56 protein-coding genes and 2 pseudogenes (1 of these 58 cut by a window edge) are annotated in these 56824 nt (G+C 62.7%); 29 read left to right on the top strand and 29 right to left on the bottom strand.

Translation table 11 applies throughout. The features are described 5' to 3' along the window. Together B7G54_RS06865 and B7G54_RS39585 are read right to left on the bottom strand one after the other, a co-directional pair. The coding region (locus B7G54_RS06865) for a transposase (RefSeq protein ID WP_165765554.1) at positions 1 to 139 on the bottom strand (139 nt) is incomplete at its 3' end. Between the two features lie 78 nt (positions 140 to 217). Continuing rightward, entirely contained in the window at positions 218 to 406 is a 189-nt protein-coding gene (locus B7G54_RS39585; protein WP_244289269.1) for a hypothetical protein, read from the bottom strand. Positions 407 to 421: 15 nt separating this feature from the next. Here B7G54_RS39585 and B7G54_RS06870 point away from each other — a divergent pair, with 15 nt between their 5' ends. Next, positions 422 to 1243, top strand: a complete 822-nt coding sequence (locus B7G54_RS06870; RefSeq protein WP_244289270.1) for a hypothetical protein — start codon at positions 422 to 424, stop codon at positions 1241 to 1243. Between the two features lie 463 nt (positions 1244 to 1706). Here the strand turns inward: B7G54_RS06870 and B7G54_RS06875 are convergent, their stop codons facing one another. Beyond that, positions 1707 to 2582 (bottom strand): RraA family protein, encoded by an 876-nt coding sequence (locus tag B7G54_RS06875; RefSeq protein WP_244289271.1) that lies wholly within the window; start codon positions 2580 to 2582, stop codon positions 1707 to 1709. Between the two features lie 82 nt (positions 2583 to 2664). On the opposite strand from B7G54_RS06875, the gene B7G54_RS06880 reads away from it, so the two are divergent. The 7 genes from B7G54_RS06880 (at position 2665) to B7G54_RS06910 (ending at position 9538) form a co-directional block, all read left to right on the top strand. Further along, the gene (locus B7G54_RS06880) at positions 2665 to 4290 is read left to right on the top strand and encodes an IclR family transcriptional regulator domain-containing protein (protein ID WP_085038424.1); all 1626 of its coding nucleotides are present in this window, start codon (positions 2665 to 2667) and stop codon (positions 4288 to 4290) included. Positions 4291 to 4328: 38 nt separating this feature from the next. Further along, positions 4329 to 5258 carry an aldose 1-epimerase gene (locus B7G54_RS06885; RefSeq protein WP_085038425.1) on the top strand — a complete coding sequence of 310 codons (930 nt, stop codon included), beginning with the start codon at positions 4329 to 4331 and terminating at the stop codon, positions 5256 to 5258. Positions 5259 to 5418: 160 nt separating this feature from the next. Further along, complete coding sequence (locus B7G54_RS06890) at positions 5419 to 5871, top strand: nuclear transport factor 2 family protein (RefSeq protein WP_085038426.1); 453 nt, start codon at positions 5419 to 5421, stop codon at positions 5869 to 5871. Continuing rightward, a complete protein-coding gene (locus B7G54_RS06895) occupies positions 5868 to 7328 on the top strand; it encodes an aldehyde dehydrogenase (NADP(+)) (protein ID WP_085038427.1) in 1461 nt (486 codons plus the stop codon). Before B7G54_RS06890 ends, B7G54_RS06895 begins: the two co-directional genes overlap by 4 nt. Next, positions 7325 to 7618, top strand: a complete 294-nt coding sequence (locus B7G54_RS06900; protein ID WP_085038428.1) for a Dabb family protein — start codon at positions 7325 to 7327, stop codon at positions 7616 to 7618. The genes B7G54_RS06895 and B7G54_RS06900 overlap by 4 nt, the downstream gene beginning before the upstream one ends. A gap of 25 nt (positions 7619 to 7643) precedes the next feature. After that, positions 7644 to 8444, top strand: a complete 801-nt coding sequence (locus B7G54_RS06905) for an NAD-dependent epimerase/dehydratase family protein (protein WP_085038429.1) — start codon at positions 7644 to 7646, stop codon at positions 8442 to 8444. Beyond that, positions 8441 to 9538 carry a mandelate racemase/muconate lactonizing enzyme family protein gene (locus B7G54_RS06910; protein ID WP_085038430.1) on the top strand — a complete coding sequence of 366 codons (1098 nt, stop codon included), beginning with the start codon at positions 8441 to 8443 and terminating at the stop codon, positions 9536 to 9538. The genes B7G54_RS06905 and B7G54_RS06910 overlap by 4 nt, the downstream gene beginning before the upstream one ends. 60 nt (positions 9539 to 9598) lie before the next feature. Here B7G54_RS06910 and B7G54_RS06915 read toward each other — a convergent pair whose 3' ends face one another. From B7G54_RS06915 to B7G54_RS06925, 3 genes are all read right to left on the bottom strand, one after another. Continuing rightward, the gene (locus B7G54_RS06915; RefSeq protein ID WP_165765555.1) at positions 9599 to 10513 is read right to left on the bottom strand and encodes an alpha/beta hydrolase; all 915 of its coding nucleotides are present in this window, start codon (positions 10511 to 10513) and stop codon (positions 9599 to 9601) included. A gap of 107 nt (positions 10514 to 10620) precedes the next feature. Beyond that, positions 10621 to 11898, bottom strand: coding sequence for an MFS transporter (locus tag B7G54_RS06920; protein ID WP_085038432.1), 1278 nt, complete (start codon positions 11896 to 11898; stop codon positions 10621 to 10623). Positions 11899 to 12055: 157 nt separating this feature from the next. Further along, entirely contained in the window at positions 12056 to 13219 is a 1164-nt protein-coding gene (locus B7G54_RS06925) for a porin (RefSeq protein WP_085038823.1), read from the bottom strand. 604 nt (positions 13220 to 13823) lie between these two features. Between B7G54_RS06925 and B7G54_RS06930 the strand changes: the two are divergent. Continuing rightward, positions 13824 to 14952: pseudogene (locus B7G54_RS06930) on the top strand (IS3 family transposase). Between the two features lie 175 nt (positions 14953 to 15127). On the opposite strand, the gene B7G54_RS06935 reads toward B7G54_RS06930, so the two are convergent. The 7 genes from B7G54_RS06935 to B7G54_RS06965 form a co-directional block, all read right to left on the bottom strand. Then, positions 15128 to 16273 (bottom strand): branched-chain amino acid ABC transporter substrate-binding protein, encoded by a 1146-nt coding sequence (locus tag B7G54_RS06935; RefSeq protein WP_085038433.1) that lies wholly within the window; start codon positions 16271 to 16273, stop codon positions 15128 to 15130. Between the two features lie 264 nt (positions 16274 to 16537). Beyond that, on the bottom strand, positions 16538 to 18040 hold the full coding sequence (gene ansP / locus B7G54_RS06940; RefSeq protein ID WP_106408954.1) for an L-asparagine permease: 1503 nt from the start codon (positions 18038 to 18040) through the stop codon (positions 16538 to 16540). Positions 18041 to 18093: 53 nt separating this feature from the next. Continuing rightward, on the bottom strand, positions 18094 to 18900 hold the full coding sequence (locus tag B7G54_RS06945; RefSeq protein ID WP_085038435.1) for an alpha/beta fold hydrolase: 807 nt from the start codon (positions 18898 to 18900) through the stop codon (positions 18094 to 18096). Positions 18901 to 18979: 79 nt separating this feature from the next. Next, positions 18980 to 20197 carry a pyridoxal phosphate-dependent aminotransferase gene (locus B7G54_RS06950; RefSeq protein ID WP_085038436.1) on the bottom strand — a complete coding sequence of 406 codons (1218 nt, stop codon included), beginning with the start codon at positions 20195 to 20197 and terminating at the stop codon, positions 18980 to 18982. After that, positions 20194 to 20838: an RraA family protein gene (locus B7G54_RS06955; protein WP_085038437.1), complete on the bottom strand. Its 645-nt coding sequence runs from the start codon at positions 20836 to 20838 to the stop codon at positions 20194 to 20196. The genes B7G54_RS06950 and B7G54_RS06955 overlap by 4 nt, the downstream gene beginning before the upstream one ends. 3 nt (positions 20839 to 20841) lie before the next feature. Then, positions 20842 to 21522 (bottom strand): RraA family protein, encoded by a 681-nt coding sequence (locus tag B7G54_RS06960; RefSeq protein ID WP_085038438.1) that lies wholly within the window; start codon positions 21520 to 21522, stop codon positions 20842 to 20844. A 28-nt stretch (positions 21523 to 21550) separates the two neighbouring features. After that, the gene (locus B7G54_RS06965) at positions 21551 to 22210 is read right to left on the bottom strand and encodes an RraA family protein (protein ID WP_085038439.1); all 660 of its coding nucleotides are present in this window, start codon (positions 22208 to 22210) and stop codon (positions 21551 to 21553) included. A 191-nt stretch (positions 22211 to 22401) separates the two neighbouring features. On the opposite strand from B7G54_RS06965, the gene B7G54_RS06970 reads away from it, so the two are divergent. After that, complete coding sequence (locus tag B7G54_RS06970; RefSeq protein WP_085038440.1) at positions 22402 to 23322, top strand: LysR substrate-binding domain-containing protein; 921 nt, start codon at positions 22402 to 22404, stop codon at positions 23320 to 23322. A 107-nt stretch (positions 23323 to 23429) separates the two neighbouring features. Here B7G54_RS06970 and B7G54_RS06975 read toward each other — a convergent pair whose 3' ends face one another. Further along, a complete protein-coding gene (locus B7G54_RS06975; protein WP_085038441.1) occupies positions 23430 to 24338 on the bottom strand; it encodes a LysR family transcriptional regulator in 909 nt (302 codons plus the stop codon). A 394-nt stretch (positions 24339 to 24732) separates the two neighbouring features. On the opposite strand from B7G54_RS06975, the gene B7G54_RS06980 reads away from it, so the two are divergent. The 8 genes from B7G54_RS06980 (at position 24733) to B7G54_RS07015 (ending at position 31528) form a co-directional block, all read left to right on the top strand. Further along, a complete protein-coding gene (locus B7G54_RS06980) occupies positions 24733 to 25380 on the top strand; it encodes a DUF4286 family protein (RefSeq protein WP_085038442.1) in 648 nt (215 codons plus the stop codon). Beyond that, positions 25380 to 26708, top strand: coding sequence for an MFS transporter (locus tag B7G54_RS06985; RefSeq protein ID WP_085038443.1), 1329 nt, complete (start codon positions 25380 to 25382; stop codon positions 26706 to 26708). Before B7G54_RS06980 ends, B7G54_RS06985 begins: the two co-directional genes overlap by 1 nt. Before the next feature lie 67 nt (positions 26709 to 26775). After that, complete coding sequence (pxpB, locus tag B7G54_RS06990) at positions 26776 to 27483, top strand: 5-oxoprolinase subunit PxpB (protein WP_208864947.1); 708 nt, start codon at positions 26776 to 26778, stop codon at positions 27481 to 27483. Then, complete coding sequence (locus B7G54_RS06995; protein ID WP_208864948.1) at positions 27483 to 28460, top strand: 5-oxoprolinase subunit C family protein; 978 nt, start codon at positions 27483 to 27485, stop codon at positions 28458 to 28460. Before pxpB ends, B7G54_RS06995 begins: the two co-directional genes overlap by 1 nt. Before the next feature lie 43 nt (positions 28461 to 28503). Next, positions 28504 to 29277 carry a LamB/YcsF family protein gene (locus tag B7G54_RS07000; protein WP_085038446.1) on the top strand — a complete coding sequence of 258 codons (774 nt, stop codon included), beginning with the start codon at positions 28504 to 28506 and terminating at the stop codon, positions 29275 to 29277. Between the two features lie 7 nt (positions 29278 to 29284). Further along, positions 29285 to 29728, top strand: a complete 444-nt coding sequence (locus B7G54_RS07005) for an acetyl-CoA carboxylase biotin carboxyl carrier protein (protein ID WP_085038447.1) — start codon at positions 29285 to 29287, stop codon at positions 29726 to 29728. Positions 29729 to 29735: 7 nt separating this feature from the next. Next, positions 29736 to 31100 carry an acetyl-CoA carboxylase biotin carboxylase subunit gene (gene accC, locus B7G54_RS07010; protein WP_085038448.1) on the top strand — a complete coding sequence of 455 codons (1365 nt, stop codon included), beginning with the start codon at positions 29736 to 29738 and terminating at the stop codon, positions 31098 to 31100. Beyond that, positions 31097 to 31528 carry a biotin/lipoyl-containing protein gene (locus tag B7G54_RS07015; protein WP_085038449.1) on the top strand — a complete coding sequence of 144 codons (432 nt, stop codon included), beginning with the start codon at positions 31097 to 31099 and terminating at the stop codon, positions 31526 to 31528. Before accC ends, B7G54_RS07015 begins: the two co-directional genes overlap by 4 nt. Positions 31529 to 31570: 42 nt before the next feature. Here the strand turns inward: B7G54_RS07015 and B7G54_RS07020 are convergent, their stop codons facing one another. Together B7G54_RS07020 and B7G54_RS07025 are read right to left on the bottom strand one after the other, a co-directional pair. After that, on the bottom strand, positions 31571 to 32098 hold the full coding sequence (locus B7G54_RS07020; RefSeq protein ID WP_133059147.1) for a hypothetical protein: 528 nt from the start codon (positions 32096 to 32098) through the stop codon (positions 31571 to 31573). Between the two features lie 122 nt (positions 32099 to 32220). After that, on the bottom strand, positions 32221 to 33126 hold the full coding sequence (locus B7G54_RS07025) for a LysR family transcriptional regulator (RefSeq protein ID WP_085038451.1): 906 nt from the start codon (positions 33124 to 33126) through the stop codon (positions 32221 to 32223). 147 nt (positions 33127 to 33273) lie between these two features. Here B7G54_RS07025 and B7G54_RS07030 point away from each other — a divergent pair, with 147 nt between their 5' ends. The 4 genes and pseudogenes from B7G54_RS07030 to B7G54_RS39590 form a co-directional block, all read left to right on the top strand. Then, on the top strand, positions 33274 to 34110 hold the full coding sequence (locus tag B7G54_RS07030; RefSeq protein WP_165765557.1) for a DODA-type extradiol aromatic ring-opening family dioxygenase: 837 nt from the start codon (positions 33274 to 33276) through the stop codon (positions 34108 to 34110). 86 nt (positions 34111 to 34196) lie between these two features. Beyond that, entirely contained in the window at positions 34197 to 35102 is a 906-nt protein-coding gene (locus B7G54_RS07035) for an NADP-dependent oxidoreductase (RefSeq protein WP_085038453.1), read from the top strand. 41 nt (positions 35103 to 35143) lie between these two features. Further along, positions 35144 to 35950: a DODA-type extradiol aromatic ring-opening family dioxygenase gene (locus B7G54_RS07040; protein WP_085038454.1), complete on the top strand. Its 807-nt coding sequence runs from the start codon at positions 35144 to 35146 to the stop codon at positions 35948 to 35950. Positions 35951 to 36077: 127 nt separating this feature from the next. Beyond that, a pseudogene (locus B7G54_RS39590) lies at positions 36078 to 36292 on the top strand (IS5/IS1182 family transposase); the annotation flags it as partial. Positions 36293 to 36426: 134 nt separating this feature from the next. Here B7G54_RS39590 and B7G54_RS07045 read toward each other — a convergent pair. The 4 genes from B7G54_RS07045 to B7G54_RS07060 all read right to left on the bottom strand — a co-directional run bounded on the left by B7G54_RS07045 (position 36427) and on the right by B7G54_RS07060 (position 40120). Next, complete coding sequence (locus B7G54_RS07045; protein WP_085038455.1) at positions 36427 to 36789, bottom strand: Rieske (2Fe-2S) protein; 363 nt, start codon at positions 36787 to 36789, stop codon at positions 36427 to 36429. Next, entirely contained in the window at positions 36786 to 37736 is a 951-nt protein-coding gene (locus B7G54_RS07050) for a VOC family protein (RefSeq protein WP_085038456.1), read from the bottom strand. Before B7G54_RS07050 ends, B7G54_RS07045 begins: the two co-directional genes overlap by 4 nt. A gap of 133 nt (positions 37737 to 37869) precedes the next feature. After that, on the bottom strand, positions 37870 to 38979 hold the full coding sequence (locus B7G54_RS07055) for an FAD-dependent oxidoreductase (RefSeq protein WP_085038457.1): 1110 nt from the start codon (positions 38977 to 38979) through the stop codon (positions 37870 to 37872). A 142-nt stretch (positions 38980 to 39121) separates the two neighbouring features. Further along, positions 39122 to 40120: a fumarylacetoacetate hydrolase family protein gene (locus B7G54_RS07060; protein WP_244289272.1), complete on the bottom strand. Its 999-nt coding sequence runs from the start codon at positions 40118 to 40120 to the stop codon at positions 39122 to 39124. 289 nt (positions 40121 to 40409) lie between these two features. Here B7G54_RS07060 and B7G54_RS07065 point away from each other — a divergent pair, with 289 nt between their 5' ends. Further along, complete coding sequence (locus B7G54_RS07065; protein WP_244289273.1) at positions 40410 to 41810, top strand: spinster family MFS transporter; 1401 nt, start codon at positions 40410 to 40412, stop codon at positions 41808 to 41810. Between the two features lie 60 nt (positions 41811 to 41870). After that, entirely contained in the window at positions 41871 to 42989 is a 1119-nt protein-coding gene (locus B7G54_RS07070) for a porin (RefSeq protein ID WP_085038460.1), read from the top strand. Positions 42990 to 43107: 118 nt separating this feature from the next. On the opposite strand, the gene B7G54_RS07075 is transcribed toward B7G54_RS07070, so the two are convergent. The 3 genes from B7G54_RS07075 to B7G54_RS07085 form a co-directional block, all read right to left on the bottom strand. Then, positions 43108 to 43590 carry a PaaI family thioesterase gene (locus B7G54_RS07075; protein WP_085038461.1) on the bottom strand — a complete coding sequence of 161 codons (483 nt, stop codon included), beginning with the start codon at positions 43588 to 43590 and terminating at the stop codon, positions 43108 to 43110. After that, positions 43583 to 44503 (bottom strand): fumarylacetoacetate hydrolase family protein, encoded by a 921-nt coding sequence (locus tag B7G54_RS07080; RefSeq protein WP_208864949.1) that lies wholly within the window; start codon positions 44501 to 44503, stop codon positions 43583 to 43585. The genes B7G54_RS07075 and B7G54_RS07080 overlap by 8 nt, the downstream gene beginning before the upstream one ends. A 71-nt stretch (positions 44504 to 44574) precedes the next feature. Further along, a complete protein-coding gene (locus tag B7G54_RS07085; RefSeq protein ID WP_085038463.1) occupies positions 44575 to 45435 on the bottom strand; it encodes an ABC transporter substrate-binding protein in 861 nt (286 codons plus the stop codon). Between the two features lie 166 nt (positions 45436 to 45601). On the opposite strand from B7G54_RS07085, the gene B7G54_RS07090 reads away from it, so the two are divergent. Together B7G54_RS07090 and kce are read left to right on the top strand one after the other, a co-directional pair. Beyond that, positions 45602 to 46168: a cupin domain-containing protein gene (locus B7G54_RS07090; RefSeq protein ID WP_085038464.1), complete on the top strand. Its 567-nt coding sequence runs from the start codon at positions 45602 to 45604 to the stop codon at positions 46166 to 46168. Then, a complete protein-coding gene (kce, locus tag B7G54_RS07095) occupies positions 46165 to 47094 on the top strand; it encodes a 3,5-dioxohexanoate:acetyl-CoA acetone transferase (RefSeq protein ID WP_085038465.1) in 930 nt (309 codons plus the stop codon). Before B7G54_RS07090 ends, kce begins: the two co-directional genes overlap by 4 nt. Positions 47095 to 47147: 53 nt before the next feature. On the opposite strand, the gene B7G54_RS07100 is transcribed toward kce, so the two are convergent. Further along, complete coding sequence (locus B7G54_RS07100; RefSeq protein WP_085038824.1) at positions 47148 to 47753, bottom strand: TetR/AcrR family transcriptional regulator; 606 nt, start codon at positions 47751 to 47753, stop codon at positions 47148 to 47150. Positions 47754 to 48164: 411 nt separating this feature from the next. Between B7G54_RS07100 and B7G54_RS07110 the strand changes: the two genes are divergently transcribed. Beyond that, positions 48165 to 49337, top strand: a complete 1173-nt coding sequence (locus B7G54_RS07110; protein ID WP_244289275.1) for an MFS transporter — start codon at positions 48165 to 48167, stop codon at positions 49335 to 49337. 131 nt (positions 49338 to 49468) lie between these two features. Beyond that, complete coding sequence (locus B7G54_RS07115) at positions 49469 to 50536, top strand: aromatic ring-hydroxylating oxygenase subunit alpha (RefSeq protein ID WP_106408949.1); 1068 nt, start codon at positions 49469 to 49471, stop codon at positions 50534 to 50536. A gap of 134 nt (positions 50537 to 50670) precedes the next feature. Here B7G54_RS07115 and B7G54_RS07120 read toward each other — a convergent pair whose 3' ends face one another. The 5 genes from B7G54_RS07120 to B7G54_RS07140 form a co-directional block, all read right to left on the bottom strand. After that, complete coding sequence (locus B7G54_RS07120) at positions 50671 to 51366, bottom strand: TetR/AcrR family transcriptional regulator (protein ID WP_085038467.1); 696 nt, start codon at positions 51364 to 51366, stop codon at positions 50671 to 50673. 201 nt (positions 51367 to 51567) lie between these two features. Then, the gene (locus B7G54_RS07125) at positions 51568 to 53037 is read right to left on the bottom strand and encodes an NAD-dependent succinate-semialdehyde dehydrogenase (protein WP_085038468.1); all 1470 of its coding nucleotides are present in this window, start codon (positions 53035 to 53037) and stop codon (positions 51568 to 51570) included. A gap of 10 nt (positions 53038 to 53047) precedes the next feature. Beyond that, positions 53048 to 54058, bottom strand: coding sequence for a dihydrodipicolinate synthase family protein (locus B7G54_RS07130; protein WP_085038469.1), 1011 nt, complete (start codon positions 54056 to 54058; stop codon positions 53048 to 53050). A 53-nt stretch (positions 54059 to 54111) separates the two neighbouring features. Further along, complete coding sequence (locus tag B7G54_RS07135; protein ID WP_244289276.1) at positions 54112 to 55092, bottom strand: ornithine cyclodeaminase family protein; 981 nt, start codon at positions 55090 to 55092, stop codon at positions 54112 to 54114. Between the two features lie 160 nt (positions 55093 to 55252). Next, positions 55253 to 55813: a YceI family protein gene (locus B7G54_RS07140; protein WP_244289277.1), complete on the bottom strand. Its 561-nt coding sequence runs from the start codon at positions 55811 to 55813 to the stop codon at positions 55253 to 55255. A gap of 273 nt (positions 55814 to 56086) precedes the next feature. On the opposite strand from B7G54_RS07140, the gene B7G54_RS07145 reads away from it, so the two are divergent. Next, positions 56087 to 56824, top strand: the 5' portion of a protein-coding gene (locus B7G54_RS07145; protein ID WP_244289278.1) for a FadR/GntR family transcriptional regulator. Its footprint extends 3 nt past the window's final position; 738 of the gene's 741 nt are visible here — the first part of the coding sequence; it begins with the start codon at positions 56087 to 56089; its stop codon lies off the right edge, out of view.

Here is a 56824-nt window from a genome sequence, read left to right on the forward strand (position 1 = left end):
CTCCGAATTTCTTCTTCCAATTGTAGAAAGTCGCCTCGCTAATTCCGAGCTTGCGGCAGACTTCTTCGACCTTCGTACCCAGCTCGGCTTGCTTCAGTGCAAATGCGATCTGCTCTTCCGTAAACTTGCTCGTCTTCATGGCATGACCTTCGTGTCCGCTTGGACACATCATGCCGAATTTCTCTACTTTTGCGCCGGACTATTTCTTGGGTCAGGGTCAATTCCGGACTGGCACCACCCCGAGCTTGAACGGCTCGTCGAGATCGCGTCGTCGTAGGGCCACTTCGGCTGGCTGTACCAGGATGTGATCGAACGCGGCTACCAGCTCGGCGTCGCGGCCAGCGGCGACGAACATCGAGGCCGGCCGGGCGGCGGCGCACCCGGCGTGCAGGTCTTCGGCGTACATGGCGGGCTAACGGGCATGCTCGCACCCGCGCTCGACCGCAAGCACGTCGGCGAAGCACTGCGCGCGCGCCGCACGTGGGCGACCACCGGCGAGCACAGCGCGCTGCTCGTGCGCTGCGGCGATCACTGGCAAGGCGACGCATTCGCGCACGATGGGCCGGCGCGGCTCGACTACCGGCTGCTCGGCCAGTCAGGGCGGGAATACGTGGCCGCGTACGATCACGAGGGTCTGCTATGGGAGCGCAACCTGCACGCGGAACTCGGCTACGCGGAGCGCCTCGTCCGGGTGCGCTGGGGCGGCGCCCGCATTCGCGATCGCTACCGCTGGGCTGCGTGGCGCGGCCGGATCAGGATCGTCAACGGCACGATCCACCGTTTCGGGTCTAACGGGTTCGAGCATGTCGAGGAATCGGCATGGCGCACCGGCGCGACCGACGTTGAATTCCACAGCGACACCTACGGCGACGCCGACAGCATCGAGCTGGATATCGGCAATCTCGCCGCCGCGACGATCGTGGTCGAAGGCACGATCGACAGCTTCGCGAAGTTCGGCGATCCGCTGCAGCGTAATCCATTTGTCCATGCGCCTGAATTCCGTTTCGAGATCAGCGGTGCGGAACTGCTCGCGCGTGGTACGGCGACGGATGCGCTTGACGGAACGGAGCTGTTCGTCGCGGTCGAGCGGCTGACAGACCAGCCACTGCCCGTCGATCTCTCCGGCAGCATCGAGGTGGCGCCCGGCCATGCGGAATTCGGCTACCGCCCCGTCTATTTCTTCGGGCGGCAGCGCAACGACAGCAAAGTTTGGTCATCGGCGCAATTCATCACGTTTAACTAACGGGCTTTCAGGCTTCGCATTTCACCTAGTGCCGCGGCTGACCAAGACATCGTCACGAGCGTCGAAGTTCTTTCTACCACCCTCGGCAATACAGCTCTAGTATTCAATCAAGAGCACGACGCAATCTACGCAAACCTCACCGCAGTCGCTACGCCCTTTCACCGGAAACTGTGAAAGGGCGCAAGCGGTAACCACAGGCCGACATCTGTTGCCGATCGGCCGGGGCAACATTGCTTCCACTTCATCCGGGCATTTCTCGACGACGAACGCGAATCAGCCGCCCAGACGAGCACGCTTGTCCGACACTATACAAACGTGCTTGCCACACACAAGCGACCCAGTAAGCCAGATCTGGCCGAATAGATCGATTTGCCAATCTGTTGTCCGACGGCCGTCAGTCGCCCAAATCAACCACCCGTGGAGCATCCATGATGCCGCTTCGGAGCGGCACCTTCGCGCACCATTATTTGACATTCCCTGCTGCGCTAAGCGGCTTGCGGCCGCCCGCGACCCACGCCTCGTAGTCCGCATACGACTGTGAGCTCGGCGGATACACACCCCACAGCGCCTCGCCTGCCGCGATCCGCATCGCCAGATAGCTTTCGATGTCGTCCTGTTTCTCGCAGATGTCCGCGAGTTCTTCCGCGAGATGCGCTGGCACCACCGTCAGTCCATCCGCGTCGCCGACAATGATGTCGCCTGGGTACACCGCCACGCCGGCACAGCCGATCGGTACCTGCAGATCCGCGACGTGGTGATACGAAATGCGCGTGGTCGCGGTGATTTCGCGTGCATAGGCCGGCAGCGCCATCGCCGCGATTTCCGAGCCATCGCGCAGCGCGCCGTCGGTAACGATGGCCCGCGCGCCGCGCGCCAGCAATCGCGTCACGAGAATATTACCCGCCGATGCCGCGCGCGGATCGTCGCGGCTGTCGATCACCAGCACGTCGCCTTCGCAGATCTGCTCGACGCCTTGCCATTGGAGGTTGTCTGCGTTCGGCCGCGTGGTCATCGTGCCGTAGGTATCGATGTCTTCTCGCGCGGGGATGAAGCGCATCGTGAACGCACGCCCCGCAAACGGCTTCACCTCACGATTGATGGCGCGCAGTCCAACCAGCGCCGGCTGCCGAAATCCGCGCTTGAACAGTTGCGTCGTCAGCGATCCACTGCTGCATTTCGCGAGCCGCTCGAGCGTCGCGTCGCTGACCTGAACGGCGCGGTCCACTTCGTTGTCCAGCCCATCGGCATACGCATGTAACGTCATATCAATCCCCAACTCCTCGAAAAAAATCCCGTGCAGTACCAACGTGTGGAACTGCATACCTAAAATCCGGTTCATGAAATCGATGCTACTGCTAAAGTCGCACACATCGAACGGGCGAACTCGATGCGTCCGCCGGGGAATTCCAAGGAATGGAAATATGGGTATCGGAGACGGCACGGCAGCGCTATCCAAGGCGCTATCGGTACTGGAAATGGTGGGCGGCGCGCCCGACGGCATGAGCAACGCGGAGTTGCTGGACCGCTCCGGGTTACCCAAGACGACGCTGTACCGCATCCTCGCGACGCTGATCGAACACGGCCTGCTGCGCCGCGATCCGACGCACCGCGTCTATCGACTCGGATTCCATTACCTGGAACTGGTGCGCAATTCCTATCTGATGCCCGATCTTGTCGTGGCAGCGACCGCGGAATTGCGCGCACTGCGCGACCTGACCGGCGAAACCGCCTATCTCGCCGCGCTCGACGGTCACGAAGTGATCTCGCTGGAACGGTGCGACGGCGCGCATTCGCAGCGCTCGTCCGCCGCGCTCGGCCGCAGCAAACCGGTCTACTGCACCGGCCAGGGCAAGGCGATCCTGTCGCGGATGCCGCGCGACGAGCGCGAAGCGCTGTTGCGCAACGTGACGATGACGACGCTCACCCCGCACACCATCACCGACCGGCGCCGCCTGCAGGTCGAATTGCAGATCACGGCGACGCGCGGCTACGCGATCGACGACGAAGAAATCGTGCTCGGCGTGCGCTGCGTCGCCGCACCGATCGTCGACAGCGAAGGCCGCGTGCGCGGCGCGATCAGCGTCGCCGGGCCGACCTACCGCATGTCCCTGCCGCGCCTCGAGCTGCTCGGGCCCGAACTGGCCGACGCGGCGCGGCGCGTGGGCGCGCAACTCGAATCGGGCGGTCATGCGTCTGATGGCGAGGAAGTGTCGGCGGCGAGCCCGTCGTGGGCATTTCATGGCGCATTTCCGGTGTGGTGGGCCGAACGCGACGCCCTGTACTGGGCCGATACGCTCGCGCCCGCCGTGCATGCGTTTAGCGTCGATCCGCGCGGCGCGAAGCCGGGCGGGCCGTCCGGGCGGGGCGACGATCGCGTGGTCCGCCAGTTCGACACGCCGATCACGGGCATGCAGTTGCGACCCGAAGGGCTCCTGATTGTCCAGCCAAGCCGCCACCTGATCCTCGCCCCCGACGACACGCTGACCGTCTGCGAAGGCGGCAGCGTCTGGAACGACCCCGACCTCACGCTGCTCTGCACCGACGGCTCGGGCCATACATGGGGCTGGCTGCATCGCGACAGCCGCGGGCATCTCGGCATCGTCAACGACGCCGAGCGCTTCGAAGGCATCTGGAGCTTCGACGAACGCATCGATTCGATGACGTGGTCCGCCGACGGCGAAACCGCGTTCGCCGCCGCGTCCGCGTCGGGCACGCTCTACATGATGCGACGCGGCTCGTCGAGCGTACGCCGCTTCGCGACCCTGCCGCCCGGCTCCGGGCGCTTGTCCGGCGTCACGCTCGACGATCGCGGCGGCCTGTGGACTGCACTGCGCGACGGCTGGAGCCTGATGCGCTTTTCCGCCGACGGTACGCTCGAACGCATCGTCAGCCTGCCCGTGGCTGCGCCTACCGGCCTCGCGTTCATGCGCGACGCGCAGCACCGCGCGGCACTCTACATCACGAGCGACCGCAATCATCAACCGATCGAATCGCTCGCGAGCGCGCCGCTGTCGGGGCATCTGCTGCGCCTGCCGTTCGACTCGTGAGCGTCGCGTTCTTCCGGTTCATCGATTGCCCTCCTCACATGACTGCTCCCCCTCGCCTGACACTTTCGAACGATCTCCTCGAAGCGGAAATCGCGCCGGAACGCGGCGCGCGCCTGTGTCGCCTGCGCACGCGCCGCGACGGCGTCGACCTGCTCGTGCCGCTCTCCACGTGGGACACGCCCAAGCACGGCTGGCCAAAAGCGGGCGCGTATCCGCTGGTGCCGTATTCGAACCGGATCCGCAACGCGCGCGTAGTGTTCCGGGGCGCCGCGTACGCGCTCGCACCACATCCGCTCGACCGCCCCAACGCGCTGCATGGCCATGCGCAACGCCGTGCGTGGACTGTCGCGCACGCGGATTCCCTGTGCACGAAACTTGTACTCGAAAGCGACGCATGCGACGACTGGCCATGGCCGTTCGAAGCGCGGATCGGGTTCGAGCTGGCCGGTCACGCGCTCGCCGTCTCGCTCGGCCTGCACAACCCGGGCACGCAGGCGATGCCCGCCGGCCTCGGCTGGCATCCGTTCTTCACAACCGATCCGCGCTCGACCGTGCACTTCGGGGCCGCGCGCCGCTGGCAGATCGACGCTGACTGCCTGCCGACCGGGCAAACGTCCGCGATTGCAGCACGGCATGCGCTGTCGCGCACCGACTGGGCAGCCAACGACTACGTCGATTACGTGAGCGAATGGAACGGCGCGGCGCGCATCGAACGCGACGCGGGCACGCTGCACATGACGAGCGACTCACCGCTCACGCATCTGGTCGCCTATGCGGCGCGCGGCGGGCCGTTCGTCTGCCTGGAGCCGGTGAGCCACGTCGCGAACGGTTTCAATCTCGCCGCTGGCGGCATCGACGGCACCGGCATGCAGGTCCTCGAGCCGGGCGCCTCGCTGATCGCGCGCGTTACGCTCGCGTGGACACCGAACGACCAATTCGCGAAATGCGATCGCGATTCCAGATGCTGAGACTGACTGACGCGCGGCGCGCCGTCGGCCCTCATCGCAGGGCGCGCTTGCTCGTACACTGCTCGTCATCCCTTCATGCGCCGCCAGCCGCGCCCCTCTTCACATCACGAGCTCGTTCGCGTCCATGATGCGCGACGGGCCACAACGGAGGCACCCCCTCATGCCCGATCACGACCCGGACCGCTACGCAGCGCTGATTCGCCGCTATTTCGACGCCTGCAACGAGGCCGATTACGACAAACTCGTCTCCTGCTTCACGCCCGACGCAGTGCACTACTTCCCCGCCGGCCTTCCCGACATTCCATGGCGCAGCGCCGACGTCATCGCGCGAAAATGGCAATGGTGCGTGGCCGAACTCGGCTCGCAGTGGACGATCGAGAAAATCCTGGTGTCGCACGATTCGCACGAAGCGGTGATCGAGTGGACCCACTGGAAAGGCAAGCTCGGCACCGCGCTGCGCGGCGACGAATGGTACGTGTTCGATCCGCAGACGTGCCGCATCAAGGAGATTCGCGCGTACTACGCCGCGCCGGCCGACAAGACCGTGGCGATCAACGAACTGGTCGATTTCGACTACAGCGGGCGCGGTTATCACCAGGAGGCGAACGCATGAGCACGCTCGAACGCGATACCGCCTGCACGCAGGATCTTTCACCCGTGGTACGCACTGCCGCCGAGCGGGCACATGCCGCACAGGCGCTTTACGGCTCTGCATCCGACGCCACGCGCAGCCGTCTGTTGCGCGGGCTCGCGGACGCGCTCGAACGCAGCAGCGCGTCGCTCGTCGCGATCGCCGACGAGGAAACCTCGCTCGGCCCGGCGCGTCTGACCGGCGAAGTCGCGCGCACGGCATTCCAGCTGCGCGGCTTCGCCGAGCGCGTGGAGGCCGGCATCGCGCGCCATCAGATCGACGACCTCGCGGTCGCCGGCGCGCCACCGGCGGGGCGTCCGCATCTGACGCGCGTGCTTGAGCCGCTCGGGCCGGTCGCGATGTTCTCGGCCAGCAACTTCCCGTTCGCGTTCTCAGTGCTAGGCGGCGATACGGCTGCCGCGTTAGCCGCGGGTTGCACGGTGATCGTCAAGCCGCATTCGGGGCATCCAGAACTGTCGCGCCGCGTGCATGCGCTCGCCGCCGACGTGCTGCGCGAGCAGTCGCTGCCCGACGGCGTCATCGCATTCGTGGACCAGATTTCGCGCGATGCCGCGACCCAGCTCGTCGCGCATCCCGACGTGAAGGCGGTCGCCTTCACCGGTTCGTACCACGGCGGCGTCGCGCTGTGGCGCGCGGCGAACGCGCGAACGCGCCCGATCCCGTTCTATGGCGAACTGGGCTCGATCAACCCGCTCGTCGTGCAGCCGGACGCGCTCGCTGAAGGCGTCGACACGCCCGCGACGACGCTCGCGACCTCCATCACGCTCGGCTGCGGCCAGTTCTGCACCAGTCCGGGCCTGATCCTGGTGCGCGACGATGCACAAGGCGAACGCTTCGTCGCGGCGCTCGCGCGTGCGCTCGACACACAGCAACCGCACGCGATGCTGACGCCCGCGATGCGCGGCGGCTTCGAACATGCCGCGTCGCAGGTCTCGTCGCAGCCGGGCGTGCGCGTCCGCCTTGCCGCGTCATTGCCTGACAACACCGACGCACCCGCACCGCGCCTGTTCGAGACCGATGCGCGCACGCTACTCGACAACCCGGCGCTGAGAGAAGAAATGTTCGGGCCGGCCGCACTCGTCGTACGCGTCGCGAACGACGCCGAAACCATAGACGTACTGAACGCCGTCGAAGGGTCGCTGACTGTGACGCTGTGGGGCGCGCAGGTCGATACCCCGGCCAACCGCGCGCTTGCCGGCGCCGCGCGCGGCATAGCCGGCCGCGTGCTGTTCGGCGGCGTGCCGACCGGCGTCGCCGTGTGCGACGCCCAGCAGCATGGCGGCCCGTGGCCCGCGTCGACGCAGCCGCAAACCACGTCCGTCGGCTATGCGGCGATCGAACGCTTCCTACGTCCGGTCGCGCTGCAGGATGCGCCGGACTGGGCGATCCGGGCCAACCGCGAAGGAGCCGCCGCATGATGCAGCACGTGGTGATGTTCCGGCGCCTGCCGCACGTCGCGGCCGATGCGTACCGCGAGGCGGCGCTGGTCGAGCGGATGCGCAACCTGGAGCGCGAGATCGACTTCATCCGCGCGTGGCGCGTATCGGCCAACGAACTCGCGCGGCCGATCTGCTGGGACTATCTGCTGGAAGCAAGCTTCGACGACGCCGACGCCATCGAGCTCTACCTTCCGCATCCCGCACATCAGGCGCTGGTTGCGGATTTAAAGCAATACTTCGAATGGGTCGCATGCGACTACACGCGATGACCATCGACCGGGAGAACGCGTTCCAATGAAAACCCTTCTTGTGACGGGCGCGGCCGGCGGCGTGTCGACGCGCGTACGCCCATGGCTGCGCGAGCACTACTGCCTGCGCCTGATGGATCTGCGCGAGGCCGACGGCCTCGCGTCGAACGAAACCGCGATCGTCGGCGATATCACCGATCGCGACACGGTGCGGCGTGCGGCCGACGGCGTAGACGGCATCCTGCACCTGGCCTGCGCGTACAGCCTCGACATCGACTTCGAAGCGACGCTCGACGCGAACTATCGCGCGCAGCTCTATCTGCTCGACACGTGCCGCGAATTCGGCATCGGGCGCTTCGTGTTCGCGAGCAGCCATCACGTGCTGGGCCAGCATCGCATCGACGGCTTCACAGGCGATCACGCGCCGGTCGCGCCCGACGGCTTCTACGCACTGAGCAAGGTGTTCGGCGAAGCGGCGTGCGCGATGTACGCGCATCGGCATGGCATCAAGGCGCTGTCGATCCGCATCGGCAATGCCGACGCACAGGTCGCCGACGGCCGCCGCCAGCATATCTGGGTCAGCGGCCGCGACCTCGCGCAGCTGATCCGGATCGGCTTCGAGCACGACGGCATCGTCAACGAAGTCGTGTACGGCGTGTCGCGCTGCCCCGCGCCGTTTTTCGACAACGCGCGGGCGAAGGAACTCGGCTATGCGCCGCAGGACACCGCGCTCGAACATCTGTCGCCCGCGTTTGTCGAACGCGACGCCATGCCGCCGTCGGCGGGCCCCGACTACGTCGGAGGCCCATATGTCCCGCAACCGCTGATCGTCAGGAAGCCACAATGAAGATCCGCTCCGTCGAAACGCGAGTGATCGAGATTCCGTTCGAGGACGGCGGCAAGGGACTCGGCATTACTCCGTCGGCCTGGAAGTCGATGGAAACCGTGCTGATCCGTATCGAGGATACCGACGGCAACGTCGGCTGGGGCGAAGCATTCGGCTATTTCGTGGCCGATGCGACGCGCAGCGTGGTCGAGACGCGCCTGAAGCCGCTGCTCGAAGGCGCGACCGTCGAATCGATTCCCGCGTGGACCAAGGCGACGCAACGCGCGCTGCACATCTTCGGCCGCTACGGCATCACGCTGTTCGCGATTTCCGGCGTGGACATGGCGCTGTGGGATCTCGCCGCGAAGCGCCGGCACGAACCGCTGTGGAAACTGCTCGGCGGCATCGAGCCCGCCACGCTGCCGACGTATGCGAGCCTGGTGCGCTACGGCGATGGCGAAGCCGCGTCGTCGATCTGCCGCCGTGCGCTCGACAAAGGCTTCGCCGACATCAAGCTGCACGAGATCGATCTCGCGGTGATCGAGGCCGCGCATGCGACGGTCGACGGCCGCGCGCCGATTTCGGTGGACGTGAACTGCGCGTGGACCGACGCGCAATCGCTCGCGAACATCGAGACGCTGAAGGCGCTGGGCGGCATTTCATGGCTCGAGGAGCCGATTTTCCCGCCCGAGGATTTCGCGCGGCTCGCGGCGCTGCGCGATCGCGGCGTGCCGATCGCCGCCGGCGAGAACTGGTGTACGGCGCTGCAGTTCCAGCAGGCCGTCGATGCGCGCGCGGTCGACTATCTGCAGCCGAGCGTGAGCAAGGTCGGCGGCGTGACGGAGTTTCTGGAGATCGTCGAGCTGGCGCGCGCGGCGCAACTCGGTGTGCTGCCGCACAGCCCGTACTTCGGGCCCGGTTTCCTCACGACGCTGCATCTGGCCACCGCGCATCGCGACATGCTGCAGATCGAATGGCTGTATGTGGAGCCGGCTGCCGAACTGATCGCGCTCGAGTCGATTCGTTCGGGCCATCAGCTGCGGCTCGGCGACGCGCCCGGCATCGGTCTCGCGCCCGACGAAGCGGTGATTGCGCACTTCGTGCGGCCGCGCTGAGCGCGCGCCGGGCGGCGGCCGCCACGCGATACCACGGCGAGCGCGAGGCTCGCCGTTTTTTTATGCCCGCGCGGAATGGATCGCCGCGCCCCGTTCGATCAGGAACGACGCGATGCGGTCGTAGCACGCGCGGGTCTCGGCCAGCTCAGTCGCCCGCATTGCGCCATGCACGAGGCCGTGCGCGAGCCACGCATGCGCGTCGCCGCCCGCGTCGCGCACGCGCTGCACGAAGTCGATGCCCTGATCGCGCAGCACGTCGTGCATCGCGACGACTACCAGCGCGGGCGCGAGCCCGTCGAAACGCTCGCATTCGAGCGGCATGGCGCGCGCGGTGCGACGCTCGATCTCGTTCGGCACATACAACGCGATCGATTCCGCGAGCCCGCGCGCGGGCAGCATCGGTGCGCCGGCGTGTTCCCGCATCGACGGGAAATGGTCGGCGGCGCTCAGCACCGGATAGACGAGCACCTGCGCGGCAGGCTGGGCCTCGGCGCGCTCGCGCAACGCGACGCAGAGCGCGGCGGCCAGCGTACCGCCCGCGCTGTCGCCCGCCACCGCGCGGCGGGTGGGGTCGAACGGCAGCGCCGTCGATGCCAGCGCATCCCAGACGGCCAGGCCGTCGTCCAGCGGCGCGGGAAAGCAGGCTTCGGGCGCGAGCCGGTAATCCACCGCGACGATCGCCAGATCGGCGCACGCCAGCAACGCATATGCGAACCAGTCGTGCGTGGTGTGATCACCGGTCGTCCAGCCGCCGCCGTGGAAAAACACCAGTACCGGCCAGCCGCGCGGGGGTGCATCGCCGGCCGGGACGAAACAGCGCGTCATCACGCCGCCGATCCGCCGATCGGTGACGACGAGCAGCTGCGGCGCGGGCGGCGTGAAATGCGCGCACTGGCGTGCAAAGGCCGCGCGGCGCGACGGCCAGTCGTCGGTGCAGCTGCGAAAGCGCGCGGCGGTATCGATGAAGGCTTGCATATCGGCGCTCAGGCCGTGCGTGGCGTGATTCATGGCGTCAAAAAAATAAGCGGCGCAGGTCCTGCCGGACATGCGCCATGGGGGCGATCGCGCATCGACGCGCGGCGTCAAGCCAGCGTCGGCGCCGGGAGGTGCTCCTTGCCGCTGACGAAGCACGCGAGAATCAGCGAGCCGATCAGGCCGACCACACCGGCCAGCACGAATGCGCTGACGAAGCTGCCGGTGCTCTGAATCAGGAAGCCCGTAACCGCCGGACCGACGATGCCCGAGCAGTTCGCGAGACCGTGCATGAAGCCGCTCGCGGTGCCGACCTGATGGCGCGGCACGCTGTCCTGGATTATCGCCCAGTACGCCGGGCCGGCCAGCATCAGCAGGCCGATGGCGACCGTCATCACAGTGACTGCCGTCCACACTTCGTCGACGATGCCGGTAAGCGCGACACAGCCCGCCGAGATCAGGAACGACGTCACCAGCACGACCTTGCGCGACATCATGCGGCGGCCGGTGCGGCGGTAGATCGCATCGACGATGAACCCGCCCGACATGTAGCCGATCGCGCCCGTGATCCACGGCAGCGAGCTGACGAGGCTCATGTCCTTCAGGCTGATGTTGCGTGCATCGACCAGGTAGCTCGGAAACCAGGTGATGAAGAAAAACAGGATGTAGTTGTAGCAGAAGAGCGAGATGCCGGTGGTCAGCACCGAACGCGTCGCGACGACCTCGCGGATCGACACCTTTTCCCCCTGCGGACGCCGCACCGGTTCCTGGCCGGCATCGATCTGCGCCAGCTCCGCCTTGCTGACCCGCGGATGCTCGGCCGGCGTTTCCGTCGACAGGCGCCGCCACATCACGACCCAGCCAAGGCCAAGCACGCCCATCACGATGAACGCGGTGCGCCAGCCGAAGGTCAGGGCCAGAAAGCCGACGATGGGGCCTGCCAGCGCCCCGCCGATCGGCCCACCCGACTGGCCGATACCAGCCGCCGATGCGCGCTCGCCGATCGGGAACCAGGTATTGACGACCTTGTTGGCGGTCGCGGCGTTCGGCCCTTCACCCATGCCGAACGCGATGCGCAGGGCCAGCATCGACCAGAAACCGGAAACCGCCGCGGTCAGGCCGCAGGCGATGGACCAGCCGGTCATCGACCAGCTCAGCACGCGGCGCCCGCCGAAGCGGTCGGAAAAGTAGCCGCCGAGGAAGTTGAACGCGGCGTAGCCGATGGAAAACGCGCCGAAGATGATGCCCTTCTCGCCCGCCGTCAGGTGGTAGTCGCGCGTGATGAAAGGCATCGCGATCGACAGCGCGGAGCGGTCGATGTAGTTGATGACCGTGGCGAGCAGAAGCATCGCCAGAATGGTCGAGCGGTATTGTCCGCGGAATTTCATGCTGGGTGTCTCCATCGTTGCTATGCGCCTGCCGCGCGGCGTGCGCGCAAGCGTCTTTGGACAGCATCGTACGGCCGGATCGCGCGGCTGAACATGCCTGTCTCGCCGGAAAGAACGTGCCAATCCCACGCATTGGAATTGGCCGCGCGGCCGGCACTCAGAACTTGTGGCGCAACCCGATCACGGTGCCGACCTGCCGGTTGTTCGACGCGGGCGACAGCGCCCACAGCTGAGCCATCGCTGCCTGTCCGGTCGAATCGCGACCTGATGCCTGTTGCGCCATCACCATTGCGTACACGTCGGTGCGCTTCGACAGGAGGTAGTCGATCGACACATCGGCTTCGTGATACGTGACCTTGCCGGCCTCGCCGTTCCGCACCGGCGCGCCGTGGATATACTGATACGAGGCGCCGAGCTTGAGCGACGGCGTGATCGCATAGCCGAGCGCGAGTTCCGCAGTGTTGAATGCAGCCGTGCCCTGGTAGCCCTGCGGATTCAGGCTGCCGAGCGCGCCGAGACCCTGGAAGCGCACGTTGCTGTAAGTGAGCGCGACATTCAGGTTGCCGAACGCATAGCTGCCCGACGCTGCGAACGTGTTCAGCGAGCGGGCCGACGCATAGCCCGAGAAGATCCGGTACGCGGACATGTTGTTGCCTGTCGTGCTCGACGACGGGTTGTTGCCGTAGTACGAGAAGTTCGGATCGCGCACGTCCAGATACGCGACGCCGAGGAACAGCGGCCCCTGGCTATACGATGCGCCGAACGAATAGGCGCGGTTGCGCTCGAAGCTGCCCGCCACGCCACCCAGGCTGAACAGGCCACCGAACTTGAAGCCGTGCAGGTTCACGCTCGAATACTTGACGACATTGTTCAGGCGATAATCGTTGCCGAGGTTGTCGAATTCCCCGGGATGGTTGATCAGCAGCGCGGTATTTGCCCGCGCCGGTTCGGCGTAGTCGACGATCGCGTCGTACTGGCGGCCGACCGTCACCGTACCGTACGGGCTCGCGATACCCACATACGCCTGCCTTCCGAACATCGCGCCACCCTGACCGAGCGAGCCATTCAGCGGCGAGAAGCCGCTTTCCAGCCGGAAGATCGCCTGATAGCCGCCGCCCAGGTCCTCGGTGCCCGTCAGCCCCCAACGGTTGCCCTGGTACCAGCCGGCCTGCGTGGCGTACTGGTGCGCGCCGTTGACGTTGTTCACGTAGAGCAACCCGGCGTCGAGCACGCCATACAGCGTGATGCTGCTCTGGGCATGGCTCAGCATCGGCATCAACAGCGCGAGCGAGGTCGCGACACATTGCTTTGCATACTTCACGCGTGTCTCCTTTTCATTCCCATTCGTTTGCATAACTAATGTGTTTTCGCCTGACGAGCACCGAACATGTGCGGCGCGATGCCCTGCGAAGGTTCTGGCGACGCAAGTCGCCGAACAGGAATCGAATGCTAGCGATGCGTCCTCGCATTGGGAATCTTGGCCGTGCCGCGAATACGCGATTAGTTCCACGAACTGGGATTCGGATCGCAGACCTCCGGATTACCCGCAAACGCGAAAAGCGGTTGCGCGCCGTTTCACGTCATCGCGATTTGTCTGAATGAACGGCTTCAAGGCAATCTTCGACGTTCGTTTTTCCTTGCCGGCGAAAAAAGGGCGCGCCATCTCGGCGCCGCATCCGGCCCGATGCCGTCCGGATACGCGTTCCATTCCAGCCGCTGGGAATGACGGCTATCTTCCGTTGCTTTCGATCACGTTTCGCCCGTCGACACCCACACCTGTTTGGGTAGCATGGTTTCCATCGCCAAGCGCGCCGAATACGGGAGACACGCATGCCCCCCTCGAGGTGATCCGCTTTAGGAATCCCGGACCGATCCGAGCGTGAGTTTTGAGTCAAACTTGACCCTGAGCCAGGAGGTGGTTTGTCATGAAACGGAAACGCTCTTCGATCGAACAGATTGTGGCGGTGCTCAAGCAAGCTGAGCTGGGCATGCCAGTGGCCGATGTGATCCGGCAGGTCGGTATTTCCGAACAGACGTTCTATCGGTGGAAGAAGCAATATGCCGGAATGCAGTCAGATCAGGTGCGCGAGCTCAAGCAACTGCAAGAGGAGAACGCGCGGCTCAAGAAGCTGGTTGCCGAACTGAGCCTGGACAAGGCCATTTTGCAGGACGTTGCATCAAAAAAGTGGCCCGCCCGCGCTGAGACGAGACGTGGTGGATTACGTGGTGAGCCACTACGGATTGACGATGAGGCGGGCCTGTCGGCTCGTGAAGCAACCGCGCAGCGTTCAGTACTACCGAAGTATCAAAGACCCGCGCTCAGAGCTTCGGTCGAGGATGCGCAAGATTGCCCATACGCGGGTGCGCTACGGCTATCGACGTGTCCACGTGCTGTTGCGCCGGGTAGGCTGGCAGTTGGGCCGGAACCAGGCGTACCGGCTGTATTGCGAAGAGCAGTTGCAGTTGCGCTCAAAGTTACCGCAGCGGCGAAAGATGGTGGTGACGCGGGTGGCGAAGATCGTTCCGATCAAACCAAACGATGCGTGGAGTATGGATTTTGCGGCCGACCAGCTTGCTGATGGTTCGAAATTTCGCACCTTGACGATCGTGGATGTCTTCACGAAGGAAGCGTTGGCGATCGAAGTCGGACAACGGCCGAAAGGCGAACACGTGGTATCTGGACTGAATCGAATCGCCGCTCGGCGCGGCGCTCCGCGACATCTGTTCGTCGACAACGGCAGCGAATTTTCGGGGCGCCTGCTCGACATGTGGGCGTACCACTATCGAGCCAAAATCGACTTCAGCAGGCCCGAGAAGCCACCGACAATTGCCACATCGAGACGTTTAACGGATCATTCCGCGACGAGTGCTTGAACCTCCATTGGTTCGAAACGCTCGGGGGAAGCCAAAGCGATCGTCGAGGCGTGGCGCCGGGATTACAACGAGAGTCGTCCTCACTCGGCTCTCAAAGAGCTGGCACCAGCCGAATTCGCCCGTCAGCTGGTGCCTTCATCGGGTTCAGCCAGACCTGAAACGCCGCAAAACTCGCTCTAGATCTGGTCCGGGAAACCCAAGCGGATCAGCCCGGTCGCTCCACTTACCCAACTGTCCGAATTCGCGCAGCCACCTCTCCCGTTAAGCAACATTAATGTCAGATCAAGTCATAGGTTTTACAGATGACAGGCCGCCTAGAGGCGACCCGTCTCAGCGCACTAGCTCGCCCACGGATCTACATCTTCACAACATCGAGCAGCATCTTCTTTCCTGCCTTGTAGTCGTAAAGCGAAATCACACTGTGCTTGAGGTCGCCCTTCGAGTCGAACGTCGTTTCCCCGATCACCCCGGTGTAATCTGTCTTCGGCATCTCTCGCAGAATCTTCGCCGGATCGGTCGAATTCGCGCGCTTCATCGCATCGACAATGATGTACACGGCGTCATACGTGAACGGCGCGTAGATCAGAATAGGCTGATGGAAGCGTGCTTCATACTTCTGCTGAAATTCCTTGCCCGTCGCCATCTTCTCAAGTGCGAGCCCCGCTTGTGAGCAGATCACGTTGTCGGTTGCCGAGCCGGCCAAATCGGCCAAGTTTTCGGTGCACAGACCGTCGCCAGCGAGCACTTTCGCACGCAACCCCAGCTGTTTCGACTGCTTCGCGAACGGACCGCCCGTCGCGTCCATACCGCCGTACATAATCACATCCGGGTTCTCGCCCTTGATTTTCGTCAAAATCGCGCGAAAATCTACTGCCTTGTCGTTCGTCGCATCGTGCGATACCACCGTTACACCAAGCGCCTTCGCAGTCTTCTCAAATTCGTTCGCGAGCCCCTGGCCGTACGCAGTTGCATCGTCGACGATCGCAACTGACTTCACTTTCAGGTTCTTTACCGCGTAATTGGCGAGCGCCGGCCCCTGTTGCGCGTCCGTCGCCACCATTCGGTACGTTGTCTTGAACCCTTGCTGTGTCAAAGTCGGATTGGTTGACGATGGTGATATCTGCACAATGCCCGCGTCGCTATAAATCTTCGATGCCGGAATCGACGTACCCGAGTTCAGGTGACCAACCACAGCGACGACGCGATCATCGACCAGCTTTTGAGCGGCCTGGGTCGCTTGGCGCGGATCCGCGGCGTCGTCCTGCGCATCGAGCATCAGCGTAATCCTCTGGCCACCGACAACGAGCCCCTTCTTGTTGATCTCTTCGACGGCAAGTCTCGCGCCGTTTTCGTTGTCTTTCCCAAGATGGGCGATCTGCCCGGTCAGCGGCGCAACATGGCCAATCTTGACGATCTGGTCAGCTGCAGCCTGTGTTGAAATCGTCGCGCAGAGCATCGCCACAGCAGGGAAGATTGCCGGAATTTTCGTCGTGAAATTCATCGTGGTCTCCAGGAAAAAGTCATCTTCCGCTGCACCGAACACCCGCTCGTTGACAGAGCATCAGTGGCCGGCCGCTCGAGATTAATTCGTCATACATACCATTAAAATAATGCGGCTGCCTCAAACGGCCGCTTCGCTCTCAGGATGAGTCAACCGGCGTACCCATGAAACACTGAGATAGCCTTCCAGAACAGCCTCGGAGTTCTTCTTTTTTCTGTTGCGACGATACCGATTCGCTCACGCGATCGGTATCGCGAGGGTCTGTCAGTATTTGTCGCTCTCAAGCGCGTTCTGCGTAAACACGACAGACGGAATCTCTTTCGTCAGGTCAGCACGGCGCGCGCGCCCGCTCATCCATTTCCATCCGACGACGAGTAGCAATGCGACAGCCGGGATTGATGCAACAGTCCACGTGCCGCCCGGATAGTCGAATGCCATCAGCACCAGCACACCGACGAGAAAAGCCAGCGTGAGCCATGACGTAACCGGCGCACCAGGCATCTTGAACGGAACATCCTCTGCCTCGCCTCGCGCAACCGCCGCGCGGAACTTCATCTGGCAGACCACGATGAAGCCCCACGTGCTGATGATCCCGAGCGACGCGACGTTGAGAACGATCTCGAATACACTAGACGGCACCAGGTAGTTCAGCACCACACCGACGACGTATATGGCAACCGTCACAAGGATCCCAGCATACGGCACCGATTGCGTGCTCATCCGCGCGAGGAACTTCGGTGCGGAACCGCCCATCGATAGCGAACGCAACACTCGGCCGGTCGAATACAACCCAGAGTTGAGGCTCGATAGTGCGGCGGACAGCACAACGATATTCATCACGGAACCAATGCCCGATACGCCGAGTGCGCCAAAGAACGTCACGAACGGACTCTGTCCTGCCTTGTACGCACTCCAAGGCAGAAGGCACACGAGCAGTACGACCGACGCGACATAGAACAGCGCGATCCGCCAAATCACATTGTTGATCGCACTCGGTAGCACCTTGCGTGCATCCTTGCACTCGCCGGCCGCGGTTCCCACCAGCTCGACGCCGGCAAACGCGAACACGACGCCCTGCACCAGCACCAACGCCGGCATCAGTCCGTGCGGGAAGAAGCCTCCGTTGTCAGCAATCAAATGCATCCCGGTCGCGTGGCTTGCAACTTGCCCGCCACTGCCGAGGATCACGGTCCCGACAATCAGGAAGATCACGATCGCCGAGACCTTGATCAAAGCGAACCAGAACTCCATCTCGGCAAACCACTTCACGCCAATCAGATTCATCGCCGCGACGATGAACAGTGCGATCAACGCAAACATCCATTGCGGCACAGCAGCGAACGCGCCCCAATAGTGCATGTATAGCGCGACCGCAGTGATATCGACGATGCCGGTCATCGCCCAGTTTAGAAAGTACATCCAGCCAGCGACGAACGATGCCTTCTCGCCGAGGAATTCACGCGCGTACGATACGAAGCTGCCGCTGCTCGGTCGATGCATCACGAGCTCGCCAAGCGCGCGCAGGATCAGAAACGAAAATACGCCGCACACGAGATATACGATCGCGAGCGAGGGACCAGCCGCTTGCAAGCGAGCGCCTGCACCAAGGAAAAGGCCGGTACCGATCGCACCACCGATCGCAATCATCTGCACCTGTCGATTGCCTAGAGTCTTGTGGTAACCGGCCTCGTGAGACTCGAGCCAATCTTTGCGATTGGCCTCCTCCTCTTGCGTAGAAAATCCACTTTCTTTTGTCTTTGAATTCATCATTGTCTCCGCCATCAATCTCAGATCCGATGTCTTTTCTATAATCTGAAAGGTCAGCTTGATCGCTTATGAAACGCTGCTATTGCCTCCCACATCAGCACCGGATTTGAATACATCGGAAAATGTCCGCAATCCGGGATCTCGGCCAGCTCGACCCCCTTATCTTGGATGTGCTTCAGGTAGGAAAGCGATGCATTCTGCGCGCCGTACATGAACATCCTCGGCAGCGGAAGACCTACGAACTTCGTCATCAGGTCGCCGTTGTCCGACAGATCGACCATCGATCGGAAAATCCCGCCGACGGCTTCAGCACGAACCTTGTGCCGCAAGCTCGCCGAATAGAGCGCACTCGCATAGGCCGGGGCATGGAGCGTCCGCTCGATGAAGTCGTCGAAGAATCGTTGGGCATCGTTCCGCGGATGGTCGACGATCTGACGGCTGAGAAAGCAGTCTTCCGGGGCGATGTTTCCTTCTATATCGACGAAGCTCAGCACACGCTCAGGCTGCTGGTGTGCGAGCATCAATGAGGTCAACCCCCCCATCGAATGCCCGATCAGATGGAAACGATCGAAACCGATATGTTCGAGCACGGCACGGGCAGTTTTCACGAGAAACGGGATACTGATCTGCGACAGGTCGGCACAACGGGTTTCGCCGCACCCAGGCGCGTCATAAGCGATGAACGGATGCCCGTCAAATGCGGCGTGGCGTACGATATCGGCATAGTCCTCTTTCGTAGAGCCGAAGCCGTGCAGAAACACGATCGGTGCTTTGTCGCCGTCGCGATGAATGGCCGAGACGTCGAGCGCCGTGCCGTCGACGTTGAACCGGAACTGCGATCGGATAAATTCACGAGTCATCTAAATCACCTTGCACTAATATTCGCGCAATGCGGCCTCAGTTCATTGAAGGTACCGAGGCAGCGCACTGCGGCGACGTTCAATCCGCCAGCGTCGTGCAGAAATCCTGAATCGCCGTGCAAGCGCGTGCCAGGGACTTGTCGTCGAGCGCGTACGCGATGCGAATGTAAGGCCCAAGACCAAACGCACTGCCATGCACAGTCGCGACACCGGCCTCGTCGAGCAACGCGTTAACCACCGCCTCGTCGCCGTCCAGATGTATTCCTGCACGCGTCGTCTTGCCGATCAGGCCTTCACAGGAGGCGAACACGTAGAACGCGCCTTGCGGTACCGCACAGTGCAGGCCGGGCGCCTGGTTGAGTTGATCGACGACCAGGTCACGCCGGCGCTGGAATGCAACACGCGAGTGTTGGATGAAGTCTTGTGGGCCCGTCAATGCGGCGAGCGCCGCATGCTGCGAAATCGTCGATGCCCCCGACGTTTGCTGCCCCTGCAGCTTCTCCATCGCTTCAATCAACCAGCCGGGACCCGTGCCGAAGCCGATGCGCCAGCCGGTCATCGCATACGCTTTGGACACGCCGTTCATCGTCAGCACACGCTCGCGCAACCGCGGCTCGACCTGAGCGAGCGTGAAAAATTCGATGCCGTCGAAAATCAAATGCTCGTAGATGTCGTCGGACAGCACTAGCACCTGCGGGTTCGCGAGCAACACCTCGGCCAACGCCTGCAGTTCCGCACGGCTGTAGACCGCGCCTGTCGGGTTCGACGGCGAATTCAGAATCAGCCAGCGCGTGCGCGGCGTGATCGCCGATTGCAACGCGTCTGCCGTCAGCTTGAAACCGCTTTCTGCCCCGCATGGGACGATCACGGACGTCGCGCCGCAAAGCTGCACGATTTCAGGGTAGCTGACCCAATACGGCGCCGGCACGACAACCTCGTCGCCCTCGTTAAGCGTGGCCGCCAATGCATTGAAGATCACCTGCTTGCCACCGCTGCATACGAGCGTATCGCGCCAGTCGACGTCCAAGCCGTTCTCGCGCTGAAACTTCGCGGCGATCGCCTCACGCAGCGCACGCAAGCCTGCGACTTGCGTGTAGCGCGTATGACCCGCCCGGATCGCTGCGATGCCCGCTTCGCGAACGTGCTCCGGCGTATCGAAATCCGGCTCGCCGGCGCTCAGCGAGATCACCGCCGCACCGCTAGCACGCCGTGCGGCCACGCGATCCATCACCTTATAGGTCGCCGACGGACGTGCTGCGGCCAGGAAGCGATTCAGACTTTCTGCCGGTGCGGTCATTGCGCGGTCCTCCAGCTCGTAAGCCCCATCAACTCCAACGTGCTGCGACCTTCACGCAACGCGTCCATCATCTTCGCCTCCTTGTCGGCACGGGCCTGTCCCTGCGCCAGCGTCTCTTCGACGTGTGCCGCCGGGATCACGAGGACACCGTCATCGTCCGCAACGACCAGATCCCCGGTCGCCACCGGCGTGCCGGCGAAGCTGATCGGCTGCCCGACCGACGGTGCGCTGGCCTTGATCGTGCCGCGCATGCAGATGCCGCGGGTGAACACGGGAAAGCGTCGGGCGGTCAGGGCTGCGATGTCACGCACGCCTCCGTCGATGACCAGACCGGCGACACCGGCAGCTTCGGCCGCCACGGTCAGCACTTCACCCCAGTAGCCCGACACAAAGCCGCCGGTCGATACGACGAGCACGCTGCCGCGGGGCACCCGCTCCATCGCAATGTGGATAGACAGGTTGTCGCCCGGCGAACATTCGAGCGGATACGCCGGGCCGGCAATCGACGCACCCGGCCATACCGTGTGAATCGCGGGATCGACCGAACTGGTAGCGAGACCCGATGCTTCGTACAGCGTCGACGTGCCAAGCCTGCAGGCTTGCGCCAGCAGAAGCGAATCGTAGGAAGGAACGTTGGACATGGCTCAGCCCTTGGTTTGAAGCTTGTGATAACCGAGTGCTGCGCGTGCGTCGCCCAACGACTTGCCTTCCGCGATCTGCTCGCGGATACGCGACTCGACTTCCTCGATCTTGCGGGCGATCTCGGCTACTTCCCGGGCACGACCACGCGGCACGACGACGACGCCGTTCGCATCCGCCACCACGATGTCACGCGAAGCAACGCGGACGGTTCCGACCCCGACCGTGGTGTTCACCGACTCGACTTGCACGCGGTCCTTGCCGGTTCGCATGAAGCGACCCGCAGTGAACAGGGCATAGTTGTCGCCGAGCGCCTTGTTCACGTCCCGGCAGACACCGTCGATCACAGTGCCCGCGATCCCGCGCAGCCCCGCGTACTGGGTCATGATGTCGCCCCAGACCGTGCAATCGGTGCGGCCGTCGTTGTCGATCACGACCACGTCGCCCTCAGCAACGTCATCGATGAAGTCGCCGACCGTGCCGGGAGGATTGCTGGCCGGCACGTACTTGACCGTGAACGCCGGCCCCACGACGACCTTCGTGTAGTTCGCCAGCGGCATGATGCCGAGCGACTGCCCGTGCAAGCCCAGCTTGTCCATGGCGTCGGAGACACCCGGGGTGTCCAGCCCGGCGAACAACGCGACCAGTTCCTGGTCTTCGGCGCTTGCTCTGTTTGGATTCGTCATACGATAAAACTCCAAAAACGATGTCGGGTTAGCGGACCGCGATGGCCTCGAATTCCTTGTCATGCATGACCTCCGCAACGGAGCGCCCGGCGCGTACGGCGGCCACCATGCCGTCCTGGCGACGCGCGATGCGCTCGCCGAGATCGAGCACCTCCTCGATGCGCGCGGCTGGCACAAACACCGTGCCGCAGCGATCGGCAATGACGTAGTCGCCCTCGTACACGGTGACACCCGCCATCTGGACCGGGTTGCCCGAGTCAATCTGGATCACGCGATTGCGCGCGCTGATCATCGTCACGCCACGGCCGTACACCGGGTAGCCGATCGACTCGCTGCCGTCGATATCGCGGCTCAGGCCGTCGATGACCGATCCGCGGACCTGCTTTGCCGTGGCGGCGTTGGCCAGGATGTCGCCCCAGCAGGAGATACCGTCGGCACCGCCGGCGATCACCAGCACGCGGTCGTCCGTGTTCACCGCGTCGATGACGGGCGAAATCAGATGCACGGTGGGTTTGGCATCCGCTTTCGGACCGAGCTGAATCGTGCTCGCGCGGCCAACGATCTTCGGGCAGTCCCACAGCGGGCGCAGTCCGTAGGTCGCGCCCGGCAGATCCAGAAAATCGAGCGCATCGGAAACAGTGTTGGTGTCGAGCGCGGCGAGGCGGTCGAGGATGGATGTCGGGTTCATCACGTTGGGTTCCGTTGACAAGTGTCCCAATCGTCGCGTCGCCACGTTGATATGTAAATTCGTTACTTCGTATCAAGCTGATATCATTTTCGGATCAGCAAAAACCGAGCTACGGAGCCACACAAGCGGAAAATGGGCGCCCTCAACGCATCTCGCATATCGCGGAACATTCCGGACGGAGGCAAACCCGCATGAGCAATACGATCGATTTCAGGCTAATCAAGCAGTTGTGGATGTTTCTGGCGGTTGCGGAAGAGCAGCACTTCGGGCGAGCAGCGAAGCGCTTGAACATGTCTCAGCCACCATTGACCGAGCAGATCAAGGTTCTCGAGCAATCGCTGGGGCTTCAGCTCTTCTATCGCTCGCGACAGGGCACGCAACTCAGCCCCGCCGGCGCTGCGATCCTCCCTGCAGTGCAACAATTCACGAGTCAGGTCGAACGGCTGGAGCGTGTCGTGCGAGAGGTCGCCGCGGGTCAGTCCGGCGTGCTGCACGTCGGGGCCATTACGTCAGCGATGCTCGAGACCGTCCCCCCCCTACTGGACGAGCTTAAGCGGGCTCATCCGGATCTGACGGTCTTCGTCAATGAAATCGACAGCGTCGATGCGATTCCCGCACTCGAAGCGGGAGAGCTGGACCTCGCGTTCGTGCGCGTCGACCGAGAAGTCGGAAACGGGATCCTGACGATGCCGCTTGCCGAAGATCGCCTGGCCGTCGCACTTCCCAAGGATCACACGCTCACATCATTGCCGAGAGTACGATTGCGCTCCTTGGCAGGCGAACAGATGGTCGTTTCCTCGCGACAGGTCGCCCCGGACTACTTCGACTTGCTGATGTCCGTCTGCCGCTCCAACGGGCTGACGCCGCGCGTCATGCACGAAGTGCGATCAATCACGTCTCAAGTCGCCTACGTCGGTTGCGGCCAAGGCGTTGCCCTTGTGCCATCGTCGATGCGCAAGCTGGTGCCCGCGAACGTCGTCGTGAGGCCATTGAAAGAAAAGGTGATGGTGGTCACGGCAGCACTGGTTTGGAATTCGAACCGCTACCATCCGATGGTCGATGCCGTGGTTGCGTTGCTGAAAAAGCAGCCCCCGGCCGTTCCTGATGCGTAGACGAGCCGGTCAGCTGCCTTGATGGCGTTCGCTGTATCGTGCGCCGGTGTTACGTCGAGCAACCGGTGGCGGCATACCCGGTCCTCTCGTCCCCATTAACGCATCATTCACGTCTGTGAGAACGGCAAGGGTAACGATCGAGTAAAGCGATCAGCCTCTTGACAAGCGAGATCCGCAACGAAGCGGATTGCATCGGATGCGCGGTTTTCCATGTAGCTCACGACCAACCCTTGCGGTCGCAGTGGCAACCCAAACGGGATGACCTCCACCTCCCCGCGCTCCACCTGCTCCCGCACCGGAGGCAACGGAATCAGCGCATTGCCGAAACCGCTCTTGACGAGCCTCACGATGGCATCGATCGAATTGGCGCAATGGACTTTTCCCATCGGCACATTCGCGCGCTTGAATACGTCCCGGAGTACGAGATAAGGCTGCGACCCTCGGCTCATCGAGACAACCGGGCGCGTGAGCAGATCCTGGACGTCCAGGCCGGCCGACGCCGACCCCGGCCTGCCGATCCAGCCCATTGCCATCGGCAGACAGGCCTTGCTGAACATGCCCTCCCCGATCAGTTGATCGGTCTGCAGGGCAACGTCTACCTCTCCATCGCGCAAGCTTCGATTTAGCCGCTCCGATGATTCCGCGCTCAACTGAACCTCGATCCCGGGATACGACGACTGCAGATGCTCGACGAATCCAATGAGCCATGTATGAACAATGGTATCTATCACGCCGATACGCACGCTGCCGAGCAGTTTCCGATCGGTTTGACCAAGCTGCATGATTTCGCCCTGAAGCTCGAGCATGCGCTCCCCATACTGGATCAATCGTATGCCAACGGGGGTAAGACGCATCTCACGTGAATCCCGATCGAACACGCGGGCGCCGATCTCTTCCTCGAGTGCCGCGATGCGATTCGAGATGGCCGCCTGGGTGACATGCAGGCGCTCGGCGGCTGCGCGGAAGCTGCCGAGCTTGACGGCAACAAGGAAGCTTTCCAGAAAGCGCGTGTTCATGAAAGAAATCCTGGCAAACGTGTTCGTGTAACGCCACCGCGGAACACGGTGGGCGCGGCTATGACTGGCGGACTTTCACCCGAAAAATTTCTACTGTAAATCCCCTAGCAATTGGATGGATACAACGCCTCCATCGGCTATCGAGTACCTGGGACACATCTGCCCACCGCGCCGTCGCTGCCTCCGTTTCCGGCATCAACCGCCCGGGAAAACCCCACCCAGCTGCCACACCACCAGATCAGGCCATCGCGGCGCCGCCTCGTACCGGCGTACCTCAACGCCGGGACCACAAGAAAAAGTTATCAAATTTGCGAAGAAATTCCCGTTTGCAGCGCATTTATTGGGTAGAGACGATGCGTCGGTCCGATCAATATGGAAAGACAAGGAGACGGGTATGGAGCCGCGCGGGTTGCTGTTTGTCGCATCCGATATCGATGCACAGGACGAGGACAATTTCAATCGATGGTATGACGACGAGCATCTCGAGGATCGAGTCAGGATGGATGGGGTTTTGTCCGCATCGCGTTACGTTGCCGTCGACGGCGGCCCGCGCTATCTGGCGCTCTACTGGGCGCGCTCAGTATCCGCTTTCGACTCTCCTGCATACGCACATGCGTTTCGTCACCAGACGCCTTGGTCCGTCGACGTGCTGTCGAAGATGCGATCTCCCGTCCGGCGGATCGGCACATTGCACGCGGAAATCGGCAAAGGATATGGCGGCTGGCTGGCTGTCCTGCAGTTGGACATGTCAGATGAAACCGATCGACTCATCGAACAGTGCGCGACGCTGGGACGCACGCTGTCGCAACGCAGCGGCTTCGTCCGCTCATACCTCCTCCTTCCCAACGACGACTTGAGCCGGCCGCTGCCGCTCGAGGATATGTCCCGCCGCCAAATGCGCCCGATCCTGATTATCGAGAGCAGCAGCCCCTCATCGAACGAAGCGGCATTACAGACTGCAGCTACCTCGCTGAACGGCTCGTCGGTGGCTACCGCACGGTATGGCCTTGCATGGAACCTCGATGCCCGGGAGTGTGCGTAATGGAAAACTCTACGACGTTCACGCAGGACAAGCCCGTCTCGCACGAAGGCTCCTCCCAGCCGCCGCGCATGGGTCGTCTCGCTGCCGCGAGCTCGATCGGCACCACGCTCGAATGGTTCGATTTCACGATCTACAACCTGATGGCGGCGCTGGTGTTCAACACGATCTTCTTTCCGTCGTTCGATCCGATGACGGGCACCATCCTCGCCTTCTCAACCTACGCCGTTGGCTATCTGTCGCGACCATTCGGTGGCATCGTATTCGGTCACCTGGGCGACAAGCTCGGCCGGCGATTCGTACTTGTTGCAACGCTCGTCATGATGGGCGCGGCAACCGGAGCAATGGGATTGTTGCCGACCTATCAGGTGTGGGGTATCTGGAGTCCGATCTTGCTGGTCACGCTGAGGTTCCTGCAAGGTGCGGCAATCGGCGGCGAATGGGCGGGTGCCGTTCTGTTGTCTATGGAACACGGCGATCAACGCCACCGTGGACTCAATGCGTCGTTTGCCCAGGTCGGGCCGGCGTGCGGCACATTGCTCGGCGCGGGTTTTCTTGCCGCGTGCTCGGCGCTGTTGTCGACTCACGATTTCCAGACGTGGGGCTGGCGTATGCCGTTTCTCTCGAGCGCCGTTCTGGTGGCGTTCGGTCTGTGGTTGCGACGTGGCGTAGATGAAACGCCCATGTTCAAGCAACTGGAACGCCACAGACACAAGGCCCAACTTCCGATCAAGGAAGTCGTCGTCGGACATTGGCGACGACTGCTGATCGCCGGTAGCGTGCGCATCGGTTCCGATCTCGTCTACGGTCTCCTGATCGTCTTCACACTCACCTATATCACGACCATTCTGCATTTGCCACGCTCGCTCGCGCTCGTCGCGACCATGCTCGGCTCTGTATTACATGCAATCTGTGTCCCGATCTTCGGCGGCTTGTCCGACCGGCTGGGTCGACGCATCGTATATGGCGCAGGCGCCGTGCTGTCGATCGCATGGGCGTTCGCATACTTCGCACTGATGGACTCGCGCCAGCCCGCCAACATATGCGTCGCGGTGGTGATCGGCATGCTCTTCCAGGCAATGATGTACGGACCGCAAGCTTCATTCGTCACGGAACAGTTTCCGACCCGTGTCCGCTATGCCGGAGCTTCGCTCGCGGCAACGCTCGGCGGCATCGTCGGTGGCGCGTTCGGGCCGTTGGCCTTCGCCGCCCTATACAAGGCGTATCTGTCGGTCACGCCCATCGCGCTATACGTCGGCGCCGGCCTTGCCATCACGCTCGCAGCCCTGTATGCGGCCCGCGAAACCGCCCGCAAACCCCTCCAGGAATGACGAAGCGAACCGCGGCACATGCCGCCCACTCGTCCGAACTAGCAAGCTGAGCGACGAAATGAACCGAATGACCTCTCCTGCCGAACTCATGGCGCCCAATTGTCGACCTCCAGCTGAACCTCGTGTTCATGCGGCCGGGGCTGGCGCGATCCTGTTCGATCCATCGAACGGTCCCTTCGATCCCGAACTGCAGCAGCGACTTTTCGCACTAGCACAGCGAATCCGCTCGCTAGGCGACGCGGATCGATCACGGGAGCTGGTGTTGGGCGTCAACAATCTCCTGTTCGTTTTCGACCCGCTGTCACTTCCTCCTTGTGAGGCTGGCGAGTTGATGGTCAGGCTCTGGGAAACGACGGAACCGCTCGTTCAGCTCGGCCGCGAGATCGAGATTCCCGTCGTATATGGCGGCGAAGCCGGTGAGGATTTACGCGACCTGGCAGCAGGCGCGCTGATGGATGTCCGCGAATACATCCGACGTCACGCCGAAGCGGAGTACAGCGTGGCGAGTATCGGCTCCATGCCAGGTTTCGCGTACATGACGGGATTGCCACTGGAATTGAGTGTGCCAAGACGTAAGGTGCCGCGAATGAAGATCCCGGCCGGCACGGTCATCGTTGGCGGTGCGCAGGCCGGTGTCATGCCATGCACGGCGCCGTCCGGATGGCACCTGCTGGGTAGGACCACGCTTGAAATGTTTAACGTGAACCGCAACCCGGTCTGCTTGTTGTCGCCGGGCGACCGGGTTCGATTCAGCGTAGCGAGGATTGAACTGTGATGGAAGTACTGTCGAATGGCGCCGCGAACCTCATCCAGGATCTCGGTCGGCGCGGACACCTTGACAGCGGGATCAGCCGTGGCGGTGCGATGGACACCATGGCGCTCACGCTTGCCAACGCGATGGTCGGCAACGATCCCGGTGCAGCCGGCATCGAGGTCAACATGTTCCCGTTCCGGCTGCGATTTCAGGAGGATACCGATTTCGCGACGACCGGTGCCGACTGCACCGTCCGCCTCGATGATCTGACGCTCTCGCCATGGTGGCGTCGCTCGGCCAAGGCTGGGCAAACCGTCGTTATCGAACATCCCAGGAGAGGCGCGCGCGCGTATCTTGCGATCGATGGCGGAATCGATATCGAGCCGGTTCTGGGATCCGAATCGACCGATCTCAAAGGCGGCTTCGGGGGGATGGAGGGGCGAGGCCTGAAACGCGGCGACGTGCTGAAGGTACGAAGCCGCGACACTCCTCCAGTCAGCAAGGCATCCGGGCTCGGCATCGTTCCGCAACGCCTACCTTCATTCATGCAGGAACTGTCGAACGGCTGCGTGACCGTCAGGTTCTTGCCAGGCGCCGAGTATGACCGCTTTACGGTATCGGCCCGTGCCGCGTTCGGGCAAACGGAATATGAAGTGACGGCGGAGGCCAATCGAGTGGGGTATCGCCTCAGCGGCCCACTGCTCCCGCTGATCGAGCACATTGAACTGCTGTCGCACGGCATCGTCCCGGGCACGGTTCAGGTTCCGTCATCCGGGCAGCCGATCGTTCAGATGGCGGAAGCCAATACATGTGGCGGATACCCGAAGATCGCGACCGTCATTGAGGCCGATCTCTGGAAACTCGCGCAGGCGCCCGTCGGATGCCGTATCCGCTTTCAAGTAACGGACGTAAAAACGGCCGTCAACGCATTGCGGGAGCAGGCCGACGAATATGCCCGCATCCGCAGCAATCTTTCGATGATGGCTGATCGAGGCTGACAATGGCGCTCGCCATCGTAGCTTTCCGACGAGGACATGAACCATGACTACGAGACAACACATTGAAGTCGACCTGAATTCCGACATGGGCGAAGGCTTTGGTCGCTACCGAATGGGGGATGACGACGCCATCCTGAATATCGTGACGTCGGCCAACATCGCGTGTGGCCTGCATGCCGGCGACCCCGAGATCATGGCACGCACGTTTGCAATGGCCAAAGAACGCGGCGTCGCCGTCGGCGCGCATCCAGGCTTTCCCGACGTATGGGGTTTCGGCCGTCGTGTCATTCCATTCAGTATCGGTGAAATCGAACGCCTGATCGCTTATCAGATTGGCGCGGCCGAGGCGCTCGCCCGTTACGCCGGTCATCGCGTCACATACGTGAAAGCTCACGGCGCACTCGGGAACATGACACAAACGGACGAGGATGTCGCCATGGCAATCGCTCGTGCGATCAAGGCCGTAAATCCCGAGCTGATCTGCATGACGTTTTCCGGTGCCGTGATGGAGCGCGTATGCCGCGACATGGGCCTGCGCGTGCGTAGCGAAGTGTTCGCCGATCGCGCCTATGACGAGGAAGGCCATCTGCTGTCGCGAAAATCGCCCGGTGCGGTCCTGCACGATGCCGGCCAAGCTGCGGCACGGATGCTTCGGATGATTCAGGCAGGTGCGATCGAAACTGTATCGGGAAGGATGCTGAAGGTACCGATCGATACGATCTGCGTGCACAGCGACACGCCGGGTGCGATTGACATGGCCGCCCGTGTTCGCGCCACGCTCGAACAGGCCGGCATTTCCGTCAAGGCATTCAGCTGAGGCCTGCATGGATCACGACTTTATCAATGACATTGTCGCACTGCTTGAACGCACGTCCGTCAGCGTAATCGACTATACGAACGGTGATCGGCGGATCAGGCTCGTGCGCAGCCATCGCGCGACCGGGAATGCGCCAGCCGATCCGCCTGTGCAGAATCCCGCGCATACGGTTGTCGATGCAAACGGCGCGACGAGCACCGACAGTACGCGCAGGCATACGATCGACGCGGGCATGGTCGGAACCTTCTACCGCGCCCCGGGTCCGAACCAACCGCCGTTCGCGTCTCCAGGTGATCGCGTCCAGGCAGGCATGACGCTGGGACTCGTCGAGGCAATGAAGCTACTGAATCCGATCGAAGCCGACTGCGACGGACTGCTAGCCGAGATTCTCGTCTCGGACGGCGCCCCCGTTGCTCACGACACCCCGCTTTTCGTCATTGACCCTGCATAGAGACCCAATGTTCGATACCGTACTGATCGCCAATCGCGGCGAAATCGCGTTACGCGTGCTACGCGCGTGCCGCGCCCTCGGCCTCAAGACTGTCGCTGTCCATTCGGAAGCCGATACGGATCTCCGCCATGTTCAATTGGCGGATGACGCGCTGTGCATCGGACCACCGCCGTCGTCCCGGAGTTATCTGCGAGCGAACGAGATTCTGATCGCCGCGCGCCTGATGAACGCCGATGCGATCCATCCCGGTTACGGCTTCCTGTCCGAAAATGCCGACTTTTCCGCGGCTGTCGAGCGGGCCGGACTCACGTTCATCGGCCCGAGCTCGGATGCGATTCGCATGATGGGAGACAAGGTCAGCGCGAAGCGCGAGATGCAAGCCGCCGGCGTGCCGTGCGTACCAGGCTCCGAGGGCGCACTACCGACGGATGAGCAACTCATCGTCGACATGGCGCGCACCGTCGGCTATCCGTTGATCGTCAAGGCAGCCGGCGGCGGCGGTGGCAGAGGCATGCGGGTCATCCGAGAGCCGGCCGACCTGCTGTCGGCCGTGTCGACGACGCGCGAAGAAGCCGCAGCGGCGTTCGGCAATTCGGCTGTCTATCTCGAGCGCTTTCTCGAACATCCGCGTCATATCGAAATTCAGGTGGTCGCCGATATGCACGGCCACGCGGTCTGGCTCGGCGAACGGGATTGCTCGATGCAACGCCGTCATCAGAAGGTGATCGAGGAGTCGCCAGCGCCGGGCATTTCCCGAAGCGAGATCGCACGCATCGGCGCCCTGTGCACGCAGGCATGTTTGCGCATCGGCTATCACGGCGCTGGCACGTTCGAGTTTCTCTACGAAGATGGCGCGTTCTACTTCATCGAGATGAATACCCGCGTACAAGTTGAACATCCGGTCACGGAGATGGTGACCGGCGTCGACATCGTAACTGAACAGATCCGCATCGCAATGGGCGAGCCCCTGTCCTTCTCACAAGAAGACATCGAGCCGCGTGGCCATGCGATCGAATGTCGTCTGACGGCCGAGCATCCCTGGACGTTCGCACCGTCGCCCGGACGCGTCGATTCGTGGATCGCACCGGGTGGCCCCGGAATCCGCGTGGAATCGCATTTGTATCCTGGATACGAGATCCCGCCGCACTACGATTCGCTGATTGCGAAGCTGCTCGCCCACGGCCGTACTCGTGACGAGGCCATCGCACGGATGCGCGTCGCGCTGGACGAGATCGTGATCAGTGGCATCGACACGTCGGTGCCGCTTCATCAAGAGTTGATGAAAGAACCGTCGTTCGTTGAAGGTGGATTCGATATCCACCATCTCGAACGCCTCGTCGCAAACGGCGCGTTAAATGGAGCGGAAAGATGACAGACCTTCAAGACATCGAGCGACTGATTGTGACGCTGCAGTCCGCGGGGGTCTCGGAATGTGTTTATACGGCCGGCGATCAAACTATCCGGTTGGAATTCGATCGACACACGTCGACCATTGCGAACGAGCATCGCGAGTCCTCTGGCACCGAGATGTTAGCAGCCGTTTCACCCTTGCCCGGCTATGTTCGCGCGCCGTGCTGCGGGCGCTTTATGCGCACCCATCCGTTGCTTGACCACCAGATGGCCGATACGGACGCGGTTGTGATCGAGGGACAACATATCGCCTACATCGAGGTCGACTCCGTGCTGTTCCCTGTCGTCGCCCCATTTCACGGCCGTCTAGGCCGGATAGCCGTCGCTAACGGTGAAAGAATCGGCTATGGAGCGGCATTGATCGAAATCGTGCGCAGTACCTTCGAATAAGGATGTGAAAATTCGCCCGAGTTTCAGGATCGGGTGATGCTGTCACGAGTCTCGCGACAACGTCGCGAGCGCTGCACGCTTCGCAAACTTGATCGCGGTAATATCCTGCTGGACAGTCACAACTGCCAGTGCGCCGTCATAGATCAGTGCCAGAGTTGCCGCCAATTCGCGCCGCTGGGCTGGCGTGACGGGAAAATCTACAATGGCCTCCTCGAATACCCCCTTGATCGCGTCCTTGTGGGACTTGACGGCCGCATGAATCAGACCGGATTCGAGATGTTCCGCCTGGGCACGCAAAAAGGCGCAACCACGAAATCCGTGGCGGGCCACGATAGCCAATCTGTCGAAAATACTAACCGCGCGCGCGATCGGATCGTCTCCTGCTGCTGCGATCGTATCGCGAATCTCCGATAACGCCGTGGCCTTCCTACCTTCGAGATAGGCCAGAACAAGTTCCTCCTTGTTCGGGAGCTGACGGCACCACAAAAACCCGTTCCGCAGCGCGCGAAATGCTCTACTCCTCGCATACCACGGCCTCAGCGAGAAGATATCGGGCTGCCATTTGGCCAATTCGCTACGCCTTTCGGGCGCGCGCTTGTCTCTAAGTCGGTCCGCGCGGCATTCCGAAAGTCAGAGCGATATATCCGGTTGATCTGCGGAGCGTCGGACTATCGACACACCGGTAGTACGCACTAACCCCGGGGATCGATTTGATCGGAATGCTCCGCCAGAAAATCGATGAAGGACCGTACCTTGGCGGACAGATACTTGCGACTTGGATAGACGGCATGAAGCGTCGTGCCGACCGTAATCATATCCGGCAGGACCTCCTTCAGTTTCCCTTGTGCCACATCATCCTGGACCATCCAGGTGGGTAAAAAAGCCAGCCCCATACCATGGAGCGCAGCCATATGGAGAAGGGTCTCGTTCTCGCTCTGCATCACGGTGCGGAAGGTCACGGTATGTCGACCATCCGCATTGTCGAAAGTCACGCGGTCATTCAACGCCATTCCGCTGTATCGCAGCAGTGCATGGCCATTCAAGTCGGCAATTTTCTTCGGACGGCCAGAACGTCTCAAATACGCGGGCGATGCTACGAGACAGAACCGGACTTGCATGATCGGCCGTGCAACCAGCCCTGGATCGAGCCGCTCGGGTGCCGTCGCGCGTAGAGCAAGATCGAGCCCTTCATCGGCAAGATTCGCGATACGGCCGCTCAAGTCCATATCAAGACAAACGTCCGGATATCGTCGGTGATAGTCGGCCAACAAGGTTGAAAAACGCTGGCTCGCTACCCAGACGGGTGCGCTCAACCTGAGGGTACCGTGTGGCGTCAAGGTGGTGTTGCTGATTGCCGCCTCGACCTCGTCCAGCCCCTCCAGCATCCGCTTCGACAGATCGAAGTAGAGCGCACCAGCCTCCGTCAGGCTGACGTGGCGACTCGTCCGATTGAGCAATCGGTTACCAACGCTGCTCTCCAGGTGCATTACGTGCTTACTCACCATTGCCGGCGACAAACCCAACTTCTTGGCCGCGGCCGCAAAGCTACGATGATCCGCGACCGCGCAAAACACACGCATGCTAAGCAAAGTATCCATAGATCATAAACATAGCGGAAACGATGCATCAACTCAACGGTCGTTGATCAACCATCAGGAAATCAGGATCCTTTCACCATGCGCCAACGACGGCCGTTCCAGAGACATCCAACCAACGCCAAGAGCGCTATTCCGAAGGTTAATCTGATGAGCCAATACCGACTTCCGAGTTACTTCGTCAGCCATGGCGGTGGCCCGTGGCCTTACATGACGGGCGCATTTCGCAGCAACTTTTCAAAGCTCGAACAATCGTTGCTGGACATGCGAGCGGAGTTAGGCGATCTGCCTAAGGCCGTGCTGATGGTCTCTGGCCATTGGGAAGAGGCCGGATTCGCTATCTCGTCCGCGGAGCGCCCGGGAATGGTCTACGACTACTACGGTTTCCCCGACGAGCTTTATCACATCGAATATCGTGCCCCCGGTTCTGCCATGCTCGCGCGGCGTGTGCGCCATTTGTTACTGGCGGGCGGCATCGATGCACGCCTGGACCCGAACCGAGGCTTCGATCACGGCACCTTCAGCGTCATGAAGCCGTTGTATCCGGATGAAGATATTCCGGTGGTGCAGTTGTCACTGGACCCTGGCTTCGATTCTGCCCGACATCTGACGGTCGGACGCGCATTGGCGCCGTTGCGCGACGAAGGCGTTCTGATCATCGGCAGCGGCCTGAGCTTCCATAACCTGCCCGCCATGCGCGATGCATCCGGGTACGAGCCGTCTCTGCATTTTGACACCTGGCTGCAACGCACGCTCGTGCATTCGCATTCGTCCGAGCGAGCGGCACTTCTCGTCGACTGGGACCAGGCACCCCACGCACGCGATGCGCATCCACGCGAAGATCATTTGCTTCCGTTGATGGTTGCAGTTGGTGCTGCATGGGACGAGCCAGGATCGACGATCTATCACCAGACCAACTTCGCAGGTGGGCTCACCGTTTCGAGCTTCCGCTTCGGCCATCCACCGACAACCGGTGGCGATCGCTGAGGCTCGACCATGCTTAAACGCATGAATCTTACGATTTACCGATCCAGCCACTCGGCAGATCGGCATCCCTTTTCTGGAGACCAGCGATGAAAGCTTCAATTCTGAAGTCCTACGGCGGTACTGACCAGTTCTCGCTCGAAGATTTGCCGACCCCTGAACCCGGTGCGGGCGAGGTGCTGATCAACATCAAGGCTTCGGCGGTCAATCCCTTTGACCTCATTCTTCGTCAAGGCTTCATGGTTCAATACATCCCACTGCCGCTGCCGGCCGTGCTGGGGGGCGACGCCGCCGGAACTATCGCGGCACTTGGCACCGGCGTCAGCGGGTTCGCAATAGGCGACCGTGTCGTAGCCGATTTCGCCGCGAACGGAAAAGGTGCGCATGCCGAATATGGCGTGGTACCGGCCAGTTCTGTTGCCAGGTTGCCTGCAACGTTGAGCTTCGAGCAAGGGGCCGCGCTCGTCAAAGCCGGACTCACCGGTCGACAGGCAGTCGACGCGCTCGGGATTCAGGCTGGTGACCGAGTGCTGATCTCGGGTGCCCTCGGTGCCGTGGGACGCGCGGCGATCCAGTATCTCAAACTGCTCGGTGCCGAACCAGTGGCCGGAGTCCGCTTCGAGAGGCTCGATGAAGCGCGTAACGTAGCCGGTCACGCGTTGGATATCACTGTGCAACCAACAATCCAGTCCTTCGATTTCGCCATCAGCGCTGCGGCACCCGTCGCGCACAATCTCATCGGACACGTCCGCGACGGTGGGGTAATCGCCAGCATTGTCCCCGTGCCGCCTGCAGCGAATATCGACAACCATGTCACGATTCACGAGCTTTACCATCGCACCGACGTGGCCACACTAGACTCGGTGCTGGACGCCGCCGCGCGTGGCCTGCTGGTGATACCCGTTTCGCAAACATTCACGTTGGGACAAATTGGGGCGGCACATGATGCGGTCGCCGCCGGCGAAAAAGGGAAGGTTGTCATTCGCCATGATTGAGGTCTCCTCATTTGAAGAGGCATACGTCTCGAACTATCAAAATGGCCAATAGCTTCCCTCGTCAGCCGGTATATTTCTTTTCCAGAACCTGCTTCCCATCGCCTGAGGCTGGCAGCCAGACTCGAGTTCATGATCGCCTCCTCGAACGATCGATTCGGGATATTCCACGACAACTGTCGCGGCGTCCCGACGCAATACTGTTCCTGTCAGGCGATTGGGTGGAGCCGGTATTCACGATCTCGCCGTTACCTGAAAGCGCGACGGTGCCTGATGAGTTCGGGGTTCGCGCACATCCCGACGAAGCCGAACATCGGGTGTCTAGCATGCTGCTTTCCCGGCGTGTCGTCGACCTCCTTGACGGGGCCGCCTTGCCGACACGCGAAGCGCTCGACCATCGGATCGACGACGGAATGCTGATCCTGCTCAACATGATGTATCCAAATGCACGCATTCCGGTTGCCCGATTGTCGTTACGAGCAACGCTCGATCCAGGCATACACTGGGCGGCTGGTCATGCCATTGCACAACTCCGCGACGAGAATGTACTGATCATCGGTTGCGGATCGAGTCGCGGTGAAGAGGGTTGGACAATGCAAGAACCAGCTCGGCTCTCAGTCAATTTCGATATGTGGCTGCGTCAGGCGCTTTTCGAGGAAGACCCGTCGCATCGCATCATGGCACTCATGAATTGGGAACGCGCGCCGGCTGCGCGCATCGCGCATCCGCTGGGCAATTCATTGATGCCGTTATTGTTCATCGCCGGAACAGCAGGTGAAGATGCCGCCAAATCCGTGGTTGGCGGTCGACATCGAACGTCCGTTTCGCCATCGAATTTCCGATTCGGGTAGATCCCGTAGTGTGCAATAGTAGGAGCTAGAGCGTTCCGATATTGTCCAAGCTCTCGTTTCACGCTCGGCAGTCGCTCTCCTCGAATTGAATTGGCTCCTCCGGTACTTCTCAAGCAGAATTCGCTAAGAAGCTGATGCGTTGGTCGACGCGATTCCTCCGATTCGAGGAAGCGGACGTCCTCTGCGCAAACCGAAAATTGTTCAAGGAGACCGGGCTACCGCTACAAGCCACACCGGCAGCACCTGCGCGAACGCGGCATCACGCCGTTGCTTACCAAAATGGGTTCGCCTCATGGCAGTGCCCGCGGTAAAACTCGCCGGTTCATCGAACGTTCCTTTGCCTAGCCTCATGCGTTCAAACGACTCACGATTCGCTACGAACGATTCGCACACCGTCGAACCCGCCTGTCACCTGTCATGTCGGCGTATCGAAACATCGGCATTCAGAACTCGCGCGCATCGATCACGCAATCGCTTCAGCGCCACAGAATGCTGAGATATTGGTCATGCTCGATGCGCAGTGGAACCGATTCGAGTTTTTGCCCGAGACACGGGCCCATTATGCAGACACCGTCGTCGAGCGTGAATTTCGCGCCATGTCCATGGCAGACGATGTGCTCCATAGAACAATCGAGATAGGCATCCTTGCGCCACGGAAGCGTCGAGCCCGGCCAGTGCGGGCACGAATTCCGGTAACCGCGAATCAGCCCGCCCCGGCGAACGACGAAGAGATCGTCGACGCCGCGCCCCTGCAGATCGAACCCGCGCGCCCCCGAGATCGGGAGCGCGCTCAATTCACAAAGACGCATCCAGCGCAACGAGCCGGCATCGGCTGTCATGCCTTCAGCGGTTCGGACGACGGCGGTGGGCCGCCCGGCGCCCACTTTTCACGCCACTGGAGGAGGAACTCCTGAGCGCGGTCCGCATGCGCGGGCGCGATGCGCGGCACCCACGAGTCGTCGTGCAGGTCCATGTCCGCGTCGTACTCGATGTGGCAGCCAAACGGTGAGTTGAAATACCAGAACCAGTTCGAGCCGAATTGATGACGGCCCGGGCCCCAATACGATTCATAGCCTTTTGCCGCGAACGCGCTGCCGGCACGCATCACCTCCGTCGGGCCACCGAGGTGAAACGTGAAGTGCTCGCAGCCCTGCATGAACGGCGGCGTCTGGATCAGGAAAAGCGTATGGTGATCGAGCGTCCCGGCAGGACGCAGGAACGGCCCCATTCCGATGAACTTGTCGCTCAGCCGGAATTTGAGCCGGTTGACGTAGAACGCCTCCGCCTTGTCCGTGTCCGGCACGAAATACACGACATGCGACAGCGTCCTCGGGCACGGCGGCGGCTCGTTCTCGCCGGTCAACGCACCCGTCACGTTGACGCCGCGGCGGCCATCGCCCGGCGCGTTCACAGGTTCGGCCGGAAGCTGCAATTCACGGCGCACGGTGACCTGAAACCCGAGCACGAACCCCGCATCGTCAACCGCTTCGATCGAACCGTCGGGCAGCAACGTCACCTCGCGGTCCTTTTCGAGTTCGCCGGCGATCTCGTCGAGCGTCGCCTGGTCTGCCACGCCGTAGATGGTCTTGCGCAACTGATTGGCCGTCGCGAACGGCCATGCCGGCAGCGACGGATCGTCCTTGGAGCGAACGACGACCCCGGTTCCGTCCAGGGCTTCGAATCTGTCTTCGCCCTGTCGCGTGAGACCGTAGTCGAGAAGAAACTGCGTACAGCTTTCAACGTCTTCGACACCGAAGACGAGTGTGTCAGGTCCGAGGATTTTCATTGTCATCGTCCAGTTGATGAAACCGTCTCACTACGTGAGACGTATTGATTACCGTCGAATCGCAAAAACGTTCGGGCGGCGAGCGCCGGCCCATAATGACCGCATCGGCCGAAAAGGTGGTGGCGAATGGGGCCTAGATGGGCTGACCGAGATACCGGTACGTCTCCAGCAGCAGGGCAGCCGACCGATCCTTGTTGCCGATCGAATCCTCCTGTTCGTTCAGGCAGAGCTGCAGCGAAGCGTCGTAGATCCGCTTCACCCGCTCGAAGCGACGCTGGTCGTAGCCGGCGAGCGCTTCCTCGGCCGACGCGCTGCCGGCGAGGTACTCCGCCAGCACCACGGCATCCTCGACAGCCATACCCGCCCCAGAAGTCATCTGCGGTGTCGGCGCGTGTGCGGCATCGCCCAGCAGCACCACGCGCCCGCGATGCCACGGCGTGGGCACCAGCGTGATGTCGAGCGGACGGAAAATCACCTGAGACGATTCAGTGATCAGGTCGAGGGCGTCGCGAATGGCCGGTGCGTCGAACTCGGCCAGCCGTTCGCGGATGAGCACATGCGACTGTTCCGGCGCGATGCGCAGCGGGTCGCGGCTGCTTTCGAGGTAGAACATGTAGCAGTTCTCGCGCGAGGTCGGGAAAATCCCCAGGACCTTGCCGGTCGGCGTTCGATACAGACAGAAGCCGTCGGCCTGTTCAGGACGCGGCGCGTTGAACCGCCAGACGCTCTGGCCCGCGAACCGTGGCTCGTAGTCGGCACCGAAGACGCGCTTGCGCAGCCCCGAATACACGCCGTCTGCCGCGATCACCAGGTCGTACGATGCCAGTCGGCCATCCGAGAACTGCACGTCGATGCGATCCCCGCGGTCCGTCAGGTCCTGGACCGTCACGCCCTTTTCCAGCACTGCACCGCTGTCCTCGGCTGCCGTCTCGAGGATGCGCGCGAGTTCCGGCCTGCGGATCCCGCAGCTCGGCGGTGCGGGATGAACGTGCTGCAGTTCGCCCGACGCGTCGAACTCCCGAAAGACGGCGAACGCCATCCCGCTTTCGCGACAGGCATCGGCAAGGCCAAGCGTTTCGAGCGCACGCATCGTGTTGTGGAGCAGACAGATGCCCGCTCCTGCCGTCGGTCGTTCCGGCTTGATGTCGATGCAGTGAACGTCGAATCCTTGCCTGGCCAGGGTAACGGCGGCCGTGGCGCCGCCAATTCCGGTGCCGACGATCAGCACGCGTTTGACCTTCATTGTCTGTCTCCTTTCTCCACTCCGATGGCGGATAGATTTTTGGGGCCACCGGTGAAACCGACGGACACCCCGGCTGGTCCTGCGTGACCCCCGGAGATTGTAGGCTCGTACCGTGACGAAACCTGCGCACGCGAAGCCGGTTTTACATGAAAGGCGTGCGCCGCTGCGGCCACCAGGTTTCCTGCGGTTGCCGCGCGATGCGATTGCGCAGCACACCCACGCCCTTCACGTCGAGCTCGATCACGTCGCCGGGTTTCACGCTGCGTCCAAGCTCGAGCGCCGAACCGTTGCCCATCGTGCCCGAACCGATCACGTCGCCCGGTTGCGCATAGTCGCCGAGCGACACGTAAGCAATGAGCTCTTCGGGCGTCCAGAGCATTTCCGACGTGTCGCCCTCGCCCCACGTCTCGCCGTTCACGCGCGCCGACATCCGGATGTTGTCGAGCCGCTCGAACTCGTCGATCGTGGTGATCCACGGACCGATGCCGTACGCAAAGTCCTTGCTCTTCGTCGGCCCCATGCCGATTGCGAACTCGTTGCCCTGCAGATCGCGCGCGCTGAAGTCATTGAAAATCGTCACGCCGAACAGATACGAGCGCGCGACGTCAGGCGTGATGTTGTGCGCCTGCCGGCCCACGACCCAGCCGAGTTCCAGCTCATAGTCCAGACGCTCGGAGCGGGCAGGCCAGGGCACCTCAGCTTCGTGCCCGATCACCGTCCACGGCGAGCCCTTGAAGTAACCCGGCACTTCGAGTAGGGCCGGCGTCGGGCTGATGTTCATCCGCTCGTGGAACTGGCGGATATGCTTCGTGAACGTGAGCCCGTCGCGCACCACGGACGGATCGCAGGCAGCCCCCCACTGCAGCCCGTCGATCGCACACGACACATCGTCGCCATATTTCGCGGCCGCTTCGGTCGCGGTGTCGAGAAAACGTTGCCCGAGCGCGATGGCGGCCGACATGCTTTCCGGAAACACGACCGACGCGTAACGCAGCGCGGCGTCGCGGGTTGCCCCTTGTGCCTGCAGCCGCAGCGCCTCTGCCGCACGCAGATCGATGACGCGCCCCTGCTCTGGCTGCACCAGACAGATGCGGTGAACCGGCCCGTCCAGACCTTCGACTACAAATCGCCCCAGCTTCATGTGCCGTCTCCATGTGAAGAAATTGAGATGAGCCATAATGAAACTGAACGTCTCGTTTTGTCAACGGCATAAAAGCTAGGGTATTTCCCGGCGGACTTCGAAGTCGAAGTTGCGAAACTTTCGTATACGATTCGTATCGTTTATTAATTTAAAATCCCGCAATACCGGCGAAAGACCTGGGGCCGACCGCAGGCGCATCAGGAACGGAGCCTACGCGCGGCGAAATCCGTCGCCCCCTCGCTCCTGCTCCATCGACCAGCCCGAGTCTCACCGTCACTCCGGAGCGTTCATGCGTCGCAAAGCAATGGCTTTCCAGCACTACTACCCGTGGTTCCTCGTGTTCGTCCTGTTCTGCACGAGCGTCGTGTCGTATCTCGACCGGAACATCATTTCCCTTTTCGTCGGGCAGATCCGGCACGAGATCGGACTGTCGGACGTGCAGATCAGCCTGCTGCAAGGGGTGGCCTTCGCATTGTTCTATTCCGTGATGGGACTGCCGTTCGGCCGCCTGGTCGACCGTCACACTCGCAGGAACCTGATTGCGGCGGGCGTCTTGCTGTGGAGCGTCATGACGATCTGCTGCGGCCTGAGTACCGGCTTCTGGCAGCTCTTCTTCTCGCGCATGGGCGTAGGCATCGGCGAAGCTTGCCTGGGCCCCGCGGCGTTTTCGATGATCGCCGACAGTTTCATGCCGGCCCAGCGCGGACGGGCCATCGCCACCTACAACATGTCCAACTACGTCGGCGTCGGCGCATCGCTGCTGTTCGGCGGTGCGATCATTTCGCTGCTCACGCGCTTCTCCGGTTTCGGCCTGCCCGGCGTTTCCGGCATGCCGACATGGCGGCTAGCCTTCATCGTTTCAGGCTTGCCCGGCATCCTAATGGCGTTCGTCGTTCTCGCGCTGAAGGAACCGGTGCGCCGCGAAGTCAAGCAGGCGACCGACGGAAACCGCGAGACGCTCGGGTTGTGGTCGTATCTGTCGAGTCGCAAACGTGCATTCGCGTCCGTCTATGCCGTCTATACGCTGACCGCGATGATCGGCTACATCATCGTCGCGTGGGCGCCATCGTTTTATATCCGTCACCACCACATGCAGCCCGTCCACGTCGGCCTCACGATGGGCGCAATGACGATCGTCAGCGGCGTCGCGGGATGTATCTGCGGCGGGTATCTGACCGACGTACTGGCGTCGAGTCGAATTCACGGCGGCCGCTTCAGGCTTCCGCTCGCCTGGTGGCCCATCGCGCTCGGATCGGTCATCGGCATGGTGTGCGCTTCCAGCCCGACACTGAGCCTTCTTTTCCTCGGCCTGCTCACCTTCGGCAGCGCGCTGTCCTTTTCAGGCGCGGCGGCCGTCATTCAGGACATCGTGCCGAATCAGCTCAGGGGGCAGGCCGCAGCGCTCAACTATATCTGGACGGGGATCATCGGCCTGTCCATGGGGCCGACGTCCGTTGCGCTCGTGACGCAATACGTGCTGAAAGACAACGCGTTGCTCGGCGGTTCGCTCGTGATCGTCATCGTTCCGCTCTCCGTGATCGGCTTTCTCACGTGCTGGTCCGGCCAGACGAGCTACCAGAATGCCCGCGACGATCTGCTTGCATGGCTCGCGACAGGCTCGCGCCGTCCCGCCACGCTGGAGCCCGTTCTGACCGGCAATGGCATGGATGCGGGGAAGACCGTCGCCTAGCGCCATCGATTCGGATAACAAAGATTTCACGAAGAAGAAAACCAAAACGGAGCAGGAGACATGAGAACACCGCTACTGGTGCTCGCCGTCACGGCGACCGCACTATCTCCCGGCATTGCCTCGGCGCAGTCGAGCGCCACCCTCTATGGCACCTTGGCCACCGGCCTGGTGTATTCGCCCAACGTCAGAGGCGGCGCCTACGCGGGAGAGCTCGATAACGACCACTGGAATTCCACCGTGGGCCTGAAAGGCAAGGAAGACCTGGGCCGCGGACTATCGGCGGTGTTCAACTTGCAGATGGCCATCCGGCCTTCCAATGGCGCGCTGTCCGGAGCGGGAGGCTGCACGCAGCTCTTCTGCAAGGCATACGCCGGACTGGCCGACGCACGACTGGGCACCATCACCGTCGGGCGGCAGCATGACTACATGGCCGAATTGCGGCCCTATCAGGCTAACTACTACTCGACGACCCTGGCCGCCCATCCGGGCGGCATCGATCGCTTCAATTTCCCGGGCGTGAACAACGCAATCAAGTACCGAAACGAGCTGGGGCCGTTGACGGTCGGATTCATGTACGCGCTGCCGGATCACGCGGCAACGGGGCAGGCGTTCTCCGGCAGAATGCTCAGCGCACTGCTCGCCTGGTCGAAAAACGGGTTTGATGCGGCGCTCGCGTGGTCGAGCTTCTCCGATTACGCGCTGAAGCCGTGGTCACCGACGAGCGGACTGGGACTGCCGGGCGGCACGTTCTGGGGCGTGAACGGGACGCCCGGCAGTACGGCGGTCGTTCCGCTGGCAAGACTCGACATGGCCGGTGCAGGCACTGGCTACACGTGGGGACACGCCAGGTTCGCGATCGGCGCATTCGACGTTCACCCGAAGGGTCGCGATGGCCAGTCTGCATCGATGCCGATCGTGAATGCGAACGTGGGTTACTACGTGCGGCCGGACATCGTGCTCGGTTTCGGCTACTGGCACGCGAATTTCCGCGCGGCGCAGACGCGCTACGACAACGTCAATGTCTCGGCCGACTACTTCCTCTCGAAGAGCACCGACATGTTCATTTCGCCCGTCTACGAGCACACGTCAGGTCGGGGCCTCGCACAACTGTTCCAGCTCGGTTCCGCATCGGGCGGCAACCAGTTCGCCGTCGACATCGGGATTCGGCACAACTTCTAGGTCGGCCCGGCAGGTCGTCCGACCGCTTCCGTCATGGCCGGACAGGCTTGTCGCGCGTGCGGCGGGCCGCCACCGCCGCACCGCGAGCCGGTAGACCTGGCAGCCACCTTCGTTGCCCTCAACCGCGCACGTCGAATACGGCGAACGACGCGGTCGCATTGGCCACGCAGCGCACGCGCGCCCCGTCATACAAGTCTGCCTCGAGGAACGCGATGCGGTTGCCGAGCCGCTTCACGCGCGCTTCGGCCGCGAACTTCCCGACATGCCCCGGCTCGAGCATGTTGACCGTGAGACTGACGGTTGCGCACGTGCGGCCGTGCGGGAGTTTCGAGAGCAGCGCAAGCGCCATTGCCAGATCCAGCATCGACGCCAGCGCGCCGCCGGAGACGACGCCGTTGCCCTGGACCGAGTCGGCGGGCGCCGTAAACCCGATCGACAGCTCGCCCTTGCTTCCTCCCTGCAAGGTCGCGCCGAGCCACTGCAATGCCGGATTCATCGCGAGCGCGACGTTGCCGACACCGGCCGCAAGAGTTTGCTGGATGAACGCGCGGTCGAGATTGTCGGGCCGCGCGTTGGCCTCCGCTTCGAGCGCGTCAACCATGGCGCCGCTCCGTGCACACCTGACGCTGACGGCCGAGCCCTTCGATCTCCGCCTCCATGATGTCGCCGTCGCGCAGGAAGCGGTTGTAGTGCGTGCCGTTTCCGGCGGGCGAACCCGTACAGATGATGTCGCCCGGCAAGAGCCGCGCGTACCGCGAAATATATTCGATCTGGCGCTCGATACCGAACAGCATGTCGGCCGTCGTTTCGTCCTGCATGACCTGACCGGACACAGTCAAGCGCATCCTCAGCCGATGCGGATCCGGCACGAACGCGCTCGGAACGAAGTACGGGCCGAGCGGAAGGAATCCCGGCTGGCCTTTCGAGCGCAGCCAGTCGGTGCCGAGCATCTTGTAATCGGTCCGCGGGATGAGATCGCGTGCGGAGATGTCGTTGACGATGGTATAGCCCGCTACGTGCGCGAATGCATCCTCCCGCTTGATCCGATAGCCGCCGCGGCCGATCACGACGGCCAGCTCGAGCTCCCAGTCGGGCTGCGTCGTCGTGTCGGGCAACACCAGCGGATCGAATGCACCGGAGATCGCCGACACCGGCTTGGTGAACGCATAAGGCTCGCCGTGCGAGACCCGTTCGTCGAGCATGTGTTCCGCCCATTCCCGAAGCTGCGCGTTATCCAGGCCGTCGGGGCCTACCTTCGCGTCGACGGTCAGATCGACCACATGCTTGCGATAGTTGGCGCCGGTGCAGAACACCTGACGCGGCAGGTCGATCGCCGGATGCGTGTGCAAGTCGGTCAACCGGTGCCATTGCGCTTCCGGCGCCGCGACCTGGTTCGCGAGACGCTCCAGCGCCGGGCGGCTCCGATCCCAGTTCTCTAGCAGCCCGAGCACCGTGGATGCCCCCGCCAGCATGGTGTCGTCATGTCGTGCCGCGAGTTCGGCAAGCGGCGTCACGCGCTCGTCGAGGACGAACCCGACGAACCGCGCGCCATCGCCTGCAGAAAATGTTCCGAGTGAATACGGCGTCATGCCATGTCTCCGATATGTTTTCGAACCAGCGAATCGTCGACGATTGCCGAATAGTCGCTGTCAGCGCCCGCCAGGCCCAGCGCCCGGCGATGCGCAACGAGAAGCGCCACCCCGTCCGACGCCGGCAGCAGCGACCGGGGAGACAGCGCGATCATTCCGTCGGCCGCGGCCGCCGGCAGTGATGCCGCGACCACCGCTTCCCGGGCCAGCGCCGGCCGGTCGCGAACCGTCTGCCGCGCGCTTTCGAGATCCGCCAGCCACGCCCCTACGCGCGCTTGCGCGCCTCCGGTGCGCATGACGATTCCCTGTCCCGGAAAATGCGGCCAGATCTCCTGGACGCTCGCCACCCTGACGAATCCGGCCTTGATCGCCATCGCATCGAACGGCGGGCCGAGCAGCGTGGCGACACCCTGCCGCGCCAGCAGCGCTTCCAGACGTTCCTGAACACCGCCCGCGGTCACGAGGCGATAGGCATCGCCGTCGAGCCCAGCCTCGTCGAGCATCGCCCGCAACGCCGTGACAAAGCCGTTGTCGGGTGCGTCGATGAGAATGTCCGCGCCGCGAAGCGCGCCCACGCTCGACCGGCCGGCCCGCGCCACCAGCGTCAGCGGCGTGGTTCGCTCGATCTGGGCGACGACGCGGAAATCGGCCGGCCCGGCACGCCGGTTCCATCCGATGACGTTGTCCATCGCGGTGACTACGGCATCGACCTCGCCGGCCACCAGTGCGTCGTACTGCTCGTCCGACGAGCGGTTGCGCACCGCTTGCGTCGTCACGGCGGCGTGCGGATCCCGGCCCGCGACCATGGCCAGCAGCGGCGGCACGAACCACATCACCCGGATCGCTTGTGTCTCCATCGCGTCGTTTCCTCATGGTTGGCTACCATAAATTACAGAACGCATCGTTCCGTTTTGTCAAGAAATGTTTTCGCGATCCAAATTCATTGGCCTGTCATTTCCCTATTGACACTAAAACTCCAACGGTTAACGATACGAAACGCACCGATTCGTTAATGGAGAAAAAATGGACACGACGGTAAACTGGGACAGCGCGCAGCCCGTGGAAGAAAACGGTTATCGGCCCGTGCGTCGGCTCATCACGGACACCAATGCCGACGGGAAGTCGTACTTTGTATCGGATGGGCCGGCCCCGAACAGGACGGCGCGCGCGGGCCTGCCGGTCGCGCATGTTCTGTGGGCGACCGGGGAAGCCCGTGCACCCGGTGCGGAGCCCGCGCCGGCCGGCCACGCATTCGAGTTCCATTCTCGCGGCGGTTCACTCCTGCGGATCGTCGACTTTCCGCCCGACGAAACCTACGACGAGGCGACGCTGCAACAGTTTCTCGACGCCAACGGCGTGCGGGACAAAAGCAATCCCCGTCATTTCTGGTTCCACAAGACTGAGTCGCTCGACTACGCGTTCGTTCTGGAGGGGGAAATCTGGGCTCTGCTCGACGAAGGCGAGAAGCTCATGCGCGCCGGCGACGTGCTGATCCAGCGCGCAACCAACCATAGCTGGGCAAACCGGTCGGGCAAGCCGTGCCGCATGGCATTCGTGCTGCTCGACCTCGTTGACGGAGAGCCGCTGTGAGCAAGGCAATCATTACGTGCGCCGTGACGGGGGGCGCCCACACCCCGTCGATGTCCGAGTTTCTGCCCGTTACGCCGGAGCAGATCGCGACCGAGTCGATCGCGGCGGTCGAGGCCGGCGCCGCCATCGTTCATCTTCATGCGCGCAATCCCGACGATGGTCGCCCCACCGGCGACCCGGAGATCTTCAGGCGTTTCGTGAGTCCGATCAAATCGGCGACCGACGCGATCATCAACGTCTCGACGGGCGGCGGCGGTCCGCACATGTCGATCGAGGATCGCGCGGCGGCAGGCCGGGCCCTGCAGCCCGAAATGTGCTCGCTCAACATGGGGTCCATCAATCTGGTGCTGGCCGAGATGGCCGAACGAAAGCGGGACTGGAAGCATGACTGGGAAGTGCCGTTCCTAAAGGGCACGCGCGGGCTGATCTTCCGCAATACCTACGACGACATCGAATGGATCCTGGAAAACGTCGGTCGGCTCGGCGGTACGCGCTTCGAATTCGAATGCTACGACGTCAGCCACCTGTATACGCTTCAGTATTTCCTGGAAAAGGGGCTCGTGAAGCCGCCCCTGTTCGTGCAGACCGTGTTCGGGCTGCGCGGCGCGATGGGTGCGCACGTCGAGGATCTGCTTCACCAGAAGCGAACAGCCGACCGGCTGTTCGGCAGCGACTATCACTGGTCGGTGCTCGCGGCCGGCAAGCATCAGATGCCGCTTGCGACGATATCGAGCCTGATGGGCGGCAACGTGCGCGTCGGCCTGGAGGACAGCCTTTACATCGGTCGCGGCGAGCTCGCGCAGAGCAACGCGGACCAGGTCCGCAAGATCCGTCGGATTCTCGAGGAGCTGGGCATCGAGATCGCGTCTCCCGACGAAGCGCGCCGGATTCTCGACCTGAAAGGCGCCGATCAGGTGAACTTCTAGGCAGGTTCCAGCGACCCGTCCGGTACCCGCCGGTGCGAAACGGCTGCCGCGCGTCAGCGCGCGGCAGCCGTCCTGAGCTGCGGCGCACCGCGCCTGGCGACCTCCAGTTCCGCGACGCTCGGGACGTCTGCGCCGAGGAGCGCATAGGTGTAGCCGATGTGTTCCTGCGCGAACCGGTCGTCCAGCGCGCCGACGCCCGTCATCAACCGCATATAGACCGGTGCGTACAGCAGTTCGGCCAGCATCTCCACGTTCTCCGGCGCACGGATGCGTTCGGCAGCGCGCCACTCTTCCAGCATTTCACGGACAAGCGCGCGGCGGCCGTAATGGAACCGCTCACGAAAAACCCTGAGCACGGCTGGATCGGCCTGCCCCTCGGCGATGATCTGCGCGACGATGCACCCCGACCACCCCGCATATTCGTGGATCAGCGACACCAGGTGCGTGGCGATCGCCTTGCCGGGAGGCAGGTTGCGCGGCATCGGCGTCTTGACGAGGTGGTGCTCCATGAAGGCATCGATCACCACGAGCGCTTTGGCGTCCCACCAGCGGTAGATCGTCGCCTTGCCAACGCCCGCCTCTCTCGCGATGGCCTCGATCGAAAGCGACTGGACCGTCCGGGTCTCGAGCAGGCGAGCGGTTGCCGCAAGTATCTGCATGCGCGTGCCCTCACTGCGGGGTCGGCCGACCCCTCGCGGAAGCCCCACCGCGGCGGTGCCCTGGATATCTGTTTTCATCGGCTAGAACATTGAATGGTGAACGGCGAGCGTCATGTCATGTCGCGAGGCTACCCGGCAATGGGCCGCCGTGCCGGCAGCGCAAATTGTAATACACGTCGTATCCAAATTACCGCAATCGCTTCCGGCACGGCTATCAATCCAGTCGCCCGACACGAGAAGCGGAAAAATGATGAATTTCAGCATCCTTCACTCATATTTCAGCAGTCGACCTCGTCAAGGCCACGCCACGGGTTTGACCCAATATCGTCGAACCACGTCACGGCTACCATATCACAAACGAGACACTCCGTTTCGTATATAAACAAAGGGCGTCGCCCCACCGGAGACATGATGAGCAGATCCATTGACGGGTTGAAAAGCCGGATATCGCTTGTGCTGGGCCACTGTGCCGGCATGATCGATGTCGTTGCATTGCCGGTGTGGGTGGGGATCGTCCTGATCCGACATGACGGGCTCGATCCGCAACGGGCCGGCGCACTCGCCACCGCCTTCCTCGGCGCGGTGGTCGCGAGCAGCCTGTCGATCGCGCCGCGAATCGACCGCGTCCGCGGCACGATCGCCGTGCCCGCCGGCTTCGCCGTCGCAGCGGCCGCATTCTTCGCGATGGCGCTGACGCGGGACTACGCAACGCTTCTGGCACTGCATGTCGCCGGTGGCCTAGCGGTCGGCTGCGGCCTGTCGCTCACCCATTCCGCGATCGGCGCGAGTCCCAATCCGCACCGCCTGATCGCGACCGGCTTCACCGTGCTCAGCCTGCTGTCGCTGGGGTTCCTCGGCGCGGTGCCGCACGCGATCGCCGCGTTCGGGGGGCAAGTGGCATTCGTCGTTCTCAGTGCCATCATGCTCACGGCCGCGCTTGCCGCGCTCGCGGGTTTTCCGGAGCGCCGGGCAGCAGCCTCGCCCGACAGCGTGCCGCGCGCGCTTCCGAAGCTGTCCCGACGCGTATGGTTTGCGATGGTGGGGACCAGCCTGCTCACCGTCAGTCACTCGATGATGCTGAGCTTCCTCGAGCCGATCGGTCTCGCGCACGGCTTCGGCACCGGCCAGGTCATGAACGTGCTGCTCGGCATCGGCCTCGTGAACATGTTGCCCGGGCTGCTCGCCGCACTGCTCGAGCGCAAGGTATCGAGCCGCGCCGTGATGATCGCCGGTCCGGTACTGCAGGCCGTCCTGGGCTTCACGCTCGCCCGGTCGACCTTGTTTGGCGCTTACGCGTTTGCCGGTGTGATCTTCCCCACCGTGATGATCTTCACGCATACGTTCATCTTCGCGTTCCTTGCGCGCAACGACCCGTCGACGAGAGCCGTCGCCGCCACTCCCGTCATGGCCATGACGGGATCGGCCATCGGTCCGATTCTCGGCGGCACCGTGGCGGACCATTTCGGATACGGCAGCATCGGGTGGACCATCGTCGTCGCCGCAGGCATCAGCACCGTCTGCTTCTGGCACGCGAACCGCCGCCCCGAACCAGCGCTCGCTCCCGCTACCGCGGCGCCGCGGTGACAGGAATCTCCCAACGGGTACGAATCGCGCCCCCCCCTTTTTCTGACGCCACGTTTCGCACGACGAGGGAAAGACGATGACAAGACCCACCGAAGCAGTAATTTCCGCCGCCCAGGCGAGCGCCTGGCAACATGGCGGACCGCGATACACCATTCGTGTTCGATGAGTGGTACGTGGCCGCACGATCTTCGGAAATCGGCCGGGCGTTGCTGCCCCGCACGCTGTTGGGCAAGCAGGTCGTCCTCTACCGGACGCTGCAAGGACAAGTCGTCGCACTCGACGACCGTTGCGTCCATCGCTCGTATCCGCTGTCCGCGGGCACCCTCGATGACGATACGGTCATCTGCGGATACCACGGCTTCCGCTACGACGTGAAGGGTGACCTCGTCGAGGTACCGTCACAGGAACGCTGCCCTCGCGGGCTTGGCGTACATCGTTATCCGGTACGGGAAATCGGCCCGTTGGTCTGGATCTACATGGACCCGAGCGCCGAGCCGCGAACCGGGCCGCCGAGCGAGGCATCGCTCGATCTTTCCCGATGGGCGCTGTCGGACGGCTATCTGCGCCTGAACGGCAACTATGTGAGCCTGCACGAGAATCTCCTCGATCTGACGCATCTCACATACGTGCATGCGAAAAGCTTCGGAACGCCGGACTACGCCAAGGCGCCGTTCGAGACGTCTGTCGACGAAGGCCGCTACGCGGTCAGACGTCATGTCGTTCCGACGACATTGCCGCCGGTCTGGGCAGAACCGACCGGCATCTCCAGTTCCACGGCAGTGCGCATCGCGACTTCGACATTCGTATCGCCGGGCCTGCACGAGGTGCAGGTCACGTTCTACGAAAGCATCCTGCCTGCCGCGGGGCGGACGCTCTTCACGATCAGGACGCTGCACTTGCTCACGCCGGAAAGCCACGCATCGACACACTACTTCATCGTCCACTGTCGAGACTTCGGGCTCGACGACGCGGAAATGACGCAACGCATGCATGAGCGGCTCTTCACCGCATTCAGGGAAGACGTTCAGACGCTCGAACTGCTCGAGAACACGCTTCGCAACGCTACCGCCCCGTTCTTCGAGATTTCGGTTGCAAGCGACCGCGCGTCGATCGAAATGCGCAAATATCTGAAGCGCCGAGGACAAGCGGCGGCCGCGAGTTCGAACGGCCGCCCTCACGTCCTTCAGCAGTCCGGATAAACCGTCGGGAAATCGTCCGGGGTGCATACGAGACGCGAAGCCACCGACCTTGCGCTTTCGCTGCCCTTCCTGTGCATCGACGGCTCCGCCTGCCGCAATCATGCGCGACTCGTCGACGCGCTTTTTTCTTCACGTCAACGCGTGCCGGCCGGCGCTCTTTTTGCCGCAGGCTTTTGCTTCTTCTGACGCGTGCCGGGATTGAGCGTTTCCGGCACGTCGACGCCCAGCAACGTGTAGACATAGCTGATGTGCTCGCGCGCGAAATGCTCGTCGAGCGGGCCGTTGCCGACCAGCAGACGCATGTAGACCGGCGCGTACAACAACTCGGCGAGGGTCTCGATATTGGGCGGCGCCGGAATGCGCGACGAACTGCGCCATGCCTCAAGCATTTCCCTCACGAGCGCCCGCCGCCCATAGTGGAACCGTTCGCGGAATTCGCGCAGCACGGCGGGATCGGCTTGCCCTTCGGCGATGATCTGCGCGACGATCCGGCCGGACCATCCCGAATACTCGCGAATCAGCGACATCAGATGCGCGGCGATCGCTTCACCGGGCGGCAGGTCATGCGGCATCGGCGTCTTGACGATGTGATGCTCCATGAACGCATCGATCACGACCAGCGCCTTGGAGTCCCACCAGCGGTAGATGGTCGCCTTTCCGACGCCCGCCTCCCTGGCGATCGCTTCAATGGAAATCGACTGAATGGTATTGTTCTGGAGCAGACGGACCGTCGCCGCGAGAATCTGCGTGCGGGTTTCCTCGCTGCGTGGCCTGCCCACACCGCGCTCGACAGCCGGTGCGGAAACGGAAAGCTGGATATTGGTCTTCATTGGCGTCCCGTGTTGACGTGTGCCGCGAACGGTATCGCCCAATTATAAGACAGCTCGTACCTTAATTCGCGCCCGCGACGAAAACCGGTCGTCATGGAACGGGGCGACCGTCGCTCAGCGACGGCCACCCCGTTTCTTGCCCGGATGGTCAATTTCGCGCACGCAATCGACGCGGCGCAGGACCGGCACCGGGCGCTTCGCTCAAAGCCCGCCCAGCGCCACGTACTTGATCTCGAGGTAGTCGTCGACCCCATACTTCGACCCCTCGCGCCCCAGTCCGGACGCCTTGACACCGCCGAACGGCGCCACCTCGGTCGAAATCAGCCCTTCATTGACACCCACCATGCCGAATTCGAGTTGATCGACCACGCGGAAGATCCGGCCCACATCGCGCGCGAACACGTACGATGCCAGACCGAACGGCGTGTCGTTGGCGAGCGCGATCGCTTCCTCTTCGGTTTCGAACCGGAACAGCGGCGCGATCGGACCGAAGGTTTCGTCACGGAAGATCAACGCGTTCGTCGGAACGTCGGCCAGCACGGTAGGCTCGAAGAAGAATCCGCCCAGCGCGTGGCGCTTACCGCCCGCCAGCACGCGCGCGCCCTTCGACAGCGCATCGCCGATATGCTCTTCGACCTTCCGGACGGCATCCTCGTTGATGAGCGGCCCCTGGACCACGCCCGCCTCCATACCGTTGCCAACCTTCAGTTCCACGGACGCGGCGGCGAGCTTCGTGGCGAACGCATCGTACACGCCGGCTTGCACGAGGATCCGGTTCGCCGCGACACAGGCCTGACCGGCATTGCGATACTTCGCGGCAAGGGCCCCCTTCACCGCGGCGTCAAGGTCGGCATCGTCGAAGACGATCAGCGGCGCATTGCCGCCAAGCTCCATGCTCGTCTTCTTGATGGTCGGCGCACATTGCGCCAGCAGTTGCGCGCCGACCTCGGTCGAGCCCGTAAACGAGACCTTCCGGACCACCGGGTTCGAGGTCAGTTCGCCGCCAATTGCGCAAGCCGACCCGGTGACGACATTGCACACGCCCGGCGGCAAGCCGGCGCGCTCCGCCAGCACGGCCAGCGCCAGCGCGGAAAGCGGCGTCTGGCTGGCCGGTTTGATCACGCCGGCGCAGCCGACGGCCCAGCCGGGGCCTGCCTTGCGCGTAATCATGGCCGACGGGAAATTCCACGGCGTGATCGCCGCAAAAACGCCGATCGGCGCCTTCTGGGCGAGGATCCGCCGACCATCGACGTTCTGCGGAATGATGTCGCCGTAGACGCGCTTCGCTTCTTCCGAGAACCACTCGATGAAGCCTGCGGCGTACAGGATCTCACCGCGCGACTCGACCAGCGGCTTGCCCTGCTCGGCTGTCATGATGAGCGCCAGGTCGTCGACGTTGGCCAGCATCAGGTCATACAAGGTACGCAACACCTTCGCGCGATCCTTCGCGAGCGTCTTGCGCCACCCGTGCATCGCCCGGTCAGCCGCCGCAATGGCTCGCCGGGTCTCGGCCGCGCCGCCGTTGGGCACGCGCGCCACCAGTTCACCGGTCGCAGGATTGTGAACTTCGAGCGTCTGGCCACTGTCGGCCTGCACCCATTCGCCATCGATCAGCATCGCCTGGCGCAACAGGCCGGCGTCTTTCAGTGGAAGCTTGACAGGTTCGTTCATGAAGCCTCCTTCACGCGGGGTTGCGGCCGACGAAGAAGGCTTCGTCCGGATCGCTCGTCGGGTTCAGGCCGGCTACTTCCTGACCCTTGCGCAGCGATGCCATGTCCCGCTGATAAATGCGCTGCGTCGGGTGCGGCAGCGGTCCGCCGTTGTACCCTTGCAACCACCCTTGGTATTTCCACGCCATACGGTTGAGCAAGCCATTCGGCGCCATCGGCAGGCCGGCGAACGCCTTACGCGCGGGATCGATCTTGTACCAGAGCTGGGTGGCCTCGTCGAATTCCCCCGCCTGGATCAGCTTGAAGATCTTCGGCATGACGGGTCCGTAATAAGCCGTGTAGTTCGTGCCGCAGAACGGGATGTCCATCACCTGGGCAAGCGGCACGAACTCGTGCTCGAGCGGCGAAGAGATCACCACCTCCTTGTGGAACTCGCGATGTACCTCGATGGCGGACATGAAGTTCGGATACCCGCCTTCGGCCTTGATCGCGACGACGTTGGGGATTTCGTCCACCATACGGCGTAGCACGGGCACCGGGATGTCGGCCGGATGCAGACGCGAGAAGCCCCACGCAGGCAGCGGAAAAATGATCACGCCGAGGTTGGTTGCCTCGCAGATCATCCGCGTGTATTCGAAGACTTCGTCGTACGATTTCGGATAGAAGTACGGCGGATAGCCGAGCAGCACGAGGTCGGCACCCGCTGCCTCGACCCGGCGAATCGCCTCGATGTTGTCCTCGAGCGTGTTGAATACCGCATGATGGACGACCACGAGACGACCGGACGCCTGGTCGGCCATGATGTCGCAGAACTCGCCGTACTGTTCCAACGTGATGGCGACCTCCGAACACGACAGCGAGCCGACAAAGCCGTGCTGGATAGCCAGCTCGACATCGTGGCGTACAGCCTTTTCGTTGATGCGCTTGAAGTCCGACGTCATCGTCGGAAGGGTCACGCTGGCAACGCCAACGAGATGCTCACGCGCCCATTCACGTGCTTCCTTTTTGGTGTAGCGGGCCATGCAGTGCTCCTTGTAGTCTGCGGGGATATTGGGTGTCGCGTCGAGGCGCGCGCCTAGCGCTTGGTTTCGAATTCGATCGGCAACGTCGTGGCGAGTCCGGCCTCGATCGCCTTGTCGAGGATCAGCCCCGCAACCACGATGTCCTGCAGGCCGCCTCCGACCGATTTGTACATTCGGGTCCGCGCATCTTTCAGACGGTCGTCGAGCGCGCCCGCGAGCAGATCGCCGAGACTGAACGACTTATCGTGGAACGCGACGCCAGCTTTGTGCGCAGCGAGCATGTCGCCGGTCTCCTCCAGCACTTCTTCCAGCATGTCGCACACAATGATGTCGCTGCGCGCGACGACCGACACGTCGATCTCGCGCTGCTCGGGAATCGTGGAGCCGATGGAGATGACGGTCGCACCAGGCTGCAGCCAGTCGCCGAACAGGATCGGCTGCTCGTCCCTCGAACGGGCCGCGGCCAGCACGAGATCGGCCGCTTCGACCGCTTCCCGTGCGGATGCCACGCCCCGCGCCGGCACGCCCAGGTCACGCGTCACGGCTTGCGCGAAAGCCGCGCGGCGTTCGGGCGTCGGACTGAAAACGACGACCTCGGTCAGATCTCTCACCGAGGCAATCGCGCGGGTATGCATCGACGCTTCGAGGCCGCTGCCCAGTACCGCCAGGCGTGCGGCTTTCGCAGGTGCAAGCCGGTCAAGCGCCGCGGCGGAAGTGGCTGCCGTGCGAAAACCCGTGACGAGGTTGCCGTCGACGAACGCCGCGATGCGGCTCGTTTCCTGGTCGAACAGCACGATCACGTATTCGACGCCGGGCGACGCGGAACCCATCGCCATCCCCATGACCTTGGCCCCGTAGTAGCGGCCTGCCACGGGAACGGCCGGCAGCGTGCGCAGCCACGTCTTGCCGGCGGCTGCGACCGTCCGCGGCGGCGTGCTCCGGGGTGGAATGGATTGGGCGTAGGCCGCCTGAAGGGCGTGGATCGCGTCGTTCCAAACGAAAACGGAGCGCGCGGCCTCGCTGGACACGAACACGGGTGCAAACGAAGAAATAGTCATATGCAGAACCGGAAGTTGGCTTGAAGGGCTCGGCCCGCCGCGCGGCAGACGATCGATGCGACAGGCTCGAGAGCGATGGACGGGTACCGGGCCGCGAAGGCACGCGATGTCATGCGAGCGCCCCGCGGCATCGGGATCACGGCTCCCGTGTGATTTCGGTCTCGATCGTCAGTCGCACGTTGTCCGACAGCGCGTGAGGGATCGCATCCATGCCGTAAGCACTGCGGCTGATATTCGCCGTCGCCTCGAATCCGACCACGGGATATCGCGTCCACGGATTCACCGCGCGATCGATCAGCGTCGCGTCGAACAAAGTCGGCAGCGTGATGCCACGGAGCGTGAGGTCTCCGTCGATCACGTACTGGCGATCGTCGAGCAGTCGCACCGAACGGGAGACGAAGACGATCTTCGGATGTGCGTGAACGTGCAGCCAGTCGGTGCCGCGCAAGTGCTCGTCGCGCAGGTCGAAAGCCGTGTCGATGGACGCCGCATCGATTTCGAACGACACCCGCGATGCCTCGACGCATGCGTCGTCGAACGCTAGTTGCGCATCGAAGCGCCTGAATATCCCCGGCGTACGCGTGAGCCCGAGATGGCGAACCGAAAAGCCAATGTGGGTATGCGCGGCCTCGAATGACCATGCCGGGTGTGCCACCGAGCCCGGCTCGACGACAGTAGCGCTGCGCAGCGACGGCAACAGGAAGTTCAACATGCGGCGTCTCCTACCCCGGTCACACCGGTCAATTCATCGTGACGCCATGCTAACCACGAACAAACATCAATGCAATGATTAATGCGCATCATATTTGCAATTGATTTGTTTCTTGCGCGTATACCCTGGGACTCAATACCGACCTAACGACCAATCAGGCATAATGAGTCGCCGATTGATGCGTCCAATCACGCACCAATCCGCTGACATGAACCTCGCTCCATTGCCTGCCGATTCGCAGGAAAGGGGCCGCGGACCATGCACGAGTCAATAGCCATCACCGGACCAAAGAGCCTTCCCGCGCGGGAGGCTGAGAATATGTCTGTACAAACGAACCTGATCGATGACGATGTGCTGCGGCTGCGCGAGTACATCGAGGGCCACGTCGCCACGAGCGGCGACCTGCGCCTGCCCCCGGAACCGAAGCTCAGCGAAGCACTGGGCGTTTCGCGCGGAAGGCTGCGCACGGTGCTGAAAAGGCTCGAGGACGAAGGCGTCATCTGGCGACATGTCGGCAAGGGCACCTTCGTCGGCCCGAAGCAGGTCACGCCCGACGACGAGACCTGGTCCTCGTCCATCAGCGTCGACGACATCATGGATGCACGACTCGTGCTGGAGCCCCAGCTCGCCGCGCAGGCGGCCGTGCATGCGACGGCCACCGACGTCGCGGTGATGACGCAATGCCTCGTCGACATGGCCGAAACTACGCCGTTCATGCCGTGGAAACGCCTGGACGAGCACCTGCACCGGCTCATCGCGCAATCGACGCACAACGCGCTGCTGCTGCTGCTGTACGACACGATGCGGGTGCAGGTGCGCCTCAACCTGGACGCACGCATGGAAGAGGTGTTCTCTTCGCAAACGGGCCCTCGGCACGATACCGACGACGAACACCGACAGCTCGTCGATGCGATCCGGACGCACAATCCGGCGCGCGCGGAACAATTGATGCGCGAACATCTTCGCTCGGTGAGAACCCGGCTGTTCGGCTTGCGC

Source organism: Burkholderia puraquae, assembly GCF_002099195.1.
Classification (GTDB): Bacteria; Pseudomonadota; Gammaproteobacteria; order Burkholderiales; family Burkholderiaceae; genus Burkholderia; species Burkholderia puraquae.

Coding starts and splice junctions, on each gene's coding strand:
- B7G54_RS39585 (WP_244289269.1), bottom strand. CDS start 406: ATGTACGCCGAAGACCTGCACGCCGGGTGCGCCGCCGCCCGGCCGGCC.
- B7G54_RS06870 (WP_244289270.1), top strand. CDS start 422: ATGCTCGCACCCGCGCTCGACCGCAAGCACGTCGGCGAAGCACTGCGC.
- B7G54_RS06875 (WP_244289271.1), bottom strand. CDS start 2,582: ATGAACCGGATTTTAGGTATGCAGTTCCACACGTTGGTACTGCACGGG.
- B7G54_RS06880 (WP_085038424.1), top strand. CDS start 2,665: ATGGGTATCGGAGACGGCACGGCAGCGCTATCCAAGGCGCTATCGGTA.
- B7G54_RS06885 (WP_085038425.1), top strand. CDS start 4,329: ATGACTGCTCCCCCTCGCCTGACACTTTCGAACGATCTCCTCGAAGCG.
- B7G54_RS06890 (WP_085038426.1), top strand. CDS start 5,419: ATGCCCGATCACGACCCGGACCGCTACGCAGCGCTGATTCGCCGCTAT.
- B7G54_RS06895 (WP_085038427.1), top strand. CDS start 5,868: ATGAGCACGCTCGAACGCGATACCGCCTGCACGCAGGATCTTTCACCC.
- B7G54_RS06900 (WP_085038428.1), top strand. CDS start 7,325: ATGATGCAGCACGTGGTGATGTTCCGGCGCCTGCCGCACGTCGCGGCC.
- B7G54_RS06905 (WP_085038429.1), top strand. CDS start 7,644: ATGAAAACCCTTCTTGTGACGGGCGCGGCCGGCGGCGTGTCGACGCGC.
- B7G54_RS06910 (WP_085038430.1), top strand. CDS start 8,441: ATGAAGATCCGCTCCGTCGAAACGCGAGTGATCGAGATTCCGTTCGAG.
- B7G54_RS06915 (WP_165765555.1), bottom strand. CDS start 10,513: ATGCAAGCCTTCATCGATACCGCCGCGCGCTTTCGCAGCTGCACCGAC.
- B7G54_RS06920 (WP_085038432.1), bottom strand. CDS start 11,898: ATGAAATTCCGCGGACAATACCGCTCGACCATTCTGGCGATGCTTCTG.
- B7G54_RS06935 (WP_085038433.1), bottom strand. CDS start 16,273: ATGAATTTCACGACGAAAATTCCGGCAATCTTCCCTGCTGTGGCGATG.
- ansP (WP_106408954.1), bottom strand. CDS start 18,040: ATGAATTCAAAGACAAAAGAAAGTGGATTTTCTACGCAAGAGGAGGAG.
- B7G54_RS06945 (WP_085038435.1), bottom strand. CDS start 18,900: ATGACTCGTGAATTTATCCGATCGCAGTTCCGGTTCAACGTCGACGGC.
- B7G54_RS06950 (WP_085038436.1), bottom strand. CDS start 20,197: ATGACCGCACCGGCAGAAAGTCTGAATCGCTTCCTGGCCGCAGCACGT.
- B7G54_RS06955 (WP_085038437.1), bottom strand. CDS start 20,838: ATGTCCAACGTTCCTTCCTACGATTCGCTTCTGCTGGCGCAAGCCTGC.
- B7G54_RS06960 (WP_085038438.1), bottom strand. CDS start 21,522: ATGACGAATCCAAACAGAGCAAGCGCCGAAGACCAGGAACTGGTCGCG.
- B7G54_RS06965 (WP_085038439.1), bottom strand. CDS start 22,210: ATGAACCCGACATCCATCCTCGACCGCCTCGCCGCGCTCGACACCAAC.
- B7G54_RS06970 (WP_085038440.1), top strand. CDS start 22,402: ATGAGCAATACGATCGATTTCAGGCTAATCAAGCAGTTGTGGATGTTT.
- B7G54_RS06975 (WP_085038441.1), bottom strand. CDS start 24,338: ATGAACACGCGCTTTCTGGAAAGCTTCCTTGTTGCCGTCAAGCTCGGC.
- B7G54_RS06980 (WP_085038442.1), top strand. CDS start 24,733: ATGGAGCCGCGCGGGTTGCTGTTTGTCGCATCCGATATCGATGCACAG.
- B7G54_RS06985 (WP_085038443.1), top strand. CDS start 25,380: ATGGAAAACTCTACGACGTTCACGCAGGACAAGCCCGTCTCGCACGAA.
- pxpB (WP_208864947.1), top strand. CDS start 26,776: ATGACCTCTCCTGCCGAACTCATGGCGCCCAATTGTCGACCTCCAGCT.
- B7G54_RS06995 (WP_208864948.1), top strand. CDS start 27,483: ATGGAAGTACTGTCGAATGGCGCCGCGAACCTCATCCAGGATCTCGGT.
- B7G54_RS07000 (WP_085038446.1), top strand. CDS start 28,504: ATGACTACGAGACAACACATTGAAGTCGACCTGAATTCCGACATGGGC.
- B7G54_RS07005 (WP_085038447.1), top strand. CDS start 29,285: ATGGATCACGACTTTATCAATGACATTGTCGCACTGCTTGAACGCACG.
- accC (WP_085038448.1), top strand. CDS start 29,736: ATGTTCGATACCGTACTGATCGCCAATCGCGGCGAAATCGCGTTACGC.
- B7G54_RS07015 (WP_085038449.1), top strand. CDS start 31,097: ATGACAGACCTTCAAGACATCGAGCGACTGATTGTGACGCTGCAGTCC.
- B7G54_RS07025 (WP_085038451.1), bottom strand. CDS start 33,126: ATGGATACTTTGCTTAGCATGCGTGTGTTTTGCGCGGTCGCGGATCAT.
- B7G54_RS07030 (WP_165765557.1), top strand. CDS start 33,274: ATGAGCCAATACCGACTTCCGAGTTACTTCGTCAGCCATGGCGGTGGC.
- B7G54_RS07035 (WP_085038453.1), top strand. CDS start 34,197: ATGAAAGCTTCAATTCTGAAGTCCTACGGCGGTACTGACCAGTTCTCG.
- B7G54_RS07040 (WP_085038454.1), top strand. CDS start 35,144: ATGGCCAATAGCTTCCCTCGTCAGCCGGTATATTTCTTTTCCAGAACC.
- B7G54_RS07045 (WP_085038455.1), bottom strand. CDS start 36,789: ATGACAGCCGATGCCGGCTCGTTGCGCTGGATGCGTCTTTGTGAATTG.
- B7G54_RS07050 (WP_085038456.1), bottom strand. CDS start 37,736: ATGAAAATCCTCGGACCTGACACACTCGTCTTCGGTGTCGAAGACGTT.
- B7G54_RS07055 (WP_085038457.1), bottom strand. CDS start 38,979: ATGAAGGTCAAACGCGTGCTGATCGTCGGCACCGGAATTGGCGGCGCC.
- B7G54_RS07060 (WP_244289272.1), bottom strand. CDS start 40,120: ATGAAGCTGGGGCGATTTGTAGTCGAAGGTCTGGACGGGCCGGTTCAC.
- B7G54_RS07065 (WP_244289273.1), top strand. CDS start 40,410: ATGCGTCGCAAAGCAATGGCTTTCCAGCACTACTACCCGTGGTTCCTC.
- B7G54_RS07070 (WP_085038460.1), top strand. CDS start 41,871: ATGAGAACACCGCTACTGGTGCTCGCCGTCACGGCGACCGCACTATCT.
- B7G54_RS07075 (WP_085038461.1), bottom strand. CDS start 43,590: ATGGTTGACGCGCTCGAAGCGGAGGCCAACGCGCGGCCCGACAATCTC.
- B7G54_RS07085 (WP_085038463.1), bottom strand. CDS start 45,435: ATGGAGACACAAGCGATCCGGGTGATGTGGTTCGTGCCGCCGCTGCTG.
- B7G54_RS07090 (WP_085038464.1), top strand. CDS start 45,602: ATGGACACGACGGTAAACTGGGACAGCGCGCAGCCCGTGGAAGAAAAC.
- B7G54_RS07100 (WP_085038824.1), bottom strand. CDS start 47,753: ATGCAGATACTTGCGGCAACCGCTCGCCTGCTCGAGACCCGGACGGTC.
- B7G54_RS07110 (WP_244289275.1), top strand. CDS start 48,165: ATGAGCAGATCCATTGACGGGTTGAAAAGCCGGATATCGCTTGTGCTG.
- B7G54_RS07115 (WP_106408949.1), top strand. CDS start 49,469: ATGGCGGACCGCGATACACCATTCGTGTTCGATGAGTGGTACGTGGCC.
- B7G54_RS07120 (WP_085038467.1), bottom strand. CDS start 51,366: ATGAAGACCAATATCCAGCTTTCCGTTTCCGCACCGGCTGTCGAGCGC.
- B7G54_RS07125 (WP_085038468.1), bottom strand. CDS start 53,037: ATGAACGAACCTGTCAAGCTTCCACTGAAAGACGCCGGCCTGTTGCGC.
- B7G54_RS07130 (WP_085038469.1), bottom strand. CDS start 54,058: ATGGCCCGCTACACCAAAAAGGAAGCACGTGAATGGGCGCGTGAGCAT.